Consider the following 50,294-nt stretch of genomic DNA (forward strand, 5'->3'; position numbering starts at 1 on the left):
GAGTTGCATGACCGTTTCCTGTTGCCGCATTTTATCGAGCAGGACTTTGCCGACGTGATCGTCGAACTGAATGCGGCCGGCTACCCGTTGCGTGCCGAATGGTTCGCGGCGCACCTGGAGTTCCGCTTCCCCAAGGTGGGCGACTACGCCGTCAGCGGTATCGAACTGGAACTGCGCCAGGCCTTGGAGCCTTGGCATGTGCTGGGCGAAGAGGGCGCGGTGGGCGGTACGGTACGCTACGTGGATTCGTCCCTGGAGCGCCTGCAAGTGAAGTTGACTGGCCTGCCAGCGCAACGCTACCTGCTGACCTGCAATGGCATCCCGGTGCCGCTGCAACCGACCGGCCGCGTCGGCGAGTTTGTCGCCGGCGTGCGCTACCGCGCCTGGCAACCGGCCAACTGCCTGCAACCGACCATTGCGGTGCATGCGCCCTTGGTATTCGACCTGCTCGACACCTGGATGCAGCGCTCGCTGGGCGGCTGCCAATACCACGTGGCGCATCCGGGTGGACGCAATTACGACAGTTTGCCGGTGAATGCCAACGAGGCAGAGAGCCGTCGGATGGCGCGGTTTTTCCGCTTGGGGCATAGCCCGGGCAAGCGACCGGTGCCGGTTGTAGAGGTGAACGATGAAATGCCAATGACCCTGGATTTACGCCGTTTTCCAACAAATAAGGAATGAATGCGAGCCAACTGTGGAAGGGGGCTTGCTCCCGATAGCAGAGTGTCAGTCAGCACATTTGTCACTGATGCACCGCCATCGGGAGCAAGCCCCCTCCCACATTGGATCGTAGTGAATTTGAGTTAACCTGACTTCCCTTGCCCCTGCCGAGCGTTCCATGTCCGATTTGCTCGACCGTTACCCGCTCACCGCGGGCACCTACCACGAACTGCTGGACGAGAGCGGCGCGGTGCGTGCCCATTGGCAGCGCTTGCTCGATCACCTGCAACGCAGCACGCCCGCGCAACTGGCCCAGCGCCAGGCGCTGCTGACCCGGCAAATCCAGGAAAACGGTGTGACTTACAACGTCTACGCCGACCCCAAGGGCGCTGATCGCCCCTGGGAGCTGGATCTGCTGCCCCATGTGCTGGCCGCCGATGAGTGGCGGCAGCTGTCGGCCGGCATCGTCCAGCGTGCGCGCTTGCTCAATGCAGTGCTGGCCGACCTGTATGGCCCGCAGCTCCTGATCAAGGAAGGCTTGCTGCCCGCCGAACTGGTGTTCGGGCATAACAACTTCCTGTGGCCATGCCAGGGCATTCAGCCGCCCGACGGTGCTTTCCTGCACTTGTACGCCGTGGACCTGGCGCGCACTCCGGATGGCCGCTGGTGGGTCACCGCCGACCGTACCCAAGCACCGTCGGGCGCCGGCTACGCCCTGGAAAACCGCACCATCGTGTCCCGCGCGTTCCCGGACTTGTACCGTGATTTGCAGGTGCAGCACCTCACCGGTTTCTTTCGCACGCTCCAGGAAACCCTGGCTCGCCAGGCGCCGGGCGACGACCAGCCACCGCTGATCGTGCTGCTCACGCCGGGCCGTTTCAACGAGAGCTATTTCGAACACCTGTACCTGGCGCGCCAACTCGGCTACCCGTTGGTAGAAGGCGGCGACCTCACCGTGCGCGACAGCACTGTGTTCCTGAAAACCCTCAGCGGCCTGCGTCGGGTCCACGCGATCATGCGCCGCCTCGACGATGATTTCTGCGACCCGCTGGAGCTGCGTACCGACTCGGCCCTCGGCGTGCCTGGCCTGCTCGACGCCGTGCGCCAAGGTAACGTGCTGGTGGCCAATGCCCTGGGCAGCGGCGTGTTGGAGTCCCCAGGCTTGCTGGGTTTCCTGCCAAAGATCAACGAATTCCTGTTCGGTGAAGCGCTGATCCTGCCGTCCATTGCCACCTGGTGGTGCGGTGAAGCGCCGGTGCTGGCCGAAGCCCTGGAAAAACTCCCGGAGCTGCTGATCAGGCCGGCATTTGCTTCGCAGAGTTTCGCCCCGGTGTTTGGTCGCGACTTGAACGATGAGCAACGCCAGGCTCTGGCCGAGCGTATGTGTGCTCGGCCTTACGCCTACGTTGCCCAAGAGCTGGCGCAGCTGTCCCAGGCGCCGGTGTGGCATACCGAGGAAGATCATCTGCAACACCGCGCCATCGGTATGCGCGTGTACGCGGTGGCCAGTGATGAGGGGTATCGCGTGCTGCCCGGTGCCCTGACCCGTGTGGCTGCCGAGGCCGATGCTGAGGTGGTATCGATGCAGCGCGGCGGTGCCAGCAAGGACACCTGGGTGTTGGGTGAACGTGCCAGCGTCGGCGAACAGTGGCGTGCCCAGCGTGCGATTGGCGCCCACGACCTGGTACGTCGCGATCCTTATTTGCCGTCGCGGGTGGTGGAAAACCTGTTCTGGTTTGGCCGCTATTGCGAACGCTGCGACGACAGTGCGCGCTGGCTGCGTGTCGTGCTGGCGCGTTATGTGGATGGCGATGATCCGTTGGCATTGCAGGCAGCGGTCGAACTGGGAGAAAGCCTGCGCCTGTTGCCAGAGGAGGGCGAGCTGCCCGAGCGCCTGCTCGCCGCCTTGCTCGGTGATGATTGGCCTTCGAGCCTGCGCGCCAACTTGCAGCGGCTGCAGTGGGCGGCGTCCCAGGTACGCGGCAAGCTGTCCCGGGAAAACTGGCAGGCGCTGGTGGAGCTGCAACGCGAAGCCATGGAGCTGGAAAGCCAAAGCCCTGATTTTGGCGAGCTGCTGGATTTCCTCAACCGCCTGGTGATGTCCCTGGCGGCGCTGTCCGGGTTTGCCCTGGACGATATGACCCGCGATGAAGGCTGGCGTTTCTTGATGATGGGCCGGCGTATCGAGCGCCTGCAGTTTCTCAGCAGCAGCCTGGCAGCGTTCCTGCGTGGTGTAGCGGTGTTCGATCAGGCCGGGCTGGAGTGGTTGCTGGAGCTGGGCAACAGCAGCATCACCTATCGCTCGCGCTACCTGGCGGTGCCGCAGTTGATCCCGGTGCTCGACCTGTTGTTGCTCGATGAGCAGAACCCCCATGCGGTGCTGTTCCAGTTGAAACTGGTGAGCCGCACCCTGCGTCGCCTCAATGATGATTTCGGTGTGCCTCGGGAAACCGGCCTGGCGCCGTTGGTGGAGCGCCTGGCGCGCTTCGAGCTGGGCTGCCTGGAGAACCCGTTGTTCGGCAAGGCCAGCGTGCGTGCTGCGCTGGACGGCCTGGCCGACCTGTTGCAAACGGTCGCCGATGAAAGTGGGCAAGTGTCCGATCGCCTGGCGCTGCGCCATTTTGCCCATGTGGACGATGTCAGCCAGCAGACGGTGTCGGTGTGATGAGCGCGCGTTATCAGATTTTCCACGATACCCATTACCACTACGACAGCCCGGTGTCCCTGGCGCAGCAGTTGGCGCATTTATGGCCACGGCAGTGTGCCTGGCAACGTTGTACCTGGCAGCAGCTGGAAATCAACCCGCAGCCGTCTTCGCGTCGCGATGAGCTGGATGTGTTCGGCAACCCGATCACCCGCCTGGCGTTCGAGCGGCCCCATGATGAATTGCTGGTGAACGCGGCGCTGACCGTGGAAGTGCTGGCGCGGCCTGCGCTGGATTTCCAGCAATCGCCGGCCTGGGACCAGACTCGCGACAGCTTGACCTACAGCAGCCAGCCCATGGCAGCGCAACTGATCGAAGCCTGTCGATATCGCTTCGAATCGCCCTACGTACATTTGAAGAAAACCTTCGTCGAGTTCTCCGAAAGCTGCTTCCCGCCCGCCGAACCCTTGCTTTTAGGCACGCAGGCGTTGATGCAGAAGATTTTCAGCGAGTTCACCTTCGATGCCCAAGCCACTCAGGTCGCCACGCCGCTGGTGGAGGTGCTGGAGCGGCGGCGCGGGGTGTGCCAGGACTTCGCCCACTTGATGCTCGCCTGCCTGCGCTCGCGTGGGCTGGCGGCGCGCTATATCAGCGGTTACCTGCTGACCCAGCCGCCGCCCGGGCAGCCACGGTTGATCGGCGCCGACGCGTCCCATGCCTGGGTCTCGGTGTTTTGCCCGGAGTCGGGCTGGGTGGATTTTGATCCGACGAATAATGTGCAGCCGGCACTGGAGCACATCACCCTGGCCTGGGGCCGGGATTTCTCTGATGTGTCGCCGCTGCGTGGGGTGATTCTGGGGGGAGGTAGCCATGACCCGGAGGTGCGGGTAACGGTGATGCCACTGGAATAGCGGTGGGTTGTGGTGAGCAGGGAGGGCCTGCTCACCACAACAAAATTTATTCCGCCGGGTCTTTCGGGGTTTCGGTCTCGTCAGTCGCCACTTCACCTTCCGCATCCGGGTTCAGTGCGCCTGCTTCTTCGTCTGCAGCGGCTTTCTTGCGTTGCAGTTTTTCCTCTTTCTTCTGTTCCTTGGCCAAGTCTCTCTGACGTTTGGCGAAGGAGTAATTAGGTTTGGCCATGGGCGATCCTCTAGGGTCGAAGGTGAGGGTGGGCGGCGCGCAGCTGCCTTGGGTCGTCATGGTAGCAGCTTCAAGGTGCCTTTCGCCTTCACTTACCGCAGGCGTAGGCGGCCAGCAGGCCGTTGAACAGGTGATTGAGGTGCATGGCGCGAACTCCAGTGGGCAATGGGACGATCATAGGCAGCCTGCGGCACTTTGGCTGGTTGATTGTGTTGATCAAGCTGATAGCCTAAAGTTGTATACAATCTGTTGATGCAGATCATAAGAACCTAAGCCTGCTTGAGGCACCCTTGTCGCAATACGCGTTTTCTAACCCTGCCTTGGAGATTCACATGTTTGCCAAACTCGTTGCTGTTTCCCTGCTGACCCTGGCGAGCGGCCAGTTGCTTGCTGCAGAGTGCAAGGTCACCGTCGACTCTACCGACCAGATGTCCTTTAACACCAAAGAAATCACCATCGACAAGAGCTGCAAGCAGTTCACCGTTGAGCTGACTCACTCGGGTAACCTGCCGAAGAACGTGATGGGGCATAACTGGGTGCTGACCACTGAAGCCAACATGCAGCCTGTGGCGACTGACGGTATGGCTGCGGGCATCGATAAGGATTATCTGAAAGCCGGTGATGACCGCATCATCGCCCACACCAAGATCATTGGCGCTGGCGAGAAAGACTCGGTGACCTTCGACGTCTCCAAGCTCAAGGCCGATGAGAAGTACAGCTTCTTCTGCTCGTTCCCTGGCCACATTTCGATGATGAAAGGTGCCGTGGTCCTGAAGTAACACCGCGTCATCGTTCATCGGGGGCAAGCCCCCTCCCACATTTGAATGTATTCACAAATAAAAGTGTGGGAGGGGGCTTGCCCCCGATGGCATTCTGGCAATCACTGCAAAATCAGCTGGCTCACCTCAAGGCGCAAACGGCATCACCCGCTTGTGTTCAGTCTTGCGATAGGTCTCGCAGATAATCCTGAACGCCTCTTCACGCACGGGCTCACCGTGCAGGAACGCATCGATTTCGGCATAGGTCACCCCGTGTGACGCTTCGTCCGGCTTACCTGGCGACAGGTCCTCCAGGTCGGCGGTCGGGACTTTCTCCACCAACGATTCCGGCGCGCCAAAGTGCCGGGCAATCGCACGCACCTGGTTCTTCACCAGCCCGCTCAATGGCGCCAGATCGCAGGCGCCATCGCCGAACTTGGTGAAAAAGCCCATTACCGCTTCCGCCGCGTGGTCGGTGCCGATCACCAGCCCACCCGCCGCGCCGGCGATGGTGTACTGCGCCACCATGCGCATGCGCGCCTTGGTGTTGCCCAGCACGAAGTCGCGGGACACCGCTGCCTTGCCTTCAAACGCTGCCACTTCATTGGCCAGGGCCTTCACCGCCGGGCCGATGTTGACGGTGTGGCGTTCGTCCGGCTCGATGAATTCCACCGAGGCCTGGGCGTCGTGTTCATCGAACTGGGTTTCGTAGGGCAGGCGCACGGCGATAAAACGATAAGACTCGTCGCCGCTGCTGGCACGCAGCTCCTGCACCGCCCGTTGGGCCAGCAGGCCGGCGGTCAGGGAGTCGACGCCGCCGCTGATGCCCAGTACCAGGGTTTTGAGCCCGGAATTGCGCAGGCAGTCCTGGATAAAGACTACGCGTCGGGCGACCTCGGCTTCAAGGCTGGCCTGGTCGTTGAACGGCGCTTGGACCTTGAGCTGCTGCGCAATCTCACGCTGTACGGCTTGCATGATTCACTCCTTGCTGGAAAGGGCAGGTACTTTGAAAACGTGACGCAAATAGGCGACAAAATTCGGGTCGGTGCAATGGGTCTTGCCCGCTTCATCGGAGATCTTGGCGACGGGCTGGCCATTGCATGCGGTCATTTTTAGCACGATGCTCATCGGCTCCACCCCTGGAATATCGCAGGTCAGGTTGGTGCCGATGCCAAAGCTCACATTAATGCGGCCACGCAGCGCACGGAAAATCTCCAGGGCCTTGGGCAGCGTCAGGCTGTCGGAGAACACCAGAGTTTTGCTCATCGGTTCGATGCCAAGCTTGTGGTAGTGGGCGATGGCTTTTTCCGCCCACTGGATGGGGTCGCCGGAGTCATGGCGCAACCCGTCGAACAGCTTGGCAAAGTACAAATCAAAGTCGCCGAGGAAGGCGTCTGTGGTAATGCAGTCGGTCAGGGCAATACCCAGCAGGCCACGGTATTCACGCACCCAGCAATCGAGGGCGGCGATCTGGCTGTCGATCAGGCGCGGGCCGAGTTGCTGGTGGGCCATGATCCATTCGTGAGCCATGGTCCCCAAGGGCTTCATATCGAACTCGCGGGCCAGATGCACGTTGCTGGTGCCGACAAAACGCCCAGGGAAATCGTGCTTGAGCACACTGACCACTTCCTCCTGCACGCGGTAGGAGAAGCGTCGGCGCGTACCGAAGTCGGCCACTTGCAGTTCCGAGAGCTCGTCGCTGCTGGCATTCGCCGTCAGCCAATCGAATTTGCGGTACAGCTGCTCGCGGGCCTGTTCGAGGATCACCGTCTGGTAGCGGTAGCGGTTACGCACTTCGCTGACGATGGCCAGCATCGGCACTTCAAACAGGATCACATGCAGCCACGGCCCGCGCAGGCGGATAAACAACTCGCCGTTTTCGATACCGGTCTGCACGTAGCGCAGGTTGAAGCGGAACAGCCCGAGAAACCGCAGGAAGTCCGGCTTCATGAAGCTGATACGTTCAAGGAAACCCAACTGGTCGGGGCTCAGGCTCAGCTCGGCGAGGCGCTCGATCTGGTAGCGGATCTCCGCCAGGTACGGGCGCAGGTCTTCGCTGTTGCGGCAACGAAACTCCCATTCAACTTCCACATTCGGGTAGTTGTGCAGCACCGCCTGCATCATGGTCAGCTTGTAGAAGTCGGTGTCGAGCAAGTTCTGCACGATGCGATCGGCAAACACACTCTCGCTCATAACGGGAATCTCCAGACGGGTCGGCGATGAGGCGCCGGCCTTTACGCATAATTAAGTAAGGGGGCTAGTGGCGCATAGACCTGTGGGGTTTTGCCAGTGATTTTTTTGGAATGACCACTGGCCCCATCGCAGGCAAGCCAGCTCCCACACTTGAAATGCATTCCAAATGTGGGAGCTGGCTTGCCTGCGATGGCGGTGGTGCAGCCAAAAAATATCTAAACCTGTTCCATCATCCACTTCACAAAATCTCGCACTTTGGGCACTTCCGCCGAATGCTCGGGGTAGGCGAGGTAATAGGCATCCTGGCTCGGCATTGCATGCTGCCAGGGAATCACCAGCTTGCCCTCGGCCAGTTCCTCTTCCACCAGAAAGCGCGGCAGCAACGCCACGCCACAACCCACCTGCGCGGCGCGGATGCACATATAGAAGGTGTCGAAACGCGGCCCGTGGTAGCTGTGCTCGGTATGCAAGCCCTGGCTGGCAAACCAGTCATGCCAGCCCTGGGGCCGCGAGGCGTTTTGCAGCAGCACCAGCTCGCTCAGTCGCGTGGGGTCGGTGAAGGGCAGGGCGGGCAGGCTGTCGGGCGCACAGACAGGTACCAGCTCTTCGCTGAACAGCTTCAAGCTCTCGGTACCGGGGCGTGCGCCCTGGCCGAAATAGAACGCCATATCGGCCTTGCCTTGCAGTAACTCGTCAGGTTCCTGCTCGTTGCACAGGTCCAGGTGAATCTGCGGGTGGCGCAGGCGCCAACCCTTGAGGCGCGGCACCAGCCAGCGCGCGCCGAAGGTGTAGGGCGTGGATACCCGCAGCACTTCGGTCTCGCCGCCGTAGGAGCGCAGGTAATGGGTGGACATCTCCACCTGGGTGAGGATCTTGCGCACTTCCACCAAGTACAGATCACCCGCCGGGGTCATCTGCAAGCGACGGCGTACCCGGCGAAACAGCAGGTGTTGCAGCAGCTCTTCCAACTGTGCCACCTGCTTGCTCACCGCGCTTTGCGTAAGATTCAGCTCTTCGGCTGCACGGGTAAAGCTCAGGTGGCGGGTGGCGGCTTCGAAACACTGCAGGGCGGTGATCGAGGGCAAATGTCTTTTGTTCAGCACGGCATGCCTCTTTTTATTCTTTGCATGAATAAACGGAATGATATCTCGCCTAATCGTCGTTTGTTGGCAAGTCTTGGGCCAGCTACAAATAAGCTCTGGATCGCCGTGTCGGTGGCGGCGCGAATTTTCTGTTTGAGATTGAAGGAGTGACCCATGGTTGCCGCATTGCTTGATCGTCTCGGGGTAAACCCGGCGCTGTACCAATCGGGCAAGCAGCCCGTGCATTCGCCGATCGATGGTAGCCAGATCGGCAGTGTGCACTGGGAAGGCGCCGCCGAGGTGGAGCAACAGGTCAGTCGCGCCGAGCATGCATTCGAGGCCTGGCGCAAGGTGCCGGCGCCGCGACGCGGCGAGCTGGTACGCCAGTTTGGCGACGTGCTGCGCCAATACAAGGCCGACCTCGGCGAACTGGTGTCATGGGAAGCCGGCAAGATTACCCAGGAAGGCTTGGGCGAAGTGCAGGAGATGATCGACATCTGCGACTTCGCCGTCGGCCTGTCGCGCCAGCTGTATGGCTTGACCATCGCCTCCGAGCGCCCCGGCCACCATATGCGTGAAACCTGGCACCCGCTGGGCGTGGTCGGCGTGATCAGCGCCTTCAACTTTCCGGTGGCCGTGTGGGCGTGGAATACCACCCTGGCCCTGGTGTGCGGTAATGCGGTGATCTGGAAACCCTCGGAAAAGACCCCGCTCACCGCACTGGCCTGCCAGGCACTGTTCGAGCGCGTACTGAAAAAATTCGACGGTGCCCCCGAGTACCTCAGCCAGGTGATCATTGGCGGTCGCGACGCCGGCGCCGCGCTGGTGGATGACCCGCGCGTCGCCCTGATCAGTGCCACCGGCAGCACGCGCATGGGCCGCGAAGTGGCGCCGAAAGTCGCCGCCCGCTTCGCCCGCAGCATCCTCGAGTTGGGCGGCAACAACGCCATGATCCTCGGCCCGAGCGCCGACCTGGACATGGCCGTGCGCGCGATTCTGTTCAGCGCCGTCGGCACTGCCGGCCAGCGCTGCACCACCCTGCGCCGCCTGATTGCCCACGAGTCGGTCAAGGACGAAATTGTCACTCGCCTCAAAGCCGCCTACGCCAAGGTGCGCATCGGCCACCCGCTGGAAGGCAACCTGATCGGCCCGCTGATCGACAAGCAGGGCTTCGACAACATGCAGGATGCCCTTGAGCAAGCCTTGAGCGAAGGCGGCAAGGTGTTCGGCGGCAAGCGCCAGCTGCAAGACCAATTCCCCAATGCCTATTACGTGTCACCGGCCATCGTGGAGATGCCCGAGCAGAGCGACGTGGTGTGTACCGAGACGTTCGCGCCGATTCTCTACGTGGTCGGTTACACCGATTTCGCCGAAGCCTTGCGCTTGAACAACGCCGTGCCCCAGGGCTTGTCGTCATGCATCTTCACCACCGATGTGCGCGAAGCCGAACAATTCATGTCGGCCGTGGGCAGCGACTGCGGCATTGCCAACGTCAACATCGGCCCGAGCGGCGCGGAGATTGGTGGCGCGTTTGGCGGCGAGAAAGAGACCGGCGGTGGGCGTGAATCGGGGTCGGATGCATGGCGCGGGTATATGCGCCGGCAGACCAATACCGTGAACTATTCGCTGGAGTTGCCGTTGGCGCAGGGCATCACGTTCGACTAAGTCCTCAAGTCCAAGTGAGGTCAAAATGTGGGAGGGGGCTTGCCCCCGATGGCAGTGTGTCAGTCAAAAGATGTCCAACTGAACCACCACCATCGGGAGCAAGCCCCCTCCCACAGTTGATCTCATTTACACATCAAGATTGTTGTCTGTTAGGTCTCATCGGAGTCTGGCAATGGCACTACGCGAAACATGTTTATGGGAACACCTCACCCCTGGCCGGCCGGATCGTGCCGCGCTCAAGGGCGCGGTCAAGGTGGATGTATGCGTGATCGGCGCCGGCATCACCGGTTTGTCGGCGGCCATACATTTGCTGGAACAGGGCAAAAGCGTTGCCGTGCTTGAAGCACATCGCACCGGCCATGGTGGCTCGGGGCGCAACGTCGGGCTGGTGAATGCCGGCATGTGGATTCCACCGGACGAGATCGAAGCCGGTTTCGGTACGGCGGTGGGCAGCCAGCTCAATCGCATGTTGGGCGCGGCGCCGTCCCTGGTGTTCGGCCTGGTCGACAAGTACCGCATCGATTGCCAATTGCGCCGCGAGGGCACTTTGCACATGGCCCACAATGCCCGTGGCGAGGCGGATTTGCGCAGCCGTGAAGAGCAGTGGAAACGCCGTGGTGCGCCGGTTGAGTTACTGACCGGGCAAGCATGCGAGCAAGCCACGGGGACCAAGAAAATCGCTGCCGCGTTGCTGGATCGGCGCGCCGGCACCTTGAACCCCATGGCTTACACGACGGGCTTGGCGAATACCGCCGTGGGGCTGGGCGGGCAGCTGTTCGACCATTCCCCGGTCACCCAGCTGGAGCGCCAAGGTGCCGATTGGTCAGTGCAGACCGCCGAGGGCGCGGTGCAGGCCGCACAGGTGGTGATCGCCTCCAACGCCTATACCGAAGGCGAATGGACCGAGTTGCGGCGCAATTTCTTCCCCGGCTATTACTACCAAGTGGCGTCGGCACCGCTGACCGACGATGCCGCCCAGCAAATCCTTCCCGGCGGCCAGGGCTCATGGGACACGCGCCAGGTATTGAGTAGCATCCGTCGTGATGCCGATGGCCGCCTGTTGCTTGGCAGCCTGGGCAACGGCAACCAGAAACCAGCCTGGTTCCTCAAGGCGTGGGCTGATCGGGTGCAGCAGCACTACTTCCCCTACCTCAAATCGGTGCAGTGGGAATGCACCTGGACCGGTTGCATCGCCTTCACGCCAGACCATCTGATGCGCCTGTTCGAGCCGGCGCCAGGGCTGGTGGCGGTCACCGGCTATAACGGCCGTGGCGTGACCACTGGCAGTGTGGTGGGCAAGGCGTTTGCCGACTATCTGTGTCACCAGGATCCCCAGGCCCTGCCGATCCCGTTTGCGCCCATGCAACCCTTGACGGGGGCAAGCCTGCGCAGCTGCTTGTATGAAGCTGGATTCTCGCTGTATCACGCCGGGCAATGCCTGAGGATCGTGATCTGATCAGCGAAATACCTGTCAGAAGCCTGCATTTTCTTAGCAGGCTACCCATCTGTATTGGTGCAAGTCGTAGCAATCACGCACTGTAAATGTGCAGTTCCGTTACGCGCATTGTTACAGGTGTAGGAACTGTCGTTTATCCCTCTGGTTGCAGGTGCGACCTATCGAGGTTGTACTTTTTTGGCTGTCTGGTTGCACCTGTCGGTGCTAGACGGTTGCACGTCCTGGCAAAACGCGTCGAAACGCCTGTAATAACAATGACACCGTGTCTTTTTGAAGAATAAAAACGTAATGGCACGCGGCTTGCTCTGAGCTTTCATTGAAAAGTTTGAATGCAAGTTGTCGTGCCAAAAATCAAAAATATCGGAGCACCACTCATGTCCCAGACGTTTTACAAGAAAGGTTTTCTGGCCCTCGCCGTTGCAGCGGCGCTGGGTGTTTCTACGTTTGTTCAAGCCGATGTGAAGATTGGTGTGGCGGGCCCGATGACGGGTGCCAACGCCGCTTTCGGTGAGCAGTACATGAAGGGTGCCCAGGCGGCAGCCGACGTTATCAACAAGGCCGGCGGCATCAACGGCGAGCAGATCAAGCTGATTGCCGGCGATGACGCCTGCGAACCCAAGCAAGCCGTGGCCGTGGCAAACCGCCTCGCGGACCAGGACAAAGTCATCGGCGTGGTCGGGCATTTCTGCTCCTCGAACACTATTCCGGCATCCGAGGTCTACGACGAAGCCGGCATCATTGCCATCACCCCAGGTTCCACCAACCCCCAAGTCACCGAGCGCGGCCTGAGCGCCATGTTCCGCATGTGCGGGCGTGACGACCAGCAAGGCATCGTCGCCGGCGACTACATCGTCGACGTGCTCAAGGGCAAGAAGGTCGCGGTGATCAACGACAAGGACACCTATGGCAAGGGCCTGGCCGACGCTACCGCTGCGCAGTTGACCAAGCGTGGCGTCAAGCCGGTGCTGGAAGAGGGCCTGACCCGTGGCGAGAAAGACTTCAGCGCCCTGGTTACCAAGATCCGTTCCCTGGGCGCCGATGTCGTGTATTTCGGCGGCTTGCATCCGGAAGCCGGCCCGTTGGTGCGCCAGATCCGTGAAGCCGGTTTGAAAGACGTCAAGTTCATGTCCGATGACGGCGTGGTGACCGACGAACTGGTGGCGACTGCCGGTGGCGCGCAGTACGTCGATGGCGTGTACATGACCTTCGGCGCCGACCCGCGCCTGCTGCCGGACAGCAAGGCGGTGGTAGAGGAGTTCCGCAAAAACGGCACCGAGCCGGAAGGCTACACCCTGTACGCCTACGCCTCGATCCAGGCCCTGGCTGCCGGCTTTAACGGTGCCAAGTCCAACAAGGGTGAAGACGCTGCCAAGTGGCTCAAGGCCAACCCGGTTAAAACCGTCATGGGCGAGAAAGCCTGGGATACCAAGGGCGACCTGAAAGTCTCTGACTACGTGGTTTACCAGTGGGACAAGGACGGCAAATACCATCAGTTGGAAAAGCAGAAGTAAGCCTGAGCACCACAGTTCCAATGTGGGAGGGGGCTTGCTCCCGATAGCGCAGTGTCAGCCAATACATGCATGACTGACCCACCGCAATCGGGAGCAAGCCCCCTCCCACAGGAGAGTGGCGTTGTTATTGAGATCTGTTTTTTCCTCCAGAAGCGCCGCACACCCACTGGTGTGCAGGTGCTCACCGCGTGAGATTGCGTTATGGATGGTATTTTCCTGCAGCAACTGGTCAACGGCCTGACCCTCGGGTCGGTCTATGGCCTGATCGCCATCGGCTACACAATGGTCTATGGCATCATTGGCATGATCAACTTCGCCCACGGCGAGGTTTATATGATTTCCGCTTACCTCGCGGCGATCAGTCTGGCACTGCTGGCTTACTTCGGCATCGAATCCTTCCCGCTGCTCATTCTCGGCACCTTGATCTTCACCGTGGTCGTCACCGGCGTTTATGGTTGGGTCATTGAGCGTGTCGCCTATAAACCGTTGCGTAACTCCACCCGACTGGCTCCGCTGATCAGCGCCATCGGTATCTCACTGATCCTGCAGAACTACGCCCAGATCGCCCAGGGCGCCAAGCAACAAGGCATCCCGACCCTGCTGGCCGGCGCCTGGCGCGTCGATATCGGCACTGGCTTCGTGCAACTGACCTACACCAAAGTGTTCATCCTCGTGGCGGCGTTCGCCGGCATGGCTTTGCTCACCTACATCATCAAATACACCAAGCTCGGCCGCATGTGCCGTGCCACCCAGCAAGACCGCAAGATGGCCTCGATCCTGGGCATCAACACCGACCGCGTGATCTCCTACGTGTTTGTCATCGGTGCTGCCATGGCTGCCCTGGCCGGTGTGCTCATCACGCTCAACTACGGCACCTTCGACTTCTACGCCGGCTTCATCATCGGCATCAAGGCATTTACCGCAGCGGTACTCGGCGGCATCGGCTCCCTGCCTGGGGCGATGCTCGGCGGGATCATCCTCGGTATCTCCGAGTCGTTGTTCTCGGGGTTGATCAACTCTGACTACAAAGACGTGTTCAGTTTCTCCCTGCTGGTGGTGATTCTGATTTTCCGTCCCCAGGGCCTGCTTGGTCGCCCACTTGTGGCGAAGGTGTAAACATGTCTGCTGCCAAATCTATCGATATCAAGAAAAGTGTGGTCGATACGGTCCTCGCCGGGCTGATTTCGCTGATCGTGTTCGGCCCGATCGTCGGCGTAGTGCTCGACGGCTATAGCTTCAACCTGGAGCCGCTGCGTGTTGCCACGTTGGTCGCCATCGTCATGGCTGGGCGTTTTGCCTTGAGCCTGTTCCTGCAAACCCCCAAGGGCGTGAAGATCCTGCAGGGCTTCGAAAGCAGCGGCTCGGGCGTGCATGTGCTGGCGCCGGATTACAAGTCGCGGCTGCGCTGGATCATCCCGGCGCTGATCGTGATCGCTATCGTGTTTCCGATCTTCGCCAACAAATACCTGCTGACCGTGGTGATTCTCGGGCTGATCTACGTGTTGCTTGGCCTGGGCCTGAATATCGTGGTGGGCCTGGCCGGCTTGCTCGACCTGGGTTACGTGGCGTTCTACGCCATCGGTGCCTATGGCCTGGCGCTGGGTTATCAATACCTCGGCCTGGGATTCTGGACGGTGCTGCCGCTGGCGGCCATTGCGGCGGCATTGGCGGGGTGCATACTCGGCTTCCCGGTGCTACGAATGCACGGTGACTACCTGGCCATCGTGACCCTGGGGTTTGGCGAAATCATTCGCCTGGTGCTCAATAACTGGCTGTCGTTTACCGGTGGGCCCAATGGTATGCCGGTGCCATCGCCGACTTTTCTCGGGCTTGAATTCGGGCGCAGGGCAAAGGAGGGCGGGGTCCCGTTCCATGAGTTCTTCGGCATCGACTACAACCCCAACATTAAATTCCTGTTTATCTACATCGTGCTGTTCCTGGTGGTGCTGGCGGTGCTGTACATCAAACATCGCTTGACCCGCATGCCGGTGGGCCGCGCCTGGGAAGCCTTGCGCGAAGATGAAATTGCCTGCCGTTCCATGGGCTTGAACCACGTGCTGGTCAAGCTCTCGGCGTTCACCATCGGCGCATCCACCGCCGGGTTAGCCGGGGTGTTTTTTGCCAGCTACCAGGGCTTCGTCAACCCGTCGTCGTTTACCTTCTTCGAGTCGGCATTGATCCTCGCCATTGTGGTGCTAGGCGGCATGGGCTCGACGGTCGGCGTGGTGATTGCGGCGTTCGTGCTGACCGTGGCGCCTGAACTGCTGCGCAGCTTCTCCGAGTACCGCGTCCTGCTGTTTGGCGTGCTGATGGTGGTGATGATGATCTGGCGACCGCGTGGCTTGATTCGAATCAGCCGTACCGGTGTCACCCCACGTAAAGGAGTCGCGCCATGAGCAAGGAAGTCGTGCTCTCTGTGGAACACCTGATGATGCACTTCGGTGGCATCAAGGCCTTGAGCGATGTGAGCCTCAAGGTCGAACGCAACTCGATCTTCGCCCTGATCGGCCCCAACGGCGCCGGCAAGACCACGGTGTTCAACTGCCTCACCGGCTTCTACAAGGCCAGCGGCGGCAAGATCGAACTCAACGTGCGTGGCCAGCAGACCAACGTGATCCAGCTGCTCGGCGAGCGCTTCAAGGCGGTGGACTTCGTATCGCCGAAAAGCTTTTGCAGCCGCGTGTACTACAAGATGTTCGGCGGCACCCACTTGGTAAACCGCGCCGGCCTGGCGCGGACCTTCCAGAACATTCGCCTGTTCAAGGAAATGTCAGTACTGGAAAACCTGCTGGTGGCCCAGCACATGTGGGTCAACCGCAACATGCTCGCCGGCATCCTCAACACCAAGGGCTACCGCAAGGCCGAAAGCGATGCCCTCGACCATGCCTTCTACTGGCTGGAAGTGGTCGACCTGGTGGACTGTGCCAACCGCCTGGCCGGCGAGCTCTCCTACGGCCAGCAGCGCCGCCTGGAAATCGCTCGCGCCATGTGCACGCGGCCGCAGATCATCTGCCTGGACGAGCCCGCTGCGGGCCTCAATCCCCAGGAAACCGAAGCCCTCAGCGCGATGATTCGCCTGCTGCGCGACGAACACGACCTCACGGTGGTGCTGATCGAACACGACATGGGCATGGTGATGAGTATTTCCGACCACATCGTGGTACTGGACCACGGCAACGTGATCGCCGAAGGCGGCCCGGAGGCGATCCGCAACGACCCGAAAGTGATTGCCGCCTACCTGGGCGCGGACGAAGAGGAGCTGGTATGAGTGCGCCTATCCTCGAAATGAAGGACCTGGACGTGTATTACGGCCCTATCCAGGCCCTGAAAAAAGTCTCGCTGTACATCAACGAAGGCGAAACCGTCAGCCTGATCGGCTCCAACGGCGCGGGTAAATCCACGCTGCTGATGTCGATCTTCGGCCAGCCTCGGGCCGAGTCGGGGCAGATTCTGTACAACGGCGTCGACATTACCCACAAGTCGTCCCACTACATCGCTTCCAACGGCATTGCGCAGTCGCCGGAAGGGCGGCGGGTGTTCCCCGACATGACCGTCGAGGAAAACCTGCTGATGGGCACCATCCCCATTGGCGACAAGTTTGCCGGCGAGGATATGCAACGCATGTTCGAGCTGTTCCCACGGCTCAAGGAGCGGCGCAACCAGCGGGCCATGACCATGTCTGGTGGCGAGCAGCAAATGCTCGCCATCGCCCGTGCATTGATGAGTAGGCCCAAGCTGTTGCTGCTGGATGAGCCGAGCCTGGGATTGGCGCCGATTGTGGTGAAGCAGATCTTCTCAACCCTGCGTGAACTGGCCTCCACCGGGATGACCATCTTCCTGGTGGAGCAGAACGCCAACCATGCGCTGCGTTTATCGGATCGGGCGTATGTGATGGTCAATGGCGAGATTCGCCTGACGGGCACCGGCAAGGAACTGCTGGTGAATGAGGAAGTTCGCAACGCTTACTTAGGCGGTCACTAACTGGTACTCAGTACCCTGTGGGAGGGGGCTTGCTCCCGATAGCGGTGTGTCAGTTTAAGAAGTGCTGACTGACAAATCGCTATCGGGAGCAAGCCCCCTCCCACATTTGATTGTGTGGTCCATCAGGCCTTTTCCCAAATTGTGGAAAACAAATCCAGCCACCCTCCAAAGCGCGACATATAGCCGCCGCAAATCCCTGTTTTGTCACAGTTTTGACTTGTCCCCATCCACTGTGGAACCGGCTGTGGGTAACGTGGGAGTAGCTAGCTGAAAGCCTTTAACTACGTGGCTTACAGCCTTGTGGTTGTTTTTTGATCAGTCGCTTTTTTGCGGCCGCCCGAGGGTTTTGTCAACCTGTTTAAAGACACAGGTATATGACCGGAATATGTCGGTCCAGGCTGTGGATAAGTCTGTGACTAAACTCTGGAAAGACCACCGAAGGGGCCGGAATGACTGGCCTGGAGCCATCGTTATGGTTTTCCGCATATGTCAGCGGCTACATACGCTTGCGTCCAGGTCAAGCAAAAAACTTTCCAGACCCGCCTGAAAGCCTTGTACACAGCGGCTTCGAGCGGTTTGTACTTGCCCCCAAAGACTGTGGGCGCAGTTGTGGATAACCTGCGCGCATATGGCTGCAAGCCACGGTTTATAAGGCTCTGCTCGAGGCGGTCAAAAAATGATCAGTCGTGCACGAAGGTGTGTGCATAGCGGTTGCCGCAAGGGCGGCGTAAGGGCATTCTGCTGGCTGCTTTTTTCCCCGATGCCCGCAAGGAGAACACCATGTCCGACACGCTATTTATCACTGGCGCCACTTCAGGTTTCGGCGAAGCCTGTGCCCGTCGTTTTGCCGAAGCCGGCTGGAAACTGGTGCTCACCGGTCGCCGTGCCGAGCGCTTGAATGCACTGGTTGAAGAGCTTTCCAAGCAGACCGAAGTGCATGGCCTGGTGGTGGATGTGCGTGACCGCAAGGGCATGGAAGACGCCATTGCCAACCTGCCGCCGTCGTTCGCCAAGCTGCGTGGCTTGATCAACAATGCCGGTCTGGCCGTGGGCACCGACCCTGCGCCCAAGTGCAACCTCGACGATTGGGAAACCATGGTCGACACTAATATCAAAGGCCTGCTGACCACCACCAATCTGTTGCTGCCGCGCCTGATCGCCCATGGTCGTGGCGCCGGGATCATCAATCTGGGTTCCATCGCCGGTAACTACCCGTACCCGGGCAGCCATGTGTATGGTGGCTCCAAGGCGTTCGTGAAGCAATTCTCGTTGAATCTGCGTTGCGACCTGCAAGGCACCGGCGTGCGCGTGACCAATATCGAGCCGGGCCTGTGTGAGAGCGAGTTCTCGCTGGTGCGGTTTGGCGGCGACCAGGCACGTTATGACGCCACCTACGCAGGTGCCGAGCCGATTCAGCCGCAGGATATTGCCGATACGATTTTCTGGGTGATGAACACGCCGGCGCACGTGAATATCAACCGCTTGGAGCTGATGCCGGTGAGCCAGACCTGGGCTGGGTTTGCGATTGAGCGTGGGACTAAGTAAGGCTTTAGACCGCGTCGCCTGCATCGGGGGCAAGCCCCCTCCCACATAAGTGTGGGAGGGGGCTTGCCCCCGATGGCGTCAAATCGGCCAAAACAGGACATAAGGTACACTCCGCGCCTGAAAACCCTCCGCGCTGTGCGGTTTAAAGGTTTTGACAGGAGGAAATGTGAGTAACCGAGGTGAGCAGGCACTGCTCAAACAATCGACGATCCTGATGTTCGCTGTGGCGATCGCCGGGATTGTCACGGGTGTGATATCCGGCGCCCAATCCATTCTGTTCGACGGCTTTTTCTCGCTGATCGCCACTGCCATCAAGGTGTTGATGCTGATCACGGCCAAGCTGATCGCCAAGAAAAGCAACGAGCGCTTCCAGTTCGGCTATTGGCACCTGGAGCCGATGGTGCTGTTGATCGAAGGCAGTTTCCTGCTGTTGATCGCCATCTACGCGTTCCTCAATGGTGTGTTCGGCATTATCAATGGCGGGCGCGAGATCGAGTTGGGGTTGGTGATCATTTATGCGGCGGTGTTTACCGTCGTGGAGTTCGCCTACTTCTTCTATGTGCGCTACCGCAACCGCAGGCTCAAATCATCGCTGATCCAGTTCGACAACATCAGTTGGCTGGTGGACGCGATGCTCTCGGTGGGCTTGCTGATCAGCTTCCTTGCCGCGCTGTTGCTCAAGTCCCAGGGCTATGGCGAATGGGCGGTGTATGTCGACCCGTTGATCCTGATCCTGCTGGCCCTGAGCATGCTGGCGCCGGCGTTCAAGATCCTGCGCCCGGCGTTGCGCGAGGTATTGGGAATCGCCCCGGACCACCTGGACGACAAAGTGCGCGAAGTAATGGACGGGGCGCAGGCCAAGCACGGTTTTGACGATTACGTGTCCTACGTGCAGAAGCACGGTCGGGCGCGGTTTATCGAGATTCATGTGGTGTTGCCGGCGGATTACCCATTGGATAACGTCGCCACCCTCGACGGGCTGCGTGAAGAGATATCCACAGGGCTGGGCACGCCGGATGCGGCGCGTTGGCTGACGATCAGTTTTACGGGCGACCGCAAGTGGATTGCGTGAGGTCAGTCAGACCGAGTTGAGGCCATCGGGAGCAAGCCCCCTCCCACATTAGACCGGGTTCCCACATGAAAACGCGGACAAAGGTGGGAGGGGGCTTGCCCCCGATGAGGCCCTGAAGGTCACCCAAACTGCTTGATCAAACCCTGGTAGCAAGTCGCCAAATGATAAGGGGTGGTAGAAGGCATATCCCGTCGGCTCACGGTGCCCTGGGCATCCAGGCATTCATGCCAGCCCTTGGCATGCAGAAAATGCTCTTGCAGCGCCAGCAATTGGCGCTGCAGCACCGCCTCACTGCCTGGTCGCAACGTCAGCGCACGCAAGTACTCGGCCTGGGCCCAGATACGTTGGGTGCCGTCGCGCACCGTGCCATCCAGCGCAAGCATGCCACTGACCGCACCGCTCGATTTATCCACACCCATTTCTTCGGCATAGGCAAACGCCCGTGTCAGTGACGCATGCAGCGGCGTGTCGCGCAGCACCTCTGACGATTCCAGCAAAAAGAACCATTCGAACTGGTGCCCTGGCTCAAACCAGTTATCCACAGCCCCCAGCGGTTTTTCCATCATCACGCCATGCTCGCGGTCGATGAAGCGTTGCTGCATGGCCGTCGCCAACGCCAGCAGGGCCGCCTGTACGTCGGCATCCTCACGCACTGCGAGAGTCGCAAGGAAGCCTTCGGCCAGGTGCATCAACGGGTTCTGCAATGGCCCTGAACCCAGCGAGGCCCAGTTACGCTCCAGCACTGCCTCATACAGGCCATCGCCCGTGGCAAAGCGCTGGGCGACGACTTCCAAGGCGGCATTGAGCACCGATTCCACCAGCGGTTCACGCACCTTGGCCCAGTAATGGGCACAGGCAAAGATGATGAAGGCGTGGGTGTAGAGGTCTTTGCGTTTATCCAGCGGTTGGCCGGCGGGGTCGATGCTGTAGAACCAGCCGCCGTGCTCGGCATCGTGGAAGTGCCGCTGCAGGGAGCGGAACAGCGCCGCCGCACGCTCTTCGGCAAAGGCCGCGCCGGGCTCACCGATCAGGCTGGCGAACAGGTACAACTGCCGGGCGCAGGCCATGGCGCGGTAGCGTTGCGGGGGCAGCGGCTGGTGATCGGCATCCAGCGCCTCGAAGGGCAGTGCCAGGTCGGCATTCCAGCCCGAGCCTTGCCACAGGGGTACGATCAGGTTGTGGAAGTGCGTGAGCACGGTGTTCAAGGAAGGGGGGGAATCGCTGAGCATTGGCTGGCGTCGTCACGGCAGGGGTGTAGGCGCGCATGGTAGCAGGCTTGGCAACTGTGGTGTCTGCACCAGCGCTATCGGGGGCAAGCCCCCTCCCACATTTTGATTTGTGAATACAGTCAAGTGTGGGAGGGGGCTTGCCCCCGATGAGGCCCTCAGCAGCGCCGCAAATCAGCCCGCCAATAGCCAAACCCCTGTCGCCGCCGAAGCCGCCCCGACCACTCGCACCAAGGGCGCCGCCGCAACCGGCAGAAAGCGCACCACCGCATAACCTGCGGCATGCAACACCGCAGTCGCCCCCACAAACCCAGCGGCATACGCCCAAGGGCTGGTCATGTCCGGCAATTCCAAACCATGGGCTACACCATGGAACAACGCAAACAACGCCGTGGCACCCACGGCCACAAAAAGCGGCGGCCGCACTGCCAATGCTACAGCCAGGCCCAACGCCAGCACCGACGCCGCAATCCCGCTTTCCAGCGCCGGCAATTGCAGCCCTTCAAAACCCAGCACGCCGCCAATCAACATGGTGCCCACGAAGGCACAAGGCAGCGCCCAGCGTGCGTTGCCTTTTTGCTGCGCCGCCCATAGACCGACCGCTACCATGGCCAGCAAGTGATCGAGGCCACCCAGCGGGTGGCTGATGCCGGCCACCAGGCCATTGTCGCCGTGGCCTGGATGGGCGAAGGCCAGGGCAGGGGCGAGCAGCAGCGTGGCCGCGGCGAGGAATTTGTTGAGGCTCATGAACAGGTTCCTTATAGGTTGATCAGGCAGCGGTCAGCAGGCCCTGGCGTTCGATAAAGGCGACGATCTCTTCCAGTCCCACCCCGGTTTTCTGGTTGCTGAACACAAAGGGCTTGCCGTTGCGCATGCGCTGGGTGTCGCTGTTCATCAGTTCCAGCGAGGCGCCCACCAGCGGGGCCAGGTCGATCTTGTTGATCACCAGCAGGTCGGATTTGCAAATTCCGGGCCCGCCCTTGCGTGGCAGCTTGTCGCCGGCGGACACATCGATCACATAGATGGTCAGGTCCGACAGTTCCGGGCTGAAAGTGGCCGACAGGTTGTCACCGCCGGACTCCACCAGGATCAGGTCCAGGCCCGGGAAGCGGCGGTTGAGCTGGTCCACGGCCTCCAGGTTGATCGAGGCGTCTTCGCGAATCGCCGTGTGCGGGCAACCACCGGTTTCCACGCCGATGATGCGCTCGGGCGCCAGGGCCTGGTTGCGCACCAGAAAGTCGGCGTCTTCGCGGGTGTAGATGTCGTTGGTGACCACCGCCAGGTTGTAGCGATCACGCAGGGCCAGGCACAGGGCGAGGGTCAGGGCGGTCTTGCCGGAGCCCACCGGGCCGCCGATGCCGACGCGCAGGGGTTGGGTGTTCATATCTGATTCTCCAAAAAAACTAGGAACGGAACAGGCGGCTGTATTGACGCTCGTGGGCCATGCACGCCAGGGACAGGCCAAAGGCGGCGCTGCCCAAATGCTTGGGGTCGATGCGCTCGGCGTTTTGCTGGGCTTGTTGCAGCAGCGGCAACAGTTCGCTGGTCAGGCGTTGTGCGGCTTGCTGGCCGAGGGGCAGGGTTTTCATCAACACCGCCAGTTGGTTTTCCAGCCAGCTCCACAGCCAGGCGGCGAGGGCGTCCTCGGGGCTGATATTCCAGGCGCGGGCGGCCAGGGCCCAGCCGAGGGCCAAGTGCGGTTCGCCGCGTTGTGCGAGGAACTCACGGGCGGCGCTGTCCAGTTCCGGCAAGCCAGTGAGCAGTTGTTGCAGGGAATAGCCCATTTGCCGGCTCTCCTGATACAGCTCGCGGGTCTCGCGGCTGGCACGGTGTTCTTCACACAGCTGTGCCAACTGCGGCCAATCCTGCTCGGCGGCGGCGCGACAATGGGCGAGCAGCAGCGGTGCCTCGAAGCGCGCCAGGTTGAGCAGCAACTGATCACTGATCCAGCGCCGAGCGCTCGCGGCATCCTGCACGCGACCATTGTCCACCGCCATTTCCAGGCCCTGGGAATAGCTGTAGCCGCCAATCGGCAATTGCGGACTGGCCAGGCGCAACAGCGCCCAGGCTGGGTTCATGCGCGCACGCCAAACTGATGCAGCTTGGGCGCGTAGTTGAAGTCTTCGTCGCCATGCCGCGAATGATGATGGCCACCGCCGTAGGCCCCATGTTCCGGCTGGAACGGCGCCTCGATGGTCTGCGCGTCGGCACCCAGCTGTTCAAGCATGGCCTTGAGCACGTAGTCATCGAGCAGGCGCAGCCAGCCGTCGCCGACCTGCAGGGCCACATGGCGGTTACCCAGGTGGTAGGCAGCGCGGGTCAGTTCAAACGCATTGCAGCAAGTGACGTGCAGCAGCTGTTCAGGTCTGGCGCGAACGCGTACGACACGTCCGTCTTCGGCTTGTAGGAATTCGCCATCGTGCAGCGGCGGCTGACCACGCTCCAGAAACAGGCCGACGTCTTCACCCTCGGCACTGAAACAGCGCAGGCGGCTTTTGCTGCGGGCTTCGAAGTTCAGCAGCAACTCAGCGGCCCAGAGGGCTTGGGGGGCGATTCGACGGTGTATCACCAGCATCAGGAGGCTTCCAGCTATGAGCGATGGATGAGCTAGAGCAAGGGGCTTGCCAATCCGCAGATTGAGTAGGAATTCCCTGTAGGTAGGCATGGGCATGCTGCCCAATAGGGCATCAGGGAGTTCTCCAAGTGTATCGATTTGGTGCGTGACGGGATTTATAGCACCGGTGAGGGGCGTTTTACGTTTAAGTCAGTGCGGACTTTGATGAAGTTTCTTTCATCATTTTCTTGTTGGTGTTTTTTCGGATTTGTCCTACGCGCTATCAGGATTTGGCGTTCATGACATTACTCGCGGCTTATTTAGGCTGTGCGCCGTGTTTAATTCCACCGCGACGTTCATCATGTTTAGATCAATTTTATGCGTATGCCTTGCCAGCCTGGCCTTTGTCATTTCATCGGCCTCGGCCAGTCTTCAACCACGCGCGACTCTCGGTACTTCCCTGCAGGCCATCAAGCCTGCGTCCATCGACGGCGTGATCGATCGCGCCCATGAGTTGTTGGGCACGCCTTACAAATGGGGCGGCACGTCGGCGGAACAAGGCTTCGATTGCAGCAGCTTCCTGGTGTATCTGTTCAAGACCGAAGCCAATGTGCTGATACCCCGCACCACCGCGGCCATGCACCGATCCTCGGCGGCGACTATCAAGCGCAATGCCTTGAAGCCTGGAGATGCAGTATTTTTCAAAGGCAACGGGCGCGGCCAGGTCAGCCATGTCGGCCTGTATATCGGTGAAGGCAAATTCATCCATTCGCCGCGCACCGGCAAAAAGATCCGTATCGATTCACTGAGCAACAGCTATTGGAATAAAAACTACACCACTGCCAAGCGCTTCCACACGGCGGGCTGACCGGCTTATTCGGTGCTGCCCAGCCCCTGCCAATGCTTGAGGCCGATAAAGATAAAGCGCAGTTGCTGGGTTATTTTCGCCTGGGGCGTGAGGTGGGGCGGCAAGGCATGGGCCGGTGGGTCGATGATGTCGGGCAGGGTGGCGAACACACTTTTGACGATCAGGTCGGCCATTACATGCAAACCCTCTGGGTCCAGGTGCTGCAACTTCGGCATCAGCGTCAGGTCGGCCGCCAGGTCGCGGGTGATGTCTTCGCGCAGGGCCGCGATGGCTTGGCGTACCGCCAGGCAACCGCCGTACTGTTCACGGGCCAGGAACAGGAATTGTGACCGGTTGGCCGAGACCACATCGAGAAAGATCCGTACGGAAGCATCGATAATGCCACCCATCACGAACTCGTTATGGCGCACCAGGCGAATCGTGGCGCGGAAGGTCTGGCCGACTTCGCTGACCAACACCAGCCCCAACTGGTCCATGTCGGCAAAATGGCGATAGAAACCGGTAGGCACGATACCGGCGGTCTTGGCCACTTCGCGCAGGCTCAGGCTGCCAAACCCACGGCCACACTCCATCAGATGGCGGGCTGCGTCCATCAAGGCGAGGCGGGTCTGTTGCTTCTGTTCGGCACGGGGCAGCATGAGCGAATGGGCTTTGTCGGCGAGTACAGCGACGCACTCTAGCAAAAGCGCTTTGCCGGCGTCGAACTTGGCGGGGGCGAGGCGTGACGCGGTCTATATAAAAGCAAAAGCCCGATCGGCGGATCGGGCTTTTTTCTGGGCCATCACGGGCTTAGCTCTGTGCTTGATGCAGTTCTTGCAGACGGTCGGCACCGCCTTCAGCAACGCCTTCGGTGTAGGCGCGTTTGTTGGCTTGTTCAGCACCGCCTTCTACCAAGCCTTTTTCTTGCAGACGGTTATAGCCATTTTCAGCCACGGCACCTTTGGCATAGTCACGGTTTTCGTCTTCTTGCGAACCGCTGCGGGCCACGGTCTGGCTGGTTTGCACGGATTGGGCTTTATTTTGTGGGGTGGCCTGTTCGGCAGCTGGCAGGGCAAAAGCGCTGGAAGCCAGGACAGATAACAGGACAGTAGCGAGTAATTGACGTTTCATGGTGGTTGCTCCTCGGGAGGGCGTTAAAGTGGGTACAGGGCTAATGCTACTCTTGATAAGTCGATATAAAAGTTCATAAACACAATGGTAATAATCAACAGAATTGATTGTTCCCTGCAAAGGCTCTAGATCGAGCCTCTCAAGCACGCGGTTTTGCACCGAGGTGGGTATTTTCGACACGAACCTGGGTAACAATGGTGCGCCGGTGATGATCGAAATCTGTCCGTTCGATCAGGAAAGTGGCTTTTTGCGACTAAATTACGCGTCGGGTTAAACCCCCGGGCGGTTTGCCAGTCGTAGTCTTATAGGCTGCTCTAGAGGGGTAGCTCTGCCAGTCGTATTCAGGAGTCCTGTGCAATGACGCGCACTCGTAAAATCGTCGCTTGGAGCTGCGCCAGCTTCGTTCTGTTAATTGCCATCGTGGTCCTGATCCTGGTGTTCTTCGACTGGAATCGCATCAAACCGCCACTCAATGCCAAGGTCTCCGAAGAACTGCATCGCCCGTTCGCCATCAACGGCAACCTCGCGGTGGTGTGGCAGCGTGAGCCCGATGAGGGCGGCTGGCGCGCCTGGGTGCCGTGGCCCCATGTGATTGCCGAAGACCTGACCCTGGGCAACCCCGACTGGTCGAAACAACCGCAGATGGTCACGCTCAAGAAGGTCGAGCTGCGTATTTCGCCCCTGGCCTTGCTGGTGCAGCGCGTGGTGATCCCGCGCATCGACCTCACCGAACCGAGTGCCCAGTTGCAGCGCCTGGCCGACGGCCGTGCCAACTGGACCTTCAAGTTCGATCCAAAGGATCCCGACGCAGAACCCTCCAACTGGGTGGTGGACATTGGCGCCATCGGCTTCGACAAGGGTCATGTGACCCTCGACGATCAAACCCTCAGGACCCAGCTCGATGTGATCATCGATCCATTGGGAAAACCGATTCCGTTCGGCGAAATCGTCGGCGATGCCGATGCGAAGAAGGCCTTGAAAAAAGGCTCGGCACCCCAGGACTACGCGTTCGGCCTCAAGGTCAAAGGCCAATACCACGGCCAGCAGCTCGCCGGCACCGGCAAGATCGGCGGCCTTCTGGCCTTGCAGGACGCGGCCAAACCGTTCCCTCTGCAAGCCCAGGTGAAAGTCGCCGACACCAGCATCGCCCTGGCCGGCACCCTGACCGACCCGCTGAACCTCGGCGCCCTGGACCTGCGCCTGAAACTCTCGGGCAGCAGTCTGGGCAACCTGTACCCCCTGACCGGCGTCACCCTGCCGGACTCGCCGGCCTATTCCACCGATGGCCACCTGATCGCCAAGCTGCATGAAGCCAGCGGCGCCTCATTCCGCTACGAAAAATTCAACGGCAAGATCGGCAACAGCGATATCCACGGCGACCTGGCCTATGTCGCCAGCCAGCCGCGGCCCAAGCTCAGCGGCGCGCTGGTGTCCAACCAGTTACTCATGGATGACCTGGCGCCCTTGATCGGCGCTGATTCCAATGCCAAGCAAAAGGCTCGAGGTGGGGAGAGCAAGCAACCGGCGACCAAGGTGTTGCCGGTGGAAGAGTTCCGCACCGAGCGCTGGAGTGCCATGGATGCCGACGTGGAGTTCACCGGCAAGCGCATCGTGCACAGTGCCGATCTGCCCTTCACCGACCTCTATACCCACCTGGTGCTCAACGACGGCCAACTGAGTCTGGAACCGCTGCGCTTCGGCGTGGCCGGTGGCAAGCTCGATGCGCAGATTCGCCTGAACGGCCGCACCACGCCGATGGAAGGCCGCGCCAAGCTGACGGCGCGTAACTTCAAGCTCAAGCAGTTGTTCCCCAGCTTTGAACCGATGAAAACCAGCTTCGGTGAACTCAACGGCGACGCCGATATATCCGGGCGTGGTAATTCCGTGGCCGCGCTGCTGGGCACCTCCAACGGTGACCTGAAGATGCTGATCAACGACGGCGCCATCAGCCGAGGCCTGATGGAAATCGCCGGGCTCAATGTGGGCAACTACGTGGTGGGCCGCCTGTTCGGCGACAAGGAAGTGAAGATCAACTGCGCGGCGGCGGACTTCGGCATCAAGACGGGGTTGGCGACCACGCGGTTGTTTGTGTTCGATACCGAGAACGCCATCATCTACATCGATGGCACCGCGAACATGGCCACGGAGCAGTTGGACCTGACCATCACGCCGGAGTCCAAGGGCTTTCGCTTGTTTTCGCTGCGCTCGCCGCTGTACGTCAATGGGCCGTTTATCAAGCCCAATGCTGGCGTGAAAGCCATTCCCCTGGCCCTGCGCGGCGCCGGCATGGTGGCCCTGGGCGTTATTGCCGGCCCGGCTGCCGGGTTGCTGGCGCTGGTGGCACCGAGCGGCGATGAGCCGAATCAGTGCGCACCTTTGCTGCAACAGATGAAAGAGGGCAGAGCGCCGAAAACCGTGAAATAACTGACTACACCTGAAACCAAATGTGGGAGGGGGCTTGCCCCCGATAGCAGTGGTTCAGTCAATATCTAATTCGACTGACACTCCGCTATCGGGAGCAAGCTCCCTCCCACAGGGGGACTGCTGTGTTGCTGATTACAGGTCCTGCAGAATATCCGCCATGTCATCGGCGTGTTCTTCTTCCTGAGCCAGGATGTCTTCGAAGATACGGCGGGTGGTCGGATCCTTATCACCGATGTACTGGATGATTTCACGGTAGCTGTCCACCGCGATACGCTCGGCTACCAGATCCTCGTAGACCATCTCTTTGAGCGAGTTGCCTGCCACGTATTGGGCGTGGGAGTTCTTCGACAGCAGGTCGGGGTTGAACTCCGGTTCGCCGCCCAGTTGCACGATGCGCTCGGCCAGTTTGTCGGCGTGCTCGGCTTCCTGGGTGGCATGCTCGAGGAACTCATCGGCGGCGACACTGGCTTTCAGGCCGTTGGCCATGAAGTAGTGACGCTTATAGCGCAATACGCAGACCAGCTCGGTGGCCAGCGACTCGTTGAGCAGGCGGATGATCTCCTGACGGTCGGCGTCGTAGCCTTCGGTCACGGCACCGTTTTCGACATTCTGGCGGGCGCGGCTGCGCAGGGTCGCAATGTCAGTCAAGTGTGCTTCAGTCATTTCAATCTCCTGGGGCTAATCCGGTTTTACGCCACGCTCTGCCGGCGTGATCGCTATAGGTTGTGAGTCCCGGGCCAGGCGAAAAGTTTTATCGGATTTAACAGGATGTGTCATGAGTGGCTCTGACCGGCGTGGTCCAGCGCTCCGACAGAATCACCCCACCCAAGGTCAGCAAGCCGCCCACCAAGTGATACAGCGCCAACTCTTCCTTGAGCACCACCGCTGCAATCAGCGCGGTAATCAACGGCAGTAGATTGAAGAACAGCGTGGTACGGCTCGGCCCAAGCGTCTTCACCGAGTGCATCCACGCCAGTGGCGCCAGCATCGAAGCCAGCAGGCAGGCGTACAGCACCAGCGGAATATTCGCCCAGCCCAATCCCGCCTTGGCCGAGAACAGATACAGCGGGAACAGCACCACCACCGCTACCAGTACTTGTAGATACAACAGCACCAACGGCGGCAGGCGCAGTTGCCATTTCTTCAGCAGGGTGCTGTAGACCGCGTAGGCCAGTGTGGCGATGAGCATCATGCCGTCGCCCAGGTTGACCCCGTGTTGCAGCAGCGCGGCCAGGCTGCCGGACGACACCACCACGACTACGCCGGCGAATGACAGCACTGCGCCGGTCAGCGCGCCATAGGTCAGGCGTTGGCCCAGGCTGATGATGGCGGCAGTCAGAGCCATCAGTGGCATCAGCGACAGGATGATGCCCATATTGGTGGCGCTGGTCAGCGTGGCCGCGTAATAGGCCAGGCTTTGATACACCGCCATGCCCAGCACGCCGAGGATGAAGATCTTGCCCAGGTTCGGACGGATGAGCGCCCAGTTGGAAACGACCGGCTTGAGCATGAATGGGGTGAACAGCAGCGCGGCGAACAGCCAGCGGTAAAAACCTATTTCAGCCGGGAAGATCGAACCCACGGCAAGTTTGTTGATCACGGTGTTGCCGGCCCAGATGAAGATGGCCAGCAGCGGATACGCGTATTGCATCGAAAGAATCCAGTGTGTTGACGAGGCGGGATTATCCTCTGTCTGGATCGAAGCCTATACTGCGAACCAGACAACCGACCTCTGAATCCAGACAACATGCCCAGACATACCGTACGCCTCGCGGATTTCGCCAGCCTCCCAAGCCCTGCGTACTTCCGCTACTGCGAGTTCGCCCCGGATACCGAGTGCACCCCGCACCGGCATGGCTGGGGCTCCCTGGACTATTCGGCCAATGGCGTGATGCGCATGGAGGTCGCCGGCAACCGTTTTATGTCGCCGCCGCAGTACGCGGTATGGATCCCACCGGATACCGAGCACAGCTCCTATAACGCCCAGGCGATCGTGTATCGCTCGGTGGGCTTGGCGCCGGCGCTCTGTGAGCAACTGCCGCAAACCCCGTGCACCCTGGCGATCAGCGATATTCTCAAAGCCATCCTCAGCGATTTTGCCCAGCGTGACGTGAATATCCCGCAGACCGACGCCGATATTCGCCTGGCCCAGGTGCTGGTCGATCAGCTCAAACAGGCGCCGATTCACGACGGCTTTCTTCCCTACGCTCGCCATCCTGGACTGCTGGGAGTCCTGGAGGGCATGCAGGCTGAACCCGGCGACAATCGCCCGTTGGTGCAATGGGCCGAACAGGTACATGTCAGCGAACGCACCCTGGCGCGCCAGTTTGTGCGCGAACTGGGCATGAGCTTTGGCGAATGGCGCCAGCGCCTGCGCTACCTGGCCGCCATCGAAGCCTTGGACAGCGAACGCAGCGTGCAACACGTGGCGTTTGACTTGGGCTACAGCACCGCTTCGGCCTTTATCGCCATGTTCCAGCGTCACGCCGGCTGCACGCCGGAGCAGTACCGGCGCTCGAATATACGTGGTCGCTGAAGTTGTAACAGGTTTTGACTACACTGGCAGGTAGGCCGTGCCCGTCGGCACGGTAACAGGGAGAAAACTCCATGAAGATGCTGCGTATTCCGTTGTTGATGATGGGCCTGCTGCTGTGTTCCCAGGGCTTTGCCGCTACCGCCCAGCAGAACAAGATGACCACCTGCAATGCCGAGGCCACGACCAAGACCCTTAAAGGCGATGACCGCAAGGCCTTCATGAAGACCTGCCTGTCGGCGCCTGCCGCCAACGATGCCAAGACCCTGACGCCGCAGCAGCAGAAGATGAAAGACTGCAATGCGTCGGCTAAAACCAAAGCATTGACCGGCGATGCGCGTAAAACATTCATGAGCACCTGCCTCAAAGGTTAATCACGATTTCGCAGGCGCCGCAAAGCAAATGTGGGAGGGGGCTTGCTCCCGATAGCGGCAGGTCAGCTACAGATAAGTTGACTGACATAACGCAATCGGGGGTGCCCCCTCCCACACTGATCGCATTCGCAACCAACCTCCTCGCTTGATTGCCGCAAGGCTGGCAGACTGCCCATCCTTTAACGCCGTTCGTTTTGAGGCTGTATGCCAACGTTTTCTCAGCGTCATGTGTTGTTGCTGTCCAGCTACATCATCATTTTCGGCGGGTTGCTGCTGGTGCTGCCGCTCAAATTGCTGCCCAGCCTGCTGGCCGGCCTGTTGGTCTATGAACTGGTCAACATGCTCACCCCGCAACTGCAACGCCTGATCGAAGGCCGGCGTGCGCGCTGGCTGGCGGTGGCCTTGCTGGGCACCCTGATCGTCAGCGTGCTGACCCTGATCTTCGCCGGCGCCATCAGCTTCCTGCTCCACGAAGCGGAAAACCCCGGGGCGTCCCTCGACAAATTCATGGGCGTGGTCGACCGCGCACGCGGCCAATTGCCGCCGTTTATCGACGCCTACCTGCCCGCCAGCGCCGCCGAGTTCCGCGTCGCCATCGGCGATTGGCTGAGCAAACACCTGAGCGAACTGCAACTGGTTGGCAAAGATGCCGCCCACATGTTCGTCACGCTGCTGATCGGCATGGTGCTCGGCGCGATCATTGCGCTGCAGCGCGTGCCCGACCTGACCAAGCGCAAACCTTTGGCTGCGGCGTTGTTTGATCGCCTGCACCTGCTGGTCCAGGCGTTTCGCAACATCGTCTTCGCCCAGATCAAGATCGCTGCGCTCAATACCGCTTTCACTGCGATCTTCCTCGCGGTGGTGCTGCCGTTGTGCGGCATCCACTTGCCGTTGACCAAGACCCTGATCGTGCTGACCTTCCTGCTCGGCCTGTTGCCGGTGATCGGCAACCTGATGTCCAACACCCTGATCACCATCGTTGCGCTGTCGCTGTCGATCTGGGTGGCGGTGGCGGCGTTGGGGTATCTGATCGTGATCCACAAGGTCGAGTACTTCCTCAACGCACGCATCGTTGGCGGGCAGATCAGTGCCAAGTCGTGGGAGTTGTTGTTGGCGATGCTGGTGTTTGAGGCGGCGTTTGGTTTGCCGGGGGTGGTGGCGGGGCCGATTTATTATGCCTACCTCAAGAGCGAATTGAAGCTTGGCGGCATGGTTTGAGGCCGGGTACTGGGGCAAATAGCCGATTGCGATAAACCTTATGCCGAAGATGTCTTGAAACTGTAAATTCTTACAGTGGTGCTTTGCACCTGCTTGGATGAGGCTAACTCCCGAGGGAAATTGTCTGAACCAGGGAGGGTGACGCGTGAGCAAGCACATTGTAATTGTCGGTGGCGGCGTTGGCGGCACGATGCTCGCCAACCAATTGGTCACCAAGCTCTATCCGGAAATCCTGCGCGGCGAGGTATGCATTACCTTGCTGTCGAACTCGCCCGATCATTTCTATAAGCCTGCATTCATGTACGTGGCCTTCAATCAGTTCTTCGACGAAGAGTTGAAGCGCCCCGAACGCTCATTGCTGCGCCCGGAAATCGACTTCCGGGTCGATGAGGTCACGCGCTTCGACTTTGCCGGCCAGCACCTGCATACCCGCAGTGGCAAGCGCTACGGCTACGATTTCCTGGTGATCGCCACCGGTTGCGTGCCTGCACCCGAACGTATCGAGGGTCTCAAGGAGGCGGGTGACCATTTCTACCAGTACGCGGCGGCCCGGCAGTTGGCCGAGCGCCTGAATGCGATTGAGCGCGGGCGGATTTTCATCAGCGTGTCTTTTCCAAAGACGCCAAACGTACCTCACCAATGCGGCATCGCCCCGGTGGAAACTACCCTGATGCTGGACGACTTGCTGCGGCGTCGAGGTGTGCGCGACAAAGTTGAAATCATTTACACCTACCCCAGCGTCGCCCAGCTCTTGCGCAATTGCCTGTTCATGCAGCGTCCGGTCGGGGAGGCCCTGCCGGGTATTTTCGAGCAGAGGAATGTCCGTTTCCAGCGCGACTTCACCTTGGGCAGGGTCGACCCCGAGCGCCGTATTGCCTACTCCGAAGAGGGCGAGGAGCAGCCGTTCGATATCCTGATGGCGACCCCGCCGATTCGTGCCGTGGATGCGGTACTCGAGAGTGGCGTCTCCCAGGCTGAACATGACGAGGGCTGGCTGCCGACTAATCATGAAACGCTGCAGGTTTATGGGTTGCAAGGGGTGTATGTCATCGGCGACACAGTCGACTTGCCCATCAGCAAGGCCGGGGGCGCCTGTCATAACCAGGCGCCGGTGATCGCCAATAACATCACCGCCGAGATTCGCCTGGGCGCTCCAAACTCGGTGTACGAGGGGCGCGTGCAGGCGGTGGCGCAGATGGGGCTGAATGCCGGGATGCCGCTGTGGTACGACTACGCCCATGACGTTCTGCCAACTCCGCCGAGCAAGCTCGGCGGCCTGCTGCGCACCGGCTTCAATCGTGGCCTGTACTGGGCCGTGGCGCGCGGAATGCTTTGATCTGACACACGGAGGTTCTAATCGTCATGGATGTTGCTGATACGTTGCCCGGGCATAACGCCGGGCTTGAGGCGTTGCTTACCAAGCTACAACCGCTGCTGGACAGTGGCCGTATGGACAATGTTGTCGATGTGCTGGCGTTGGTGTCCGACCTGGTGGACATGCTCGATGGCGCCATGGTGGAGAAACTGGCGCTGCTGTTTGAACAGGCCACGGCTGTGTCCTGGAACGTCGGCAACGCGGCGCGCATGGCCACGGCGCAGACCCAGGCTGAAGAGACTCCGCCCAGCCTCTATGGCTTGCTGTCGTTGCTGCGTGAGCCAGACACCCGGCGCGGTGTGGCGCTGGTACTCAGGACATTGAACGTCCTCGGCCGGCAATTGTGAGCCAAATGTGGGAGGGGGGCTCGCCCCCGATTGCGGTGTGTCAGTCACTGCATGTAGTAGCTGGTGCACCGCTATCGGGGGCAAGTCGAATCGTCGCACCGTCCCTCCCACATTGGGTTTGCAGCGCCTGCGAGATTGGGGCAGGTCAGCTGCCGTAGCGCTTGCTGGCCTCAATCGCCAGACCGCTGCCGATACTGCCGAAGATATTGCCTTCCACATGCCGCGCATTCGGCAGCATTGCCGAGATGCTGTGGCGCAGTGCCGGGATGCCGCTGGAACCACCGGTAAAGAACACGGTGTCCACCTGGGCCACGTCTACCGAAGCATCATTCAGCAACTGGGTCACGCTGTTGCGCACACGCTCGAGCAGGCCGTCGATGGCGGATTCGAACAAGGTGCGACTCAAATCCACGCTCAACCCCGGCTCGACCCGATCCAGCAGCACATGGCGGTTGTCTTCGTGGGTCAGCTGGATCTTGGTCTCTTCAACTTCCATCGCCAGCCAGTGCCCGGCGCGCTGTTCGATCAGCTTGAACAGGCGGTCGATGCCGCCGGTGTCTTCGATGTCGTAGCGCATGCTGCCCAGGGCCAGTTGGGATTTCTGCGAGTACACCGAGTTGATGGTGTGCCAGGTAGCCAGGTTCATGTGGTGGCTGGTGGGCATGTAGGCACCGCTTTTCATGCGGCTGCCATAGCCGAATAGCGGCATTATGCCGGCCAGGGACAGTTGCTTGTCGAAGTCGGTACCGCCGATGTGCACGCCGCCGGTGGCGAGGATGTCGCTCTGGCGGTTGTCGTTGTGACGGCGGTCCGGGGACAGGCGCACCAAGGAGAAGTCGGAGGTACCGCCGCCGATGTCGACGATCAATACAAGCTCTTCTTGCTCGATGGTGGACTCGTAGTCGAATGCTGCCGCAATCGGTTCGTACTGGAACGAGATGTCCTTGAAGCCGATCTTGCGCGCCACGTCTACCAGGGTGTTCTCGGCTTCCTGGTCGGCCATCGGGTCGTCATCGACGAAGAACACCGGGCGGCCCAGTACCACTTCCTCGAACTCACGGCCGGCGGTGGCCTCGGCGCGGCTCTTGAGTTGGCCGATAAACAGCGCCAGCAGGTCAGTAAACGGCATGGCCGTGCCCAATACGCTGGTGTCGTGCTTGATCAGCTTGGAACCCAGCAGGCTCTTGAGCGAGCGCATCAGCCGGCCTTCGTAGTTTTCCAGGTATTCGTGCAGGGCCAGGCGGCCATACACCGGGCGACGCTCCTCGAAGTTGAAGAACACCACCGACGGCAAGGTGATCTTGTCGTCCTCCAGCGCAATAAGCGTCTCCTCGCCGGGGCGGATCCAGCCGACGGTGGAGTTGGACGTGCCGAAGTCGATACCGCAGGCACGGGCTGGGGATGGGTTTTTCATGTCTATCGGGTTCCGGTTGAAAAACGGCCGCGCAGTGTATGTCAGTCGCAGGCGCTTGCGTAGGCCGACTATCCGTTAAATCACGCTTGAAAGTGCGGGATTTGCCCCCACATCTGGTGCATACGGCTGATGCCGATAACACTTTGACGTACCCCCAGGCCACCACCCTCAACAGGTGCAAGCCAGCGCACGTGGTGCCCCGGGCAGTGCGATCTCGATAAAGGATGGTGAACCGCCGATGGATTTCAAAGATTACTACAAGATTCTGGGTGTAGAGCCGACGGCCAATGATAAGGAAATCAAGGCCGCCTATCGCAAGCTCGCACGCAAATATCACCCCGATGTCAGCAAGGAAAAAGACGCCGAAGCGAAATTCAAGGATGCGTCCGAAGCCTATGAGGCGCTTAAAAGTGCCGACAAGCGCGCCGAGTACGATGAGCTGCGCAAATACGGCCAGCACGGCCAACCGTTCCAGGGGCCACCGGGCTGGCAGAGCCGTGGTGGGTTCGGCGGTGGCGGCGCGGGTACCGAGGACTTTTCCGATTTCTTCAGCTCGATATTCGGTGGTCGTGGCGACGCTTTCGGTGGCGGCCAGCGCCGTCCTGCGGGACGCAAGGGTCAGGACGTGGAGATGCAACTGACGGTGCACCTCGAGGAAACGCTGTCCACCGAGTCCAAGCAGATCAACTTCCAGGTGCCGCAATACGACGCCTCGGGCCGTCACGTCAGCAACACCACCAAGAGCCTGAACGTGAAGATCCCGGCCGGTGTGGCCGACGGCGAGCGCATCCGCCTCAAGGGGCAGGGCGCACCGGGTATCGGTGGCGGCGCCAATGGCGACCTGTACCTGATCATCAAGTTTGCGCCGCACCCCAAGTTTGAAGTGGATGGTGAAAACCTGATCATCAATTTGCCCCTGGCGCCGTGGGAACTGGCGTTGGGCGCGGAAGTGGCGGTGCCGACGCTCACCGGCAAGATCAACCTCAAGGTGCCCGCCGGCAGCCAGAATGGACAGCGTATGCGCGCCAAGGGTCATGGCTTGTCGAACAAGGCCGGGCAGCGCGGTTATCTGTTCGTGCAGCTCAAGGCGGTCATGCCGAAGACGAGCGACGAAGAGGTGAAGCAATTGTGGCAAGCGCTGGCGCAGAAAGCCGCGTTCAACCCGCGTGAGCATTTTTGAGCGGCGATAAATAGCTAGGGCTTGCCAGGCCGGGCGATTCGATAGGTTGGTGTTTTCGCAACCCGTCATGGATGGCCCGCTATGTCAGAGCAACCCGTCACTCCGACCCCCGAAGGTACGTTCAACGTTGACCTTCGGGGCGTGCACTACAACTTCCTCAAGGAACGTGTGCCCGCCTGGTTCAACCAGGCCACCACCCAGCGCCAGCAAGAGCTCGCCGATCACGAACTGGAACTGCCCAGCTGGTACCTGAGCGCTACGGCCCAGCAAAAGGCCGACCTGGCCGACAGTCATAACCGTTACCGTGAAGCCTTGAACCAGGTAGAAGAGCACCTGGGCCAGATCGAGGACGTGCTGGCGTTTGCCGAGCCGCTGCTCAAGGACGCGATCAAGACCCGCTTCAAAATGGAACTGGACGTCAGGAACGTCTATTTCGCACGCAAGTACGGGTTCAAGAGTCGCGACGACTTGTACGGCGCCTTTGTCTTCGATCAGCAAGGCGACCCGGCCCAGCGCTATGAATACCGCGGCGTTTCCCTGCTGGAAGCGGCTCTGGCCAACTTCGCGCCTGACGAAGAGAAGGCCAATGCCTGCGCGGATTGCCAGGTGATTACCACCTGGAGTGCCTTCGACAGCGAAATCATTCCGACCCCTAGCGTGGTCCAGGCGCATGCCCTCGCCATTCCTGCCCATGAATTTGCCCAACTGTGCCGCAGCCTGGATCTCGGCAAGCTGTATCAGCAACACATCAAAGACATCGTCCGACCCACGGATGACAGCCAGCGCAGCGCATTGGAGCGCCAGCTTGAAGAGCACCAGCGCCAGCAGTTGGCGTTGAGTGCCGAGGTGGCGGTGCAAACGCGGGAGTGGGGGATCAGTGCTGACGCCTATCGCATGCTCAAGCAGGTCATCAAGGACCCCGCCAGCGCGAGCCTGGACAGCAAGCCGGTGACCTTTGCGGCGCTGAAGATATTTGGCAGCGTGTTAGTCGGCCCGTTGCTGATCGGCCCTGAGCGCAAAGACAGTGACCAGGTCGAGCGCCTGGTGGTCTTCATCCCCAATGACCCCCAGCAGCCACTCAAGGAATATGCCTCCAGCGGCGACTTCATGGCCGACCTCAGGACACGGCTGCACAGCGCTTCCTACCGGCGGTTTTTCAGCCGCTTCGTGCCCCAGCGTGAACAGGGGGCGTTCTTTCAGCATTTCAATCGGCTCTACAAGCCCGCCAACGGCAATGGCGCGGCGGGTGATTACCCATTGGCCGTCAAGCCCGCGCGATTGCCCCTGGATGAGCTGGCGATCGGCGCCGGTCTCTGGCAGCCGCTGCGCGAGGCCCAGGTGCGCAAGATCCTTGCCGACGCCCGCGCCGTGGCCGTGCCCACCGGCGACGAAGATCGCCAGGCCCGACTCGACCGGCTGGCCAGTTACCTGGATGCCGTGATCAGCGCATTTAACCTCGCCGCTTTTGTGGTGCCAGGGCTGGGGCCGATCATGCTGGCGGTGGCGGTGCTGCAGATGTGCGCAGAGGGCTTTGAAGGTATCGAGGCCTATGAGCAAGGCGACTTGAAGACGATGTGGGCACATTTCGCCAGCGTGGCCCTGAACGCGGCCTTTCTTAAGGTCGGCGCCAAGGTACTGCCCGAGATCAAGCTGGCGAGCGTGGTGGATAACCTCAAGCCGGTCGCCCTGCCCGACGGTAAACAGCTTCTGTGGAACCCCGACCTGACCCCCTATAAGGTGCAGGCCCAATTGCCCCTGGATGCCAAGCCCGATGCCCTGGGCCTCTACCCGTATAAAGGGCAGACGTTGCTGCCCCATGAAGGTGACCACTATCAGGTCCGCCAGGAACCCGAGACCGGGCGATACCGTATCCAGCATCCTGGCCGTCCTGGCGCTTATGAGCCGCTGCTGGAACATAACCATGCCGGCGCCTGGAGTCATGAAGTCGAGGAGCCGCTGACCTGGGACCTGCCGACCCTGATCCGTCGCCTGGGCCTGCAACAGCGCGGGCTCGACAGCGACACTCTGGAGCAGGCCCGCCTCGCCAGTGGTGTCGAGGAAGACACCTTGCGCCAAAGCTTCGTCGAGCATGAGCCGGTGCCCTTGGTGCTCGAAGACGCCCTCCAGCACTTCAAGGCCCATCAGGACCTGACCCGTTTCGTCGAGCAGATGCGCAGCAACGACCCGGTGCTCTACGCCCAGGCCGACCCGGCGCTGCAATTGCAAATCATGCAGCGGGGTGGGATGTTGCCCGTGGATACCGCCTTGCGTGTCTTGAGTGACGGCGGCCGCGTGCTATGGACGCAAGAAGCCTCTGCCACTGTGCCCAGGCGCGTAGCCGTGGTCACTGAAGACCAGTTGGCCCGTGGTGAGTTACTCAATGAGGTGTTGCACACCTTGCAAGGCGTCGACCCACAGCTGGCGGCGATTCCCGGGCGTCCCGAAGAGTCCTTGACGGTGCGGGCTGCCAAGGTGCGCGAGTTCATCGCCACTATCGTCGATACATTCAAGGGCTCGCTGGTCGAAGAGCGCTACCGGGCGTTGAACGCGAGCGATGACCCTGACGTGGGGCTGGTCCAAGGCACTTACCCCAGGCTACCGGCGTCGATGGCCGCCGAGTTGCTCACCAGCATGACCGCGGAACAACGGCAGGTCTTTCGCCGCAGCGGCCTACTGCCCGAGGTGCAGCGTGAGCAGGCGCGTTGGTTCGAGCAGGAAACCCGAGTATCGCGGGCTTACGAAGGGCTGCACTTGGACACACTTGCTGACCTGGACAGCCAACGCCTGGCCCTGCGCACCCTGGAAACCTTGCCCGGCTGGCGACGGGGCACGCGCGTGGAACTGCGCCAGTATACTCCCGAAGGCACCCTGCTCGACGCCATCGGTTCGCCGGACTCGACGAACCGCAAGACCCTGGTGCTCAAACCCAGCGGTTTGTTCGACGCGCCCATGCCCAGGGATTTCTACACCGCGGCCTGGGACCAACTGTCCAGCGTGGAGCGCCAGGCCCTGGGCTTCACCGATGCCCTGCAAATGAAGGCCGCGATCACTCGATCTCCGCTGCCGCGCCAGCCGCTGCGCACGGTGTTGCTGGAGCACCCGCTGCGCAAGCCGACCGTTGAGCCGGGGCTGCGCCTGCTCGGTGGCGGGCGCGGTCTGCGCCGGTTGCTGGAGCGTGTGACGGGGCCTTCGCAGGCAGCGGCAAAAGCCCGGGCCCAGGTCTTGTATCCCTCCATGGCCGATGACGAACTGACGACGTTTATCCAATCCTTGGGCACGGATGTGCGCGGCGGGCTGGCGCGCCGCGAAGCTGAGCTACAGACGCTGGAGAAGGAGTTGGCGGCGTGGGTGCAAACCCAAACCCATTCGGCAATGCCACAGGTCCAAGCCCCGGCCTATCGCGCCTCCCAGGAAATTCTGCGGGCCTGGCGTCGTATGGGTACAGGCACCCTGCGCTTGCTGATGAATGACCATCTGGAACTGCCGGCATTGAGCGCTGACTTCAGCCATGTGCAGAGACTTGATCTGTTTGGGGTCAAGTGGTCGAGTAGTGCGGACACTTTCCTTAAGACATTTACGGGCCTCAAAGATCTGAGCATTCGAAAAAGTGGCCTCACGGAGTTGCCCGACGCCATCGGCCACATGCGCAACCTGACTTCGCTGGACCTGAGCGCCAACCACATTCGCCTCACCCCCCAAAGCGCCCGGATGCTCAGTGGCCTGGGCGAACTTGAAACACTGCGGCTAACCAGCAACCGCTTGGGCCTTGCCCCGGATTTCAGTGGCATGCCGCGCTTGAAGCAACTGAACCTGAGAGCCGCGCAACTGGAGCAGTGGCCTGCAGGACTGACCGCGTGCCCCGATCTGGAGGTGGTCGACCTGAGCCATAACCTGTTGCGCGAGGTGCCCGCGCAATACCTCGACCCGGCTCCGGGGCAGCTCGAAGAAACTGCCCGACTCAATGGTGTCACCTTGCTTGAGGGCAACCCGTTCCCGCCTGATTACTGGCAGCAGTTCGATAACTATTGGAAACGCCTGGTGGAGGCCCGGTCGCCGGTGGTGTCAAGTGCTCGCGACGGCGCGTTCGACAGTGGCAACCCCAGGCTGGCAAAGATTCGGCGTATGTACCCGAACAAGCGCACGTACGAGGCGAGGGCGTGGGTTTGGCTGATGCGCGAGGAAGCCGATGTGACGTTGGCCAGGCTTGAAGCGCAATTTAATACCCTGGAGCGACAGTTGAATGCCTGGACGTTTTCGGGGGGCGGAGAACGCCAGCGTTATGTGCGGGCGGGCGAACGGCAAATCAACGCCGATAACCTGGACGATCGCTTCCAGGCCCAGCATCGGATCCTCGCCTGCTGGCGCCAAGAGACCCCGCAAAAGCTCAGCAATGACGGGCAGCCGATTGGCCTGGAGCTGGATTTGAGTGGGTTGACCCTGCCGAGCTTGCCGGACCTGGATGTGGATTTCAGCCATGTAGGCTCGCTGAAACTGAGCAATATGCAGCTCAGTGCCTCGCCGGAGGGCTTCCTTGCGCGCTTTCGGCATCTGCGCTGGCTGGACCTGTCCCACAACCAGTTGCGCGCATTGCCGCCGGCCCTGGGGGAAATGCCCAACCTGACCCGGCTGTTCCTGAATGACAACCAGATCCGCCTGAGCGCCGAGACGGCGCAGATCCTATCGGAACGAGTCACGTTGCGTGCGCTCTGGCTGCATCGCAACGTGCTGGGCCTGGCGCCGGACTTCAGCCGTATCACCGACATGCGTTCCCTCGTCCTGAACGGCGCGGGTCTTGATCACTGGCCGCAGGGTTTGGCCGAGCAACCCAACCTGGACCAAGTAGACCTGCGCAATAACAACATCAGCACTATTCCGGCTGCGGTCATTGCTCCGCCTGACGCGCTACTGGCGCAGACAGCACGGGTCAATCGCGTGACGTCGGTCGCTGGCAACCCCTTGACCCCGGACACCCTGCAACAGGTCAGGGACTACAACCAGCGGCTTGAGCAGGCGGGCCTGGCGTCAACGGATGACCCGAACCTGTTGGTAACCACCGCGCTGAATATTCGCGCCCCGGCAGTGACGGACGCTGGTGCCCAGCAGTCATTCCTGCGCTGGTCCCAGGACTTGCCGGTGGAACAAGTGGCAACCAGGAGGGCTCAGTGGCTGGCATTGCGCAACGAGGAGGGCGCCGGCCCGTTCTTCGACATCCTCAACCGTCTCGAATCGGCCGGCCCTGGCCATGCCGACTTGCAACGCCGGGTCTGGGAGGTGATCGACAGCATCAGTGAAAACACCTCGAGTTCAGACAGCCACCGCAAGGAGCTGTTCGACCGCGCGGGCGAGCCAGGTTGCTGTGACCTTGCTGCGTTCTCCTTCAGCAATCTGGAAACCCTGACGCTGGTCTACAGGGCAAGCACCCAGGCCGCAGGGCAGATGCAAGGTGTGCAACTGTCGAGTCTCTCCAAGGGGCTGTTCCGTCTGCACGAAGTCGACAAGATCGCCTCGGCGGATATCCAGCGCAGCGAGGCCATCGTCAATGATTCGTCTGTGTCGATGAGCGATAAGTTGCCCCATACCCAACGCCTGGCGGAAGAAGTGGAGATCCGGCTGGCCTATCGCTTCGGCCTCAAGGACCGGCTGCAATTGCCGGGGCAGCCGCAGAAGGTCAGGTTCACCAGCATGGGCGGGGTTACCCCAGCGATGCTGGAGGCCGCCTACGAAAAAGTCATCGCCCTGGACAACTCCGTCGAGGAGTTCCAGGCCCTGTTGTCCCGCGAGTTCTGGAAGGACTATGTGACGCATAAATACCGGGCGCAATTTGATCGGCTCAGCGAGCCCTACCAGCAGCAACTGGCTGCCCTGCATGACCAGCGTGTGGCCGAGGCGGTGTCAGAGACGGTCTATAAGGCCCAGGCCGATGAGTTGCAGGCCCGGCTGGTGATCGAGGAAAGCCAATTGATCGAGGCCTTGAGCCGGCAGGAAATAGCCGAGGTACTGTTGCCACGTGGCCCCCTTGAAGGGTTAGTCGAGCTTGGCGCGGGTCCTGCCTCCGGGTTGCAGCTCAGCCAGGCGCGCACCATCGAGCTGGATGGCAAGCGGTACTTTGTCGCGAGCATGCCCGATGCCCGGGATGGCGAGTACTACATATTGTGGGTGCAGGCGCCGGAGAATCCATTTGCCCTGGTCAGCAGCGGCATCGTCGCCAAGCCCGATATCGACGGCGCATGGATACGCAGGGGCTCGGCGGGCGGCATGCGGTCCGGCAGTTCCAGCGATGAACTTGAAGATGCATCCGAGTCCATGCCGGTGGACCACTACACGGCAACTGAACTGGGCGCCATGAAGCGCGAGGTGCATTTCACCCAACTGCGCAATGTACCGGGCAGTTATGACCGGGTTAACAACGGCAGGTACCCGCTTCGAGATCTACAGGGCAAACCCATGCGTATCCGAAAACTGCAGAGAGAAGTCGTGACCGAATCGGGTGTCAAGTACAGCTCTGAGCAGATCAAGCCTTACATCCAGTTTGAAGGCTACGAGAAGGTGGCGGCGCGTTATGACGAGAAGCTGCAGCAGCGACTGTTCACTGCGCAGGATATGCAGGTGCCCGAGGAAAAGGCGCTGATCGGGCAGTCCATGGTGGTGGCCAACCGGCGTATTGCCAAAGGTGAAATCCTCGGCGTCTACGGCGGCACCGTGCTGCCCTCTCAGGTTGGCAGTCCCGGCGGGCAGACCTATGTGATCCTGGCAGGTGCCAGGCCGACTCCTGGAAAAACGGGCATGGAGCCCATTGAAATTTCGGGGGACAACATCCTCTCCAGGATCAATACCCACTTTGAATATGACGCCAACGGCAAACCCATACGCCAGGCCGCCAGCGGCTACAACGTCGAAGGGGTAGGGTTCGACGTTGAAGTGGAGGAAGGGCAGGGCACGAAGAACGCAAGGCGCAATATGATCCTGACGGCGGTATTTGCCACTGAAGATATCCCGGCGGGTGTCGAGCTGCGCATGGATTACCAATACAGCGAAGGCATGATCGCGACACTGTTTGCGTAGCCCCCATTACCTGCAGGCGCGAGCTTGGCCGCGCCCGAAGGGGCGGTTCAGAACAGGAAGTAACGTTGGGCCATCGGCAATACATCCGCCGGCTCGCACCACAGCAACTGGCCGTCGGCCTTGACCTGGTAGGTCTGTGGGTCAACCTCGATCTCGGGCAGGTAGTCGTTGTGGATCAAGTCGGTTTTCTGCACACCGCGACAGCCCTTGACCACCGCAATCTGCTTCTTCAAGCCCAGGGCCTCGGGCAAGCCGGCCTCCTGGGCGGCCTGGCTGATAAAGGTCAGGCTGGTGGCGTGCAATGCGCTGCCGAAGCTGGCGAACATCGGGCGGTAATGCACCGGCTGCGGCGTGGGGATCGAGGCGTTGGCGTCGCCCATGAGGCTTGAGGCAATCGCGCCGCCCTTGAGGATCAACGTCGGCTTGATACCAAAGAACGCCGGACGCCACAGTACCAGGTCGGCCCACTTGCCCACTTCGATGGAACCGACGATATGGCTGATGCCGTGGGTGATTGCCGGGTTGATGGTGTACTTGGCGATGTAGCGCTTGGCGCGGAAATTGTCGTTGCCGGGGCCATCGCCGGGCAGGGCGCCGCGCTGTTTTTTCATCTTGTCGGCGGTCTGCCAGGTGCGCGTGATCACTTCACCGACGCGGCCCATGGCCTGGCTGTCGGAGCTGATCATCGAGAACGCGCCGAGGTCGTGCAGGATGTCTTCGGCGGCGATGGTCTCGCGGCGGATGCGGCTTTCGGCGAAGGCCACGTCTTCGGCAATGCTCGGGTCCAGATGATGGCAGACCATCAGCATGTCCAGGTGTTCATCGATGGTGTTACGCGTGAAGGGCCGCGTCGGGTTGGTAGAACTGGGCAGCACGTTCGGGTAACCGCAAGCCTTGATGATGTCCGGCGCGTGACCGCCACCGGCGCCTTCGGTGTGGTAGGTGTGGATGGTGCGGCCCTTGAGGGCGGCGAGAGTGGTCTCGACAAAACCGGATTCGTTGAGGGTGTCGCTGTGGATCGCCACCTGCACATCGTATTGGTCGGCCACGCTCAGGCAGTTATCAATGCTTGCCGGAGTCGTGCCCCAGTCTTCATGCAGCTTCAAACCAATGGCGCCGGCCTTGACCTGCTCAATCAGCGGCTCGGGCAGACTGGCGTTGCCCTTGCCGGTGAAACCAATGTTCATCGGGAACGAATCGCTGGCCTGCAGCATGCGCGCCAGGTGCCATGGGCCGGAGGTGCAGGTGGTGGCATTGGTGCCGGTGGCCGGCCCGGTGCCGCCGCCGATCATGGTGGTGACGCCGCTGGTCAACGCTTCTTCGATCTGCTGCGGGCAAATGAAATGCACGTGGGAGTCGATGCCGCCGGCAGTGAGGATCATGCCTTCGCCGGCAATCACCTCGGTGCTGGCGCCGATGGCCATGGACACGCCGGGCTGGATATCGGGATTACCGGCCTTGCCGATCGCGTGGATGCGGCCGTTCTTGAGGCCAACGTCAGCCTTGACGATGCCCCAGTGGTCGATGATCAGCGCGTTGGTGATCAGGGTGTCCACTACCTCATGGGCGAGCAACTGGCTCTGGCCCTGGCCATCGCGGATCACCTTGCCGCCGCCGAATTTGACTTCTTCGCCGTAGACGGTGAAGTCCTGTTCCACCTCGATGAACAGGTCGGTGTCGGCCAGGCGGACCTTGTCACCGACGGTGGGGCCGTACATATCGGCGTAGGCTTGGCGGCTGATTTTCATGTGTGCTTGCCCTGATAAAGATGTGTTGAATGTGCGATCGCTATCGGGGGCAAGCCCCCTCCCACATTTGAAAGTATTCACAAATCAAAGGTGGGAGGGGGCTTGCCCCCGATGAGGCCCTAAAGGTCACCCATGACCCGCCCTGCAAACCCAAATACCCGCCGCCCCCCGCTCAAATCCACCAACTCTACCTCCCGCCGTTGCCCCGGCTCAAACCGCACTGCCGTGCCCGCCGGAATATTCAGGCGCATGCCACGGCTTGCCGCACGATCAAATTCCAGGGCGTCATTGGTCTCGAAAAAATGGTAGTGCGAACCCACCTGGATGGGCCGGTCACCGCTGTTGGCCACGTCGAGGGTGAGGGTGCGGCGGTCGACATTCAGTTCGATGTCGCCAGGCTGGATCTGATATTCGCCAGGAATCATGCAGGTTGCCCCAGGGTCTTGAAGTAGATGGCGGTCGGGCTGTAGCGCCCGTCCGGGCTTTGGCAGTAGTCGGGCAGCTCACCGACCTTGGTATAACGCAGCGACTGGTAGAACGCTTCGGCAGCGGAGCCGGCCTCGGTGTCCAGGTACAGCAGACCGCGCTTGTGCTGGCGTGCGGCGAGCTCCAGGGTGGTCATCAATTGCTGGCCCAGGCCGTGGCGGCGGGCGCTGCTGTGCACCAGCAGCTTTTGCACTTCGGCGCGGTTGAGGCCGTTGGCTTTCTGGCACAGCGCCAGTTGCACGCTGGCGATCACCTGCTCGTCACGCACCACCACCCACAGCAGCAGGCCGGCGTCTTCGATGCTGGCTTGTACGCCGCTCAAATAGGCGCGAGCCTGGGCTTCGTCGAAGTCGTCCATGAAACCCACCGAAGCGCCATGCTGCACTGCGTCCAGCAACAGCTCGATCAAACCCAGGCGGTAATGGGCGAAGCTTTCAGCATTGACTCGACGCAATTGTGCAGCGTTCATCGATCTCACTCCTTGGGCGGTTCGGCGCCCGGGTTCAAGGTCAGTTGCATAAAGGTCAGGTCCAGCCAGCGGCCGAACTTGATGCCCACTTGCGGCATATGCCCGGTGGTGATGAAGCCCAGGCGCTCATGCAGGTGGATGGACGCCTGGTTGCCGCTTTCGATGGCTGCGACCATTACGTGCTTGCCGCCGCTGCGCGCACGCTCGACCAGCGCTTGCATCAGGCGTGGGCCAAGGCCCTTGCCACGTTGATCGTTGCGCACGTACACCGAGTGTTCGACGCTGTAGCGAAAGCCTTCGAAAGGCCGCCAGTCGCCGAATGAGGCGTAGCCGATGACTTCATCGTGTTCCACCGCCACCAGGATCGGATACTGCTGGGCCTGGCGCGCACTGAACCAGGCTTGGCGATTGGCCAAGTCCACCGGTTGCTCGTTCCAGATCGCCGTGGTGTTGAGCACCGCGTCGTTGTAGATAGCGCAGATCGCCGGCAGGTCGTGTTCGGTTGCATCACGAATCATCGCAGTGCCTCACGCAATGGGTTGGTGGACGGTGACCAGCTTGGTGCCGTCGGGAAAGGTGGCCTCCACCTGGATATCCGGAATCATCTCCGGGATGCCTTCCATCACCTGTTCGCGGCTGAGCAGCGTAGTGCCGTAGTGCATCAGGTCGGCCACAGTGCGGCCATCGCGGGCGCCCTCCATCAGGGCGGCGCAGATGTAGGCGATGGTTTCCGGGTAGTTGAGCTTCACCCCGCGTGCCAGGCGGCGCTCGGCGACGAGGCCTGCGGTGAAGATCAGCAGTTTGTCTTTTTCCCGTGGGGTCAGGTCCATGGTTCAAGGTCCTTCAAAGAATGCATTCTTGAATTTGACAGAGATCAAGTGTGGGAGGGGGCTTGCTCCCGATGGCGGGGTGTCAGGCATACATCTGTGACTGGCCCACCGCCATCGGGAGCAAGCCCCCTCCCACATTTTGATCTTCATGTGCTCCAGATTCTTGGTGATATTGCTTCTCTGCCGAGTATGGCCGGGCGCAGCAATCGCCATAGATCTATCAACCATCCTCGCGCCAGCAGTGCTTCACTGGCCAGGCAGCGGGCGACCAGCAAGCCCGGCAATTGGGTCAAATCGCCGCGCACTGCGTGGGGCAGCGAGCGGCAACGCTCAAGCAATTGAGGCTCAACCTCACCCGTCACCAGCAACGTGGCAAACACCGGCTGCCCATCCAGCCCGATGGGCGAATCCAGCAGCCCATCGGCGCCTACGATGCGCTGGCGCTCATACCAGAGCAACTGCCCGTCGCGGCGGATATCCAGGTGTGATTGAAAGTGGCCGAGGTCGAACCGTTCGCCGCTGGCCGGGCGCCCCAGGGCGACCACATCCCAATAGAACAACCGCGCATCGCCCAAGAGCTCGATGCGCGTAGTGAGTTCGGCCTGGGCGGCGCTGAACACGATGGTTTCCTGGGGCAGCCATTCCAGCGTCGCGCCGGCCTCGACGGTCAACTCGACTTGCTGAAACGCCGGGCCGCTGGCGCGGTACCACTTGGCGGCGCCGGGGCTGGTCAGTTGCGCCCAGGCCCCAGTGCCGACATGGGCGCTGATGTCCAGGCGATCACCGCCGGCAATTCCGCCGGGCGGGTGCACGATGATGTGCTGGCACACCCCGGGGCCTTCGGCGTACAGGTGCTTTTGCACCCGCAGCGGGCCAAGGTGGCGGCGCAATACCGGGCGCGTGGTGTCGCCGAAACGTGCATAGCCGAGTTCCAGCTCGGCGTGCCAGCTGGGGGTGAACAGGGCAGGGGATATGGGCAGGTTCATGGCCGGTTGCTTATCGTCAGGAGGCTACAGATTAGATGGTTACCAGCCCACGCACACCTTCGCTTTCCATATTTTCACCGCGGCCTTGCTGCACGATTTCACCCCGGGACATCACCAAGTACTGGTCCGCCAGCTCGGCGGCGAAGTCGTAGAACTGCTCCACCAGCAGGATCGCCATATCGCCGCGTTCCGCGAGCTTCTTGATCACCGCGCCGATTTCCTTGATCACCGACGGTTGGATGCCTTCGGTGGGCTCATCGAGGATCAGCAGGCGCGGGCGGCTGGCCAGTGCGCGACCAATCGCCAATTGCTGTTGCTGGCCGCCGGACAGATCGCCGCCACGGCGATGCTTCATTTGCAGCAACACCGGGAACAGCTCGTAGATGAAAGCGGGCACTGCCTTGGCTTCGGCGCCGGGGAAGCGCGACAGGCCCATCAGCAGGTTCTCTTCCACCGTCAGCCGGGCAAAAATCTCCCGTCCCTGGGGCACATAAGCGATGCCAGCATGCACACGCTGGTGAGGCTTGAAGCCGGTGATGGCCTTGCCTTCCCAATTCACCGCGCCTTCCTTGGCCGGCAGCAAGCCCATCAGGCACTTGAGCAGGGTGGTCTTGCCCACGCCGTTACGCCCGAGCAGGCAGGTGACTTCGCCGATCTTCACGTCGAAGGACAGCCCGCGCAGGATGTGGCTACCGCCGTAGTACTGGTGCAGCTTGTCGACTTGCAGCATGTTCTGTTCTCCTTAGCGACCGAGGTAGACCTCGATCACCCGCTCATTTTCCTGTACCTGTTCCAGCGACCCTTCGGCCAGCACGCTGCCCTGGTGCAACACGGTGACGTGGTCGGCAATCGAGCCGACAAAACCCATGTCATGCTCCACCACCATCAGCGAATGCTTGCCCGCCAGGCGCTTGAACAACTCGGCGGTGAACTCGGTTTCGGCGTCGGTCATGCCCGCCACCGGTTCGTCCAGCAGCAACAGTTGTGGGTCTTGCATCAGCAGCATGCCGATTTCCAGGAACTGCTTCTGGCCGTGGGACAGCAAGCCGGCGGGCCGCTGCACCGAGGTGGTGAGGCGGATGGTCTCGAGTACCTCGTCGATACGGTCCTTCTGCTCGCCGCTCAGGCGTGCGCGCAGGCTGGCCCAGACCGACTTGTCGGCCTTCTGCGCCAGCTCGAGGTTTTCGAACACGCTGAGGGCTTCGAACACCGTGGGTTTCTGGAACTTGCGGCCGATACCGGCCTGGGCGATCTGCACTTCGCTCATGCTGGTCAGGTCCAGGGTTTCGCCGAACCAGGCCTTGCCGTGGCTGGGCCGGGTCTTGCCAGTGATCACGTCCATCAGCGTGGTCTTGCCCGCGCCGTTGGGGCCGATGATGCAGCGCAATTCACCGACGCCGATGTAGAGATTCAGGTCATTGAGGGCCTTGAAACCGTCGAAGCTGACGCTGATATCTTCCAGGGTCAGGATGGTGCCATGGCGGGTGTTGAGTCCCTTGCCTGCTGCCTGGCCGATACCGATCGCATCGCGGCCGCTGCCCGCATCGAAAATAGGTTCAAGCATGACGTTCCTCATTTCTTCAGCAGGCCAATAACGCCCTTGGGCAGGTACAGGGTGACGATGATGAACAGCGCGCCGAGGAAGAACAGCCAGTACTCCGGGAAGGCCACGGTAAACCAGCTCTTCATGCCATTGACCACGCCGGCGCCGAGCAATGGCCCGATCAGTGTTCCGCGCCCGCCCAGGGCCACCCACACGGCGGCTTCGATGGAATTGGTCGGCGACATTTCGCTGGGGTTGATGATGCCCACCTGCGGCACATACAGCGCCCCGGCAAGCCCGCACAGCACCGCACTCAATACCCATACGAACAGCTTGAAGCCACGAGGGTCGTAACCACAGAACATCAGGCGGTTCTCGGCATCGCGCAAGGCGGTCAGCACCCGGCCGAACTTGCTTTGCGCCAGGCGCCAGCCGATGTACAGGCTCGCCACCAGCAACAGCACTGTCGCCAAGAACAACACCGCCCGCGTAGCTGGTTCGGTGATGCCAAACCCGAGGATGCTGCGGAAATTGGTAAAGCCGTTATTGCCGCCAAACCCGGTCTCGTTGCGAAAGAACAACAGCATCCCGGCAAAGGTCAGGGCCTGGGTCATGATCGAGAAATACACGCCCTTGATCCGCGAGCGGAAGGCGAAGAAACCGAACACCAGTGCCAACAGTCCAGGCGCCAGGATCACCAGGCACAAAGCCCAGAGGAAGTGGTCGGTGCCGGCCCAGTACCAAGGCAACTCGGTCCAGGACAAAAAGGTCATGAACGCCGGCAACCCATCACCGGAGGCCTGGCGCATCAGGTACATGCCCATGGCATAGCCACCCAGG

The 50,294-nt window shown here is 60.9% G+C and carries 45 protein-coding genes (1 of these 45 running past the window's edge); 22 read left to right on the forward strand and 23 right to left on the reverse strand.

Annotated features, from left to right (window positions below; translation table 11 throughout):
- From BLU48_RS31340 to BLU48_RS31350, 3 genes are all read left to right on the forward strand, one after another.
- Positions 1-681: the end of a transglutaminase family protein gene (locus BLU48_RS31340; RefSeq protein WP_057023417.1), read on the forward strand. The gene continues 2,610 nt to the left of window position 1, outside the view; only the last 681 of its 3,291 coding nucleotides appear in the window; its start codon lies off the left edge, out of view; it ends in the stop codon at positions 679-681.
- A 157-nt stretch (positions 682-838) separates the two neighbouring features.
- Positions 839-3,325, forward strand: coding sequence for a circularly permuted type 2 ATP-grasp protein (locus BLU48_RS31345; RefSeq protein ID WP_057023416.1), 2,487 nt, complete (start codon positions 839-841; stop codon positions 3,323-3,325).
- Complete coding sequence (locus BLU48_RS31350) at positions 3,325-4,215, forward strand: transglutaminase family protein (RefSeq protein ID WP_057023415.1); 891 nt, start codon at positions 3,325-3,327, stop codon at positions 4,213-4,215. Before BLU48_RS31345 ends, BLU48_RS31350 begins: the two co-directional genes overlap by 1 nt.
- Positions 4,216-4,261: 46 nt before the next feature.
- On the opposite strand, the gene BLU48_RS31355 is transcribed toward BLU48_RS31350, so the two are convergent.
- Positions 4,262-4,444 (reverse strand): hypothetical protein, encoded by a 183-nt coding sequence (locus BLU48_RS31355; RefSeq protein WP_034117461.1) that lies wholly within the window; start codon positions 4,442-4,444, stop codon positions 4,262-4,264.
- A gap of 332 nt (positions 4,445-4,776) precedes the next feature.
- On the opposite strand from BLU48_RS31355, the gene azu reads away from it, so the two are divergent.
- Positions 4,777-5,223, forward strand: a complete 447-nt coding sequence (gene azu, locus BLU48_RS31365; RefSeq protein ID WP_043047849.1) for an azurin — start codon at positions 4,777-4,779, stop codon at positions 5,221-5,223.
- 126 nt (positions 5,224-5,349) lie between these two features.
- Here the strand turns inward: azu and nadE are convergent, their stop codons facing one another.
- The 3 genes from nadE to BLU48_RS31380 form a co-directional block, all read right to left on the reverse strand.
- A complete protein-coding gene (gene nadE / locus BLU48_RS31370) occupies positions 5,350-6,177 on the reverse strand; it encodes an ammonia-dependent NAD(+) synthetase (protein WP_057023413.1) in 828 nt (275 codons plus the stop codon).
- A gap of 3 nt (positions 6,178-6,180) precedes the next feature.
- Positions 6,181-7,395, reverse strand: a complete 1,215-nt coding sequence (gene pncB, locus BLU48_RS31375) for a nicotinate phosphoribosyltransferase (protein WP_003188094.1) — start codon at positions 7,393-7,395, stop codon at positions 6,181-6,183.
- 215 nt (positions 7,396-7,610) lie between these two features.
- Complete coding sequence (locus BLU48_RS31380; protein WP_057023412.1) at positions 7,611-8,498, reverse strand: LysR family transcriptional regulator; 888 nt, start codon at positions 8,496-8,498, stop codon at positions 7,611-7,613.
- Positions 8,499-8,651: 153 nt separating this feature from the next.
- On the opposite strand from BLU48_RS31380, the gene amaB reads away from it, so the two are divergent.
- The 9 genes from amaB (at position 8,652) to BLU48_RS31425 (ending at position 19,707) form a co-directional block, all read left to right on the forward strand.
- The gene (amaB, locus tag BLU48_RS31385; RefSeq protein ID WP_057023411.1) at positions 8,652-10,142 is read left to right on the forward strand and encodes an L-piperidine-6-carboxylate dehydrogenase; all 1,491 of its coding nucleotides are present in this window, start codon (positions 8,652-8,654) and stop codon (positions 10,140-10,142) included.
- Positions 10,143-10,314: 172 nt separating this feature from the next.
- Positions 10,315-11,598, forward strand: a complete 1,284-nt coding sequence (gene amaA / locus BLU48_RS31390) for an L-pipecolate oxidase (protein WP_057023410.1) — start codon at positions 10,315-10,317, stop codon at positions 11,596-11,598.
- Positions 11,599-11,972: 374 nt separating this feature from the next.
- Positions 11,973-13,109 carry a branched-chain amino acid ABC transporter substrate-binding protein gene (locus BLU48_RS31395; RefSeq protein WP_057023531.1) on the forward strand — a complete coding sequence of 379 codons (1,137 nt, stop codon included), beginning with the start codon at positions 11,973-11,975 and terminating at the stop codon, positions 13,107-13,109.
- A 201-nt stretch (positions 13,110-13,310) separates the two neighbouring features.
- Positions 13,311-14,225 carry an ABC transporter permease subunit gene (locus BLU48_RS31400; protein WP_003188099.1) on the forward strand — a complete coding sequence of 305 codons (915 nt, stop codon included), beginning with the start codon at positions 13,311-13,313 and terminating at the stop codon, positions 14,223-14,225.
- Between the two features lie 2 nt (positions 14,226-14,227).
- On the forward strand, positions 14,228-15,505 hold the full coding sequence (gene livM, locus BLU48_RS31405) for a high-affinity branched-chain amino acid ABC transporter permease LivM (protein WP_057023409.1): 1,278 nt from the start codon (positions 14,228-14,230) through the stop codon (positions 15,503-15,505).
- Complete coding sequence (locus BLU48_RS31410) at positions 15,502-16,377, forward strand: ABC transporter ATP-binding protein (RefSeq protein ID WP_057010758.1); 876 nt, start codon at positions 15,502-15,504, stop codon at positions 16,375-16,377. The genes livM and BLU48_RS31410 overlap by 4 nt, the downstream gene beginning before the upstream one ends.
- Positions 16,374-17,090, forward strand: a complete 717-nt coding sequence (locus BLU48_RS31415) for an ABC transporter ATP-binding protein (RefSeq protein ID WP_046070667.1) — start codon at positions 16,374-16,376, stop codon at positions 17,088-17,090. Before BLU48_RS31410 ends, BLU48_RS31415 begins: the two co-directional genes overlap by 4 nt.
- A gap of 780 nt (positions 17,091-17,870) precedes the next feature.
- Entirely contained in the window at positions 17,871-18,635 is a 765-nt protein-coding gene (locus BLU48_RS31420) for an SDR family oxidoreductase (RefSeq protein WP_057023408.1), read from the forward strand.
- 166 nt (positions 18,636-18,801) lie between these two features.
- Positions 18,802-19,707: a cation diffusion facilitator family transporter gene (locus BLU48_RS31425; protein WP_057023407.1), complete on the forward strand. Its 906-nt coding sequence runs from the start codon at positions 18,802-18,804 to the stop codon at positions 19,705-19,707.
- Between the two features lie 119 nt (positions 19,708-19,826).
- Here BLU48_RS31425 and BLU48_RS31430 read toward each other — a convergent pair whose 3' ends face one another.
- From BLU48_RS31430 to ureE, 5 genes are all read right to left on the reverse strand, one after another.
- Positions 19,827-20,936, reverse strand: a complete 1,110-nt coding sequence (locus BLU48_RS31430) for an AGE family epimerase/isomerase (RefSeq protein ID WP_057023406.1) — start codon at positions 20,934-20,936, stop codon at positions 19,827-19,829.
- A 171-nt stretch (positions 20,937-21,107) separates the two neighbouring features.
- Positions 21,108-21,680, reverse strand: a complete 573-nt coding sequence (locus tag BLU48_RS31435) for a HupE/UreJ family protein (RefSeq protein WP_057023405.1) — start codon at positions 21,678-21,680, stop codon at positions 21,108-21,110.
- Positions 21,681-21,702: 22 nt separating this feature from the next.
- Complete coding sequence (ureG, locus tag BLU48_RS31440; RefSeq protein WP_012721947.1) at positions 21,703-22,317, reverse strand: urease accessory protein UreG; 615 nt, start codon at positions 22,315-22,317, stop codon at positions 21,703-21,705.
- A gap of 19 nt (positions 22,318-22,336) precedes the next feature.
- The gene (locus BLU48_RS31445; RefSeq protein ID WP_057023404.1) at positions 22,337-23,011 is read right to left on the reverse strand and encodes an urease accessory protein UreF; all 675 of its coding nucleotides are present in this window, start codon (positions 23,009-23,011) and stop codon (positions 22,337-22,339) included.
- Entirely contained in the window at positions 23,008-23,508 is a 501-nt protein-coding gene (ureE, locus tag BLU48_RS31450; protein ID WP_057023403.1) for an urease accessory protein UreE, read from the reverse strand. Before ureE ends, BLU48_RS31445 begins: the two co-directional genes overlap by 4 nt.
- Before the next feature lie 340 nt (positions 23,509-23,848).
- On the opposite strand from ureE, the gene BLU48_RS31455 reads away from it, so the two are divergent.
- On the forward strand, positions 23,849-24,355 hold the full coding sequence (locus BLU48_RS31455) for a C40 family peptidase (protein ID WP_057023530.1): 507 nt from the start codon (positions 23,849-23,851) through the stop codon (positions 24,353-24,355).
- A 5-nt stretch (positions 24,356-24,360) separates the two neighbouring features.
- On the opposite strand, the gene BLU48_RS31460 is transcribed toward BLU48_RS31455, so the two are convergent.
- Together BLU48_RS31460 and BLU48_RS31465 are read right to left on the reverse strand one after the other, a co-directional pair.
- On the reverse strand, positions 24,361-24,993 hold the full coding sequence (locus BLU48_RS31460) for a TetR family transcriptional regulator (protein ID WP_046070674.1): 633 nt from the start codon (positions 24,991-24,993) through the stop codon (positions 24,361-24,363).
- Between the two features lie 151 nt (positions 24,994-25,144).
- A complete protein-coding gene (locus tag BLU48_RS31465) occupies positions 25,145-25,465 on the reverse strand; it encodes a hypothetical protein (RefSeq protein ID WP_046070675.1) in 321 nt (106 codons plus the stop codon).
- Positions 25,466-25,822: 357 nt separating this feature from the next.
- On the opposite strand from BLU48_RS31465, the gene BLU48_RS31470 reads away from it, so the two are divergent.
- Complete coding sequence (locus tag BLU48_RS31470; RefSeq protein ID WP_057023402.1) at positions 25,823-27,889, forward strand: AsmA family protein; 2,067 nt, start codon at positions 25,823-25,825, stop codon at positions 27,887-27,889.
- Positions 27,890-28,021: 132 nt separating this feature from the next.
- Here BLU48_RS31470 and BLU48_RS31475 read toward each other — a convergent pair whose 3' ends face one another.
- Together BLU48_RS31475 and BLU48_RS31480 are read right to left on the reverse strand one after the other, a co-directional pair.
- The gene (locus tag BLU48_RS31475) at positions 28,022-28,552 is read right to left on the reverse strand and encodes a ferritin-like domain-containing protein (protein ID WP_005784304.1); all 531 of its coding nucleotides are present in this window, start codon (positions 28,550-28,552) and stop codon (positions 28,022-28,024) included.
- A 97-nt stretch (positions 28,553-28,649) separates the two neighbouring features.
- Positions 28,650-29,540, reverse strand: coding sequence for a DMT family transporter (locus tag BLU48_RS31480; protein WP_057023401.1), 891 nt, complete (start codon positions 29,538-29,540; stop codon positions 28,650-28,652).
- Between the two features lie 96 nt (positions 29,541-29,636).
- On the opposite strand from BLU48_RS31480, the gene BLU48_RS31485 reads away from it, so the two are divergent.
- The 5 genes from BLU48_RS31485 (at position 29,637) to BLU48_RS31505 (ending at position 33,736) form a co-directional block, all read left to right on the forward strand.
- Complete coding sequence (locus tag BLU48_RS31485; protein ID WP_057023400.1) at positions 29,637-30,425, forward strand: AraC family transcriptional regulator; 789 nt, start codon at positions 29,637-29,639, stop codon at positions 30,423-30,425.
- Positions 30,426-30,496: 71 nt separating this feature from the next.
- Positions 30,497-30,796: a PsiF family protein gene (locus BLU48_RS31490; RefSeq protein WP_005784310.1), complete on the forward strand. Its 300-nt coding sequence runs from the start codon at positions 30,497-30,499 to the stop codon at positions 30,794-30,796.
- Positions 30,797-31,000: 204 nt separating this feature from the next.
- Complete coding sequence (locus tag BLU48_RS31495) at positions 31,001-32,014, forward strand: AI-2E family transporter (protein WP_046070680.1); 1,014 nt, start codon at positions 31,001-31,003, stop codon at positions 32,012-32,014.
- 190 nt (positions 32,015-32,204) lie between these two features.
- Positions 32,205-33,350 (forward strand): NAD(P)/FAD-dependent oxidoreductase, encoded by a 1,146-nt coding sequence (locus BLU48_RS31500; protein ID WP_231989074.1) that lies wholly within the window; start codon positions 32,205-32,207, stop codon positions 33,348-33,350.
- Between the two features lie 26 nt (positions 33,351-33,376).
- Positions 33,377-33,736, forward strand: coding sequence for a DUF1641 domain-containing protein (locus BLU48_RS31505; protein ID WP_056847085.1), 360 nt, complete (start codon positions 33,377-33,379; stop codon positions 33,734-33,736).
- A gap of 145 nt (positions 33,737-33,881) precedes the next feature.
- Here BLU48_RS31505 and BLU48_RS31510 read toward each other — a convergent pair whose 3' ends face one another.
- Positions 33,882-35,150, reverse strand: a complete 1,269-nt coding sequence (locus BLU48_RS31510) for an Hsp70 family protein (RefSeq protein ID WP_057023398.1) — start codon at positions 35,148-35,150, stop codon at positions 33,882-33,884.
- 238 nt (positions 35,151-35,388) lie between these two features.
- Here BLU48_RS31510 and BLU48_RS31515 point away from each other — a divergent pair, with 238 nt between their 5' ends.
- A complete protein-coding gene (locus tag BLU48_RS31515; RefSeq protein ID WP_057023397.1) occupies positions 35,389-36,330 on the forward strand; it encodes a DnaJ C-terminal domain-containing protein in 942 nt (313 codons plus the stop codon).
- An 81-nt stretch (positions 36,331-36,411) separates the two neighbouring features.
- Entirely contained in the window at positions 36,412-43,392 is a 6,981-nt protein-coding gene (locus tag BLU48_RS31520) for an NEL-type E3 ubiquitin ligase domain-containing protein (protein ID WP_057023396.1), read from the forward strand.
- Positions 43,393-43,439: 47 nt separating this feature from the next.
- On the opposite strand, the gene ureC is transcribed toward BLU48_RS31520, so the two are convergent.
- From ureC to urtC, 9 genes are all read right to left on the reverse strand, one after another.
- Positions 43,440-45,140: an urease subunit alpha gene (ureC, locus tag BLU48_RS31525; protein ID WP_057023395.1), complete on the reverse strand. Its 1,701-nt coding sequence runs from the start codon at positions 45,138-45,140 to the stop codon at positions 43,440-43,442.
- 119 nt (positions 45,141-45,259) lie between these two features.
- A complete protein-coding gene (locus BLU48_RS31530) occupies positions 45,260-45,565 on the reverse strand; it encodes an urease subunit beta (protein ID WP_057023394.1) in 306 nt (101 codons plus the stop codon).
- Positions 45,562-46,095 (reverse strand): GNAT family N-acetyltransferase, encoded by a 534-nt coding sequence (locus tag BLU48_RS31535; protein ID WP_057023393.1) that lies wholly within the window; start codon positions 46,093-46,095, stop codon positions 45,562-45,564. Before BLU48_RS31535 ends, BLU48_RS31530 begins: the two co-directional genes overlap by 4 nt.
- Positions 46,096-46,100: 5 nt before the next feature.
- Positions 46,101-46,613, reverse strand: a complete 513-nt coding sequence (locus BLU48_RS31540) for a GNAT family N-acetyltransferase (protein ID WP_057023392.1) — start codon at positions 46,611-46,613, stop codon at positions 46,101-46,103.
- A 9-nt stretch (positions 46,614-46,622) separates the two neighbouring features.
- On the reverse strand, positions 46,623-46,925 hold the full coding sequence (gene ureA / locus BLU48_RS31545) for an urease subunit gamma (RefSeq protein ID WP_057023391.1): 303 nt from the start codon (positions 46,923-46,925) through the stop codon (positions 46,623-46,625).
- A gap of 146 nt (positions 46,926-47,071) precedes the next feature.
- Positions 47,072-47,911: an urease accessory protein UreD gene (locus tag BLU48_RS31550; protein WP_057023390.1), complete on the reverse strand. Its 840-nt coding sequence runs from the start codon at positions 47,909-47,911 to the stop codon at positions 47,072-47,074.
- A 31-nt stretch (positions 47,912-47,942) separates the two neighbouring features.
- Positions 47,943-48,641, reverse strand: a complete 699-nt coding sequence (gene urtE, locus BLU48_RS31555; RefSeq protein WP_057023389.1) for an urea ABC transporter ATP-binding subunit UrtE — start codon at positions 48,639-48,641, stop codon at positions 47,943-47,945.
- A 12-nt stretch (positions 48,642-48,653) separates the two neighbouring features.
- Positions 48,654-49,487 (reverse strand): urea ABC transporter ATP-binding protein UrtD, encoded by an 834-nt coding sequence (gene urtD / locus BLU48_RS31560; RefSeq protein WP_164484811.1) that lies wholly within the window; start codon positions 49,485-49,487, stop codon positions 48,654-48,656.
- Positions 49,484-50,294 (reverse strand): urea ABC transporter permease subunit UrtC (gene urtC, locus BLU48_RS31565; protein WP_083348211.1); only part of this gene is annotated, 811 nt, incomplete at its 5' end. The genes urtD and urtC, both read right to left, overlap by 4 nt.

Source organism: Pseudomonas synxantha (assembly GCF_900105675.1).
Classification (GTDB): Bacteria; Pseudomonadota; Gammaproteobacteria; order Pseudomonadales; family Pseudomonadaceae; genus Aquipseudomonas; species Aquipseudomonas synxantha.

Bases quoted from the DNA above. Each gene is read 5' to 3' on its own strand.
- BLU48_RS31345 (WP_057023416.1), top strand. From the start codon at position 839: ATGTCCGATTTGCTCGACCGTTACCCGCTCACCGCGGGCACCTACCAC.
- BLU48_RS31350 (WP_057023415.1), top strand. From the start codon at position 3,325: ATGAGCGCGCGTTATCAGATTTTCCACGATACCCATTACCACTACGAC.
- BLU48_RS31355 (WP_034117461.1), bottom strand. From the start codon at position 4,444: ATGGCCAAACCTAATTACTCCTTCGCCAAACGTCAGAGAGACTTGGCC.
- azu (WP_043047849.1), top strand. From the start codon at position 4,777: ATGTTTGCCAAACTCGTTGCTGTTTCCCTGCTGACCCTGGCGAGCGGC.
- nadE (WP_057023413.1), bottom strand. From the start codon at position 6,177: ATGCAAGCCGTACAGCGTGAGATTGCGCAGCAGCTCAAGGTCCAAGCG.
- pncB (WP_003188094.1), bottom strand. From the start codon at position 7,395: ATGAGCGAGAGTGTGTTTGCCGATCGCATCGTGCAGAACTTGCTCGAC.
- amaB (WP_057023411.1), top strand. From the start codon at position 8,652: ATGGTTGCCGCATTGCTTGATCGTCTCGGGGTAAACCCGGCGCTGTAC.
- amaA (WP_057023410.1), top strand. From the start codon at position 10,315: ATGGCACTACGCGAAACATGTTTATGGGAACACCTCACCCCTGGCCGG.
- BLU48_RS31395 (WP_057023531.1), top strand. From the start codon at position 11,973: ATGTCCCAGACGTTTTACAAGAAAGGTTTTCTGGCCCTCGCCGTTGCA.
- BLU48_RS31400 (WP_003188099.1), top strand. From the start codon at position 13,311: ATGGATGGTATTTTCCTGCAGCAACTGGTCAACGGCCTGACCCTCGGG.
- livM (WP_057023409.1), top strand. From the start codon at position 14,228: ATGTCTGCTGCCAAATCTATCGATATCAAGAAAAGTGTGGTCGATACG.
- BLU48_RS31410 (WP_057010758.1), top strand. From the start codon at position 15,502: ATGAGCAAGGAAGTCGTGCTCTCTGTGGAACACCTGATGATGCACTTC.
- BLU48_RS31415 (WP_046070667.1), top strand. From the start codon at position 16,374: ATGAGTGCGCCTATCCTCGAAATGAAGGACCTGGACGTGTATTACGGC.
- BLU48_RS31420 (WP_057023408.1), top strand. From the start codon at position 17,871: ATGTCCGACACGCTATTTATCACTGGCGCCACTTCAGGTTTCGGCGAA.
- BLU48_RS31430 (WP_057023406.1), bottom strand. From the start codon at position 20,936: ATGCTCAGCGATTCCCCCCCTTCCTTGAACACCGTGCTCACGCACTTC.
- BLU48_RS31435 (WP_057023405.1), bottom strand. From the start codon at position 21,680: ATGAGCCTCAACAAATTCCTCGCCGCGGCCACGCTGCTGCTCGCCCCT.
- ureG (WP_012721947.1), bottom strand. From the start codon at position 22,317: ATGAACACCCAACCCCTGCGCGTCGGCATCGGCGGCCCGGTGGGCTCC.
- BLU48_RS31445 (WP_057023404.1), bottom strand. From the start codon at position 23,011: ATGAACCCAGCCTGGGCGCTGTTGCGCCTGGCCAGTCCGCAATTGCCG.
- ureE (WP_057023403.1), bottom strand. From the start codon at position 23,508: ATGCTGGTGATACACCGTCGAATCGCCCCCCAAGCCCTCTGGGCCGCT.
- BLU48_RS31455 (WP_057023530.1), top strand. From the start codon at position 23,849: ATGTTTAGATCAATTTTATGCGTATGCCTTGCCAGCCTGGCCTTTGTC.
- BLU48_RS31460 (WP_046070674.1), bottom strand. From the start codon at position 24,993: ATGCTGCCCCGTGCCGAACAGAAGCAACAGACCCGCCTCGCCTTGATG.
- BLU48_RS31465 (WP_046070675.1), bottom strand. From the start codon at position 25,465: ATGAAACGTCAATTACTCGCTACTGTCCTGTTATCTGTCCTGGCTTCC.
- BLU48_RS31470 (WP_057023402.1), top strand. From the start codon at position 25,823: ATGACGCGCACTCGTAAAATCGTCGCTTGGAGCTGCGCCAGCTTCGTT.
- BLU48_RS31475 (WP_005784304.1), bottom strand. From the start codon at position 28,552: ATGACTGAAGCACACTTGACTGACATTGCGACCCTGCGCAGCCGCGCC.
- BLU48_RS31480 (WP_057023401.1), bottom strand. From the start codon at position 29,540: ATGCAATACGCGTATCCGCTGCTGGCCATCTTCATCTGGGCCGGCAAC.
- BLU48_RS31485 (WP_057023400.1), top strand. From the start codon at position 29,637: ATGCCCAGACATACCGTACGCCTCGCGGATTTCGCCAGCCTCCCAAGC.
- BLU48_RS31490 (WP_005784310.1), top strand. From the start codon at position 30,497: ATGAAGATGCTGCGTATTCCGTTGTTGATGATGGGCCTGCTGCTGTGT.
- BLU48_RS31495 (WP_046070680.1), top strand. From the start codon at position 31,001: ATGCCAACGTTTTCTCAGCGTCATGTGTTGTTGCTGTCCAGCTACATC.
- BLU48_RS31500 (WP_231989074.1), top strand. From the start codon at position 32,205: ATGCTCGCCAACCAATTGGTCACCAAGCTCTATCCGGAAATCCTGCGC.
- BLU48_RS31505 (WP_056847085.1), top strand. From the start codon at position 33,377: ATGGATGTTGCTGATACGTTGCCCGGGCATAACGCCGGGCTTGAGGCG.
- BLU48_RS31510 (WP_057023398.1), bottom strand. From the start codon at position 35,150: ATGAAAAACCCATCCCCAGCCCGTGCCTGCGGTATCGACTTCGGCACG.
- BLU48_RS31515 (WP_057023397.1), top strand. From the start codon at position 35,389: ATGGATTTCAAAGATTACTACAAGATTCTGGGTGTAGAGCCGACGGCC.
- BLU48_RS31520 (WP_057023396.1), top strand. From the start codon at position 36,412: ATGTCAGAGCAACCCGTCACTCCGACCCCCGAAGGTACGTTCAACGTT.
- ureC (WP_057023395.1), bottom strand. From the start codon at position 45,140: ATGAAAATCAGCCGCCAAGCCTACGCCGATATGTACGGCCCCACCGTC.
- BLU48_RS31530 (WP_057023394.1), bottom strand. From the start codon at position 45,565: ATGATTCCTGGCGAATATCAGATCCAGCCTGGCGACATCGAACTGAAT.
- BLU48_RS31535 (WP_057023393.1), bottom strand. From the start codon at position 46,095: ATGAACGCTGCACAATTGCGTCGAGTCAATGCTGAAAGCTTCGCCCAT.
- BLU48_RS31540 (WP_057023392.1), bottom strand. From the start codon at position 46,613: ATGATTCGTGATGCAACCGAACACGACCTGCCGGCGATCTGCGCTATC.
- ureA (WP_057023391.1), bottom strand. From the start codon at position 46,925: ATGGACCTGACCCCACGGGAAAAAGACAAACTGCTGATCTTCACCGCA.
- BLU48_RS31550 (WP_057023390.1), bottom strand. From the start codon at position 47,911: ATGAACCTGCCCATATCCCCTGCCCTGTTCACCCCCAGCTGGCACGCC.
- urtE (WP_057023389.1), bottom strand. From the start codon at position 48,641: ATGCTGCAAGTCGACAAGCTGCACCAGTACTACGGCGGTAGCCACATC.
- urtD (WP_164484811.1), bottom strand. From the start codon at position 49,487: ATGAGGAACGTCATGCTTGAACCTATTTTCGATGCGGGCAGCGGCCGC.